44 protein-coding genes (1 of these 44 running past the window's edge) are annotated in these 57,671 nt (G+C 66.0%); 18 read left to right on the top strand and 26 right to left on the bottom strand.

All coding sequences use genetic code 11. The features are described 5' to 3' along the window. The 3 genes from DUPY_RS08265 to DUPY_RS08255 all read left to right on the top strand — a co-directional run. A protein-coding gene (locus DUPY_RS08265; RefSeq protein ID WP_070247351.1) for a DUF6701 domain-containing protein crosses the window boundary here: on the top strand, positions 1-2,190 show its 3' portion. It extends 858 nt beyond the left edge of the window; the window shows 2,190 of its 3,048 coding nt (coding positions 859-3,048); the start codon falls outside the window, past its left edge; the stop codon is at positions 2,188-2,190. A gap of 115 nt (positions 2,191-2,305) precedes the next feature. Further along, complete coding sequence (locus tag DUPY_RS08260; RefSeq protein WP_070247350.1) at positions 2,306-3,007, top strand: dienelactone hydrolase family protein; 702 nt, start codon at positions 2,306-2,308, stop codon at positions 3,005-3,007. Between the two features lie 8 nt (positions 3,008-3,015). Then, positions 3,016-3,459 carry a thioesterase family protein gene (locus DUPY_RS08255; protein WP_070247349.1) on the top strand — a complete coding sequence of 148 codons (444 nt, stop codon included), beginning with the start codon at positions 3,016-3,018 and terminating at the stop codon, positions 3,457-3,459. A gap of 21 nt (positions 3,460-3,480) precedes the next feature. On the opposite strand, the gene DUPY_RS08250 is transcribed toward DUPY_RS08255, so the two are convergent. Beyond that, on the bottom strand, positions 3,481-3,978 hold the full coding sequence (locus tag DUPY_RS08250; RefSeq protein ID WP_070247358.1) for a DUF3016 domain-containing protein: 498 nt from the start codon (positions 3,976-3,978) through the stop codon (positions 3,481-3,483). A 213-nt stretch (positions 3,979-4,191) separates the two neighbouring features. Between DUPY_RS08250 and DUPY_RS08245 the strand changes: the two genes are divergently transcribed. The 4 genes from DUPY_RS08245 (at position 4,192) to DUPY_RS08230 (ending at position 11,334) form a co-directional block, all read left to right on the top strand. Continuing rightward, on the top strand, positions 4,192-6,114 hold the full coding sequence (locus DUPY_RS08245) for a PhoX family protein (protein ID WP_070247348.1): 1,923 nt from the start codon (positions 4,192-4,194) through the stop codon (positions 6,112-6,114). A gap of 177 nt (positions 6,115-6,291) precedes the next feature. Continuing rightward, positions 6,292-7,797, top strand: coding sequence for an HD domain-containing phosphohydrolase (locus DUPY_RS08240; RefSeq protein WP_084640614.1), 1,506 nt, complete (start codon positions 6,292-6,294; stop codon positions 7,795-7,797). A 93-nt stretch (positions 7,798-7,890) separates the two neighbouring features. Beyond that, positions 7,891-10,380: a TonB-dependent receptor plug domain-containing protein gene (locus DUPY_RS08235; RefSeq protein WP_070247346.1), complete on the top strand. Its 2,490-nt coding sequence runs from the start codon at positions 7,891-7,893 to the stop codon at positions 10,378-10,380. 9 nt (positions 10,381-10,389) lie between these two features. Next, positions 10,390-11,334 (top strand): SAM hydrolase/SAM-dependent halogenase family protein, encoded by a 945-nt coding sequence (locus DUPY_RS08230; protein WP_071651604.1) that lies wholly within the window; start codon positions 10,390-10,392, stop codon positions 11,332-11,334. A gap of 3 nt (positions 11,335-11,337) precedes the next feature. Here DUPY_RS08230 and DUPY_RS08225 read toward each other — a convergent pair whose 3' ends face one another. Next, a complete protein-coding gene (locus tag DUPY_RS08225; RefSeq protein ID WP_070247344.1) occupies positions 11,338-13,473 on the bottom strand; it encodes an ATP-binding protein in 2,136 nt (711 codons plus the stop codon). A 196-nt stretch (positions 13,474-13,669) separates the two neighbouring features. On the opposite strand from DUPY_RS08225, the gene DUPY_RS08220 reads away from it, so the two are divergent. Next, positions 13,670-14,479 (top strand): alpha/beta fold hydrolase, encoded by an 810-nt coding sequence (locus DUPY_RS08220; protein ID WP_084640613.1) that lies wholly within the window; start codon positions 13,670-13,672, stop codon positions 14,477-14,479. An 8-nt stretch (positions 14,480-14,487) separates the two neighbouring features. On the opposite strand, the gene DUPY_RS08215 is transcribed toward DUPY_RS08220, so the two are convergent. After that, complete coding sequence (locus DUPY_RS08215) at positions 14,488-15,936, bottom strand: sensor histidine kinase (RefSeq protein WP_070247343.1); 1,449 nt, start codon at positions 15,934-15,936, stop codon at positions 14,488-14,490. Between the two features lie 63 nt (positions 15,937-15,999). Then, the gene (locus tag DUPY_RS08210) at positions 16,000-16,506 is read right to left on the bottom strand and encodes a hypothetical protein (RefSeq protein WP_070247342.1); all 507 of its coding nucleotides are present in this window, start codon (positions 16,504-16,506) and stop codon (positions 16,000-16,002) included. 80 nt (positions 16,507-16,586) lie between these two features. On the opposite strand from DUPY_RS08210, the gene DUPY_RS08205 reads away from it, so the two are divergent. Next, positions 16,587-17,684, top strand: a complete 1,098-nt coding sequence (locus DUPY_RS08205) for a porin (protein ID WP_070247341.1) — start codon at positions 16,587-16,589, stop codon at positions 17,682-17,684. Between the two features lie 7 nt (positions 17,685-17,691). Here DUPY_RS08205 and DUPY_RS27840 read toward each other — a convergent pair whose 3' ends face one another. After that, on the bottom strand, positions 17,692-17,937 hold the full coding sequence (locus tag DUPY_RS27840; protein ID WP_141749472.1) for a hypothetical protein: 246 nt from the start codon (positions 17,935-17,937) through the stop codon (positions 17,692-17,694). 246 nt (positions 17,938-18,183) lie between these two features. On the opposite strand from DUPY_RS27840, the gene DUPY_RS08200 reads away from it, so the two are divergent. Next, a complete protein-coding gene (locus DUPY_RS08200; protein WP_070247340.1) occupies positions 18,184-18,573 on the top strand; it encodes a hypothetical protein in 390 nt (129 codons plus the stop codon). Between the two features lie 6 nt (positions 18,574-18,579). Here the strand turns inward: DUPY_RS08200 and DUPY_RS08195 are convergent, their stop codons facing one another. Both DUPY_RS08195 and queC read right to left on the bottom strand, forming a co-directional pair. After that, on the bottom strand, positions 18,580-21,675 hold the full coding sequence (locus DUPY_RS08195; RefSeq protein ID WP_070247339.1) for a sensor domain-containing diguanylate cyclase: 3,096 nt from the start codon (positions 21,673-21,675) through the stop codon (positions 18,580-18,582). Beyond that, the gene (queC, locus tag DUPY_RS08190) at positions 21,676-22,383 is read right to left on the bottom strand and encodes a 7-cyano-7-deazaguanine synthase QueC (RefSeq protein ID WP_070247338.1); all 708 of its coding nucleotides are present in this window, start codon (positions 22,381-22,383) and stop codon (positions 21,676-21,678) included. A 198-nt stretch (positions 22,384-22,581) separates the two neighbouring features. Here queC and DUPY_RS08185 point away from each other — a divergent pair, with 198 nt between their 5' ends. Both DUPY_RS08185 and DUPY_RS08180 read left to right on the top strand, forming a co-directional pair. Further along, positions 22,582-24,474 carry an autotransporter assembly complex protein TamA gene (locus DUPY_RS08185; protein WP_229255291.1) on the top strand — a complete coding sequence of 631 codons (1,893 nt, stop codon included), beginning with the start codon at positions 22,582-22,584 and terminating at the stop codon, positions 24,472-24,474. Further along, positions 24,474-29,018, top strand: a complete 4,545-nt coding sequence (locus DUPY_RS08180) for a translocation/assembly module TamB domain-containing protein (RefSeq protein ID WP_070247337.1) — start codon at positions 24,474-24,476, stop codon at positions 29,016-29,018. The genes DUPY_RS08185 and DUPY_RS08180 overlap by 1 nt, the downstream gene beginning before the upstream one ends. Here DUPY_RS08180 and DUPY_RS08175 read toward each other — a convergent pair. After that, positions 29,015-31,483, bottom strand: coding sequence for an alpha/beta hydrolase family protein (locus tag DUPY_RS08175; RefSeq protein WP_070247336.1), 2,469 nt, complete (start codon positions 31,481-31,483; stop codon positions 29,015-29,017). The two genes, DUPY_RS08180 and DUPY_RS08175, sit on opposite strands and share 4 nt — an antisense overlap. 154 nt (positions 31,484-31,637) lie before the next feature. Between DUPY_RS08175 and DUPY_RS08170 the strand changes: the two genes are divergently transcribed. Then, a complete protein-coding gene (locus DUPY_RS08170) occupies positions 31,638-32,165 on the top strand; it encodes a CcdC protein domain-containing protein (protein ID WP_229255290.1) in 528 nt (175 codons plus the stop codon). Positions 32,166-32,175: 10 nt separating this feature from the next. Here the strand turns inward: DUPY_RS08170 and DUPY_RS08165 are convergent, their stop codons facing one another. After that, a complete protein-coding gene (locus DUPY_RS08165) occupies positions 32,176-33,027 on the bottom strand; it encodes an alpha/beta hydrolase (protein WP_070247334.1) in 852 nt (283 codons plus the stop codon). A 99-nt stretch (positions 33,028-33,126) separates the two neighbouring features. Between DUPY_RS08165 and DUPY_RS08160 the strand changes: the two genes are divergently transcribed. Both DUPY_RS08160 and DUPY_RS08155 read left to right on the top strand, forming a co-directional pair. Beyond that, the gene (locus tag DUPY_RS08160) at positions 33,127-33,648 is read left to right on the top strand and encodes a DUF2975 domain-containing protein (protein WP_070247333.1); all 522 of its coding nucleotides are present in this window, start codon (positions 33,127-33,129) and stop codon (positions 33,646-33,648) included. Then, positions 33,648-33,884 carry a helix-turn-helix domain-containing protein gene (locus DUPY_RS08155; protein ID WP_070247332.1) on the top strand — a complete coding sequence of 79 codons (237 nt, stop codon included), beginning with the start codon at positions 33,648-33,650 and terminating at the stop codon, positions 33,882-33,884. The genes DUPY_RS08160 and DUPY_RS08155 overlap by 1 nt, the downstream gene beginning before the upstream one ends. Positions 33,885-33,920: 36 nt before the next feature. On the opposite strand, the gene DUPY_RS08150 is transcribed toward DUPY_RS08155, so the two are convergent. The 5 genes from DUPY_RS08150 to DUPY_RS08130 all read right to left on the bottom strand — a co-directional run bounded on the left by DUPY_RS08150 (position 33,921) and on the right by DUPY_RS08130 (position 41,030). Further along, complete coding sequence (locus DUPY_RS08150) at positions 33,921-36,806, bottom strand: ATP-binding protein (RefSeq protein ID WP_070247331.1); 2,886 nt, start codon at positions 36,804-36,806, stop codon at positions 33,921-33,923. Positions 36,807-36,809: 3 nt separating this feature from the next. After that, entirely contained in the window at positions 36,810-37,631 is an 822-nt protein-coding gene (locus DUPY_RS08145; RefSeq protein ID WP_070247330.1) for a hypothetical protein, read from the bottom strand. Further along, positions 37,624-38,979, bottom strand: a complete 1,356-nt coding sequence (locus DUPY_RS08140) for a hypothetical protein (RefSeq protein ID WP_371851763.1) — start codon at positions 38,977-38,979, stop codon at positions 37,624-37,626. Before DUPY_RS08140 ends, DUPY_RS08145 begins: the two co-directional genes overlap by 8 nt. Positions 38,980-39,073: 94 nt before the next feature. After that, positions 39,074-39,835: a DUF3108 domain-containing protein gene (locus DUPY_RS08135; protein WP_070247328.1), complete on the bottom strand. Its 762-nt coding sequence runs from the start codon at positions 39,833-39,835 to the stop codon at positions 39,074-39,076. 1 nt (position 39,836) lies between these two features. Next, a complete protein-coding gene (locus DUPY_RS08130; protein ID WP_070247327.1) occupies positions 39,837-41,030 on the bottom strand; it encodes a DUF3108 domain-containing protein in 1,194 nt (397 codons plus the stop codon). 114 nt (positions 41,031-41,144) lie between these two features. Between DUPY_RS08130 and DUPY_RS08125 the strand changes: the two genes are divergently transcribed. Then, a complete protein-coding gene (locus DUPY_RS08125; protein ID WP_070247326.1) occupies positions 41,145-41,882 on the top strand; it encodes a PhaM family polyhydroxyalkanoate granule multifunctional regulatory protein in 738 nt (245 codons plus the stop codon). Positions 41,883-41,985: 103 nt separating this feature from the next. Here DUPY_RS08125 and DUPY_RS08120 read toward each other — a convergent pair whose 3' ends face one another. From DUPY_RS08120 to DUPY_RS08090, 7 genes are all read right to left on the bottom strand, one after another. Beyond that, the gene (locus DUPY_RS08120; protein ID WP_070247325.1) at positions 41,986-42,201 is read right to left on the bottom strand and encodes a hypothetical protein; all 216 of its coding nucleotides are present in this window, start codon (positions 42,199-42,201) and stop codon (positions 41,986-41,988) included. Positions 42,202-42,273: 72 nt separating this feature from the next. Continuing rightward, complete coding sequence (locus DUPY_RS08115; protein ID WP_070247324.1) at positions 42,274-43,974, bottom strand: tetratricopeptide repeat-containing response regulator; 1,701 nt, start codon at positions 43,972-43,974, stop codon at positions 42,274-42,276. After that, positions 43,971-44,714 carry a sensor histidine kinase gene (locus DUPY_RS08110; RefSeq protein ID WP_070247323.1) on the bottom strand — a complete coding sequence of 248 codons (744 nt, stop codon included), beginning with the start codon at positions 44,712-44,714 and terminating at the stop codon, positions 43,971-43,973. The genes DUPY_RS08115 and DUPY_RS08110 overlap by 4 nt, the downstream gene beginning before the upstream one ends. Positions 44,715-44,776: 62 nt before the next feature. Next, complete coding sequence (mnmC1, locus tag DUPY_RS08105) at positions 44,777-46,477, bottom strand: FAD-dependent 5-carboxymethylaminomethyl-2-thiouridine(34) oxidoreductase MnmC1 (RefSeq protein WP_070247322.1); 1,701 nt, start codon at positions 46,475-46,477, stop codon at positions 44,777-44,779. A gap of 8 nt (positions 46,478-46,485) precedes the next feature. Further along, positions 46,486-47,040 (bottom strand): DNA-3-methyladenine glycosylase I, encoded by a 555-nt coding sequence (locus DUPY_RS08100; protein WP_070247321.1) that lies wholly within the window; start codon positions 47,038-47,040, stop codon positions 46,486-46,488. Positions 47,041-47,099: 59 nt separating this feature from the next. Further along, on the bottom strand, positions 47,100-49,991 hold the full coding sequence (locus tag DUPY_RS08095; protein ID WP_070247320.1) for a sensor domain-containing diguanylate cyclase: 2,892 nt from the start codon (positions 49,989-49,991) through the stop codon (positions 47,100-47,102). A 194-nt stretch (positions 49,992-50,185) separates the two neighbouring features. Further along, positions 50,186-50,680, bottom strand: a complete 495-nt coding sequence (locus tag DUPY_RS08090) for a winged helix-turn-helix transcriptional regulator (RefSeq protein WP_019923340.1) — start codon at positions 50,678-50,680, stop codon at positions 50,186-50,188. 416 nt (positions 50,681-51,096) lie between these two features. Here DUPY_RS08090 and DUPY_RS08085 point away from each other — a divergent pair, with 416 nt between their 5' ends. Beyond that, a complete protein-coding gene (locus DUPY_RS08085) occupies positions 51,097-51,369 on the top strand; it encodes a hypothetical protein (RefSeq protein ID WP_070247319.1) in 273 nt (90 codons plus the stop codon). Positions 51,370-51,468: 99 nt separating this feature from the next. On the opposite strand, the gene DUPY_RS08080 is transcribed toward DUPY_RS08085, so the two are convergent. From DUPY_RS08080 to DUPY_RS08065, 4 genes are read right to left on the bottom strand one after another with little or no spacing between them, the layout of a single operon-like run. After that, positions 51,469-52,503: a Csu type fimbrial protein gene (locus DUPY_RS08080; protein ID WP_070247318.1), complete on the bottom strand. Its 1,035-nt coding sequence runs from the start codon at positions 52,501-52,503 to the stop codon at positions 51,469-51,471. Beyond that, complete coding sequence (locus tag DUPY_RS08075; protein WP_229255289.1) at positions 52,500-54,923, bottom strand: fimbria/pilus outer membrane usher protein; 2,424 nt, start codon at positions 54,921-54,923, stop codon at positions 52,500-52,502. Before DUPY_RS08075 ends, DUPY_RS08080 begins: the two co-directional genes overlap by 4 nt. A 7-nt stretch (positions 54,924-54,930) precedes the next feature. Beyond that, a complete protein-coding gene (locus DUPY_RS08070) occupies positions 54,931-55,632 on the bottom strand; it encodes a fimbrial biogenesis chaperone (protein ID WP_070247317.1) in 702 nt (233 codons plus the stop codon). 44 nt (positions 55,633-55,676) lie between these two features. Further along, complete coding sequence (locus DUPY_RS08065) at positions 55,677-56,204, bottom strand: Csu type fimbrial protein (RefSeq protein ID WP_070247316.1); 528 nt, start codon at positions 56,202-56,204, stop codon at positions 55,677-55,679. Between the two features lie 232 nt (positions 56,205-56,436). Here DUPY_RS08065 and DUPY_RS08060 point away from each other — a divergent pair, with 232 nt between their 5' ends. Beyond that, entirely contained in the window at positions 56,437-57,285 is an 849-nt protein-coding gene (locus DUPY_RS08060; protein ID WP_070247315.1) for a response regulator transcription factor, read from the top strand. A gap of 18 nt (positions 57,286-57,303) precedes the next feature. Here DUPY_RS08060 and DUPY_RS08055 read toward each other — a convergent pair. Then, the coding region (locus tag DUPY_RS08055) for a nicotinamide mononucleotide transporter family protein (RefSeq protein ID WP_141749471.1) at positions 57,304-57,671 on the bottom strand (368 nt) is incomplete at its 5' end.

The raw sequence follows: 57,671 nt of genomic DNA, 5'->3' as shown, positions 1-57,671 counted from the left end.
GGCGGCACCGTGTCGAAAGTCATCACCTGCAAAAATCCTCCCAATCCCCAGAAATGCAGTTGTGTCACCTACTCATCAACCTACAGCTACAGTCCCACCTGCGCCGCCGCTGCCCCAGCCAGCGCCCACCACTTCCAGATCACCCACAGCGGCAACGCCCTCACCTGCCAGCCGCAGACGGTGACCGTCACCGCCTGCAGCAACGCCGATTGTTCGACGCTATACAACAACAGCATCAAGACCACCTTGCAACCGGGCGGCGCCGAGTTCACCATCACGGGCGGCAGCAATAACGCAGCCAGCGTCAGCCGTAGCACCGCCGGCACCGCCACACTGTCGGCCAGCGGGGCGCCCAATCCGACCACCTGCGTAGGCGCCTCGGGCACCGCCAGCACCTCGTGCGACATGGTGTTCAGCGACACCGGCCTGGCGCTGACCGTTCCCGACCATGTCTCGATGACCGCCGCCAACGTCACGCTGCAGGCGCTCAAGTCAGCCCCCGCACCGAATGCCGGCAAGACCTGCGTGCCGCTGGTGGCCAGCACCACCGCCACGGTCAGCTTCAGCTGCAGCCAGATCGACCCGGCCAACGCCGCCAAGCCAGGGATGGCGCTCAAGAATTCCGACGCTGCCAACTACACCAGCGTCAGCTGCGGCAGCGGCAGCACCGGCGTGCCGCTCAAGTTCAACGCGGACGGCCTGGCGACCGCCAACCTGCAATATCCCGAGGTCGGCAAAGTCAGCCTGTCGGCCAGCTACACCAGCGGCAATCTTGGCGCCAGCACGCCGGCAGGCGGCACCGCATTCACGGTGGCGCCCAAAGCGTTCCGGCTCAAGGCTACCCGTGTTGGCACCACCCCCGCGCTGCCCGCCGGCGTATTCGCCCGCGCCGGCGAACAGTTCACGCTGCAGATCTCGGCCGTCAACGCGCTGCCGGACAATCCCAGCAATATGGACGCCAATGTCACCAAGAATTTTGGCAAGGAGAGCACCAGGGAAAGCGTCCAGCAAACTATCAGCGTGACCGAGCCGACCGGTGGTGTGGGGAAGCTGGCAGGCAGCTTTGTCATCACCGATGGCACTGCCAGCGGCCCTTACACCTTCGACGAGGTGGGTAAAATCACGATCACGGCGACCAACATCAACCCCAGCACCAGCACTACAAATGGCACCAAGCCGCCCACCTATTACATGGGCATTTCAAGGCCGGATTTTGAAACCAGGGGCACGCTCGACCTCGGCCGCTTCATCCCCGATCATTTCGACACCACCTTGCCGCAGCCGCTGACCGACACCGCAGCGGGCGACACCATGGATTGCAGCAAGACCGGCGGCATCGTGCAACCGTGTAGCAAACGCCTGGTCTATTCCCGGCAACCGTTCCAGCTCGTGGTGTCCGCCTATAACAGCGCCGGTGCGCTCACGAAGAACTACTCGGGCGCCTATGCCAAAACCATTACCCTGCTTAGCTGGAGCAACTCCGTCGACACGGCCACCGTCAAAGCCGTGGAGATCGACGGCATGGGGTGGAGCGAGGAGACCAGCGGCGGGCCCAAGACGCGCTTTACCTTTGCCGGCGGCGTGGGCACGCTGGTCAAGGACAGCCAGAACCCGCTCAACCTGCCCTACTTCGCTTTTGCCGCAGCCAGCACGCCCAGCAATCCCACCCGCTTCGTCGTGCGCGCCACAGACACCGACGGCGTGACGTCCGCGCGCAGCGCGCCGGCCGAGCTGGAACTGACCGCCATTAGCGGCCAGCTCTATATCGCCCCCAATTTCGGCTCCGTCAATGCGCCCATGCCGATGCATATGGAGGCACGGTTCTACCTCAACGGCGGCTACCGGCTCAACCCCGCCTTCGCCTTGCCGGCGCCGTCACTGGACCTCAACTCGCTGCGCTACAGCAACTGCCAGAAGTTGCTCGCCGCCGACGCCAACGGCAATTGCACTGCCGCCGCGCAGTTGAAACTGTCCGGCACCGGCCAACCGACCTTTAATAACGGCAAGGCCGTGTTCCGCCTGCAAGGTCCGGGCATCGGTCCGGGCTCGGTCGGCATTTCGCTGCGCGGACAATGCCCGACCGGCGCCAGCTGCCCCGACTGGATCACCTACCTGCCCGCCACGGTTGGCAATGCTACCTTTGGTATCTACCGCTCCGGCCCCGTCATCTACACCCGCGAAGTCTATTAATCCGGGACATCGAGCAGCCTGCTGCCCGATGTCCCATCCATATCCAAAGGCGTACGGCAACAACGCCGAAAACACGGTACGATGGTCGCTTTACCGATCACGTACAAGGAACACCATGGAAACGAATTCGCAATGGATCGATGTCACCACCGAGGACGGCACATTCGGCGCCTACCTGTCGCTGCCGCGCGGCGGCAAGGGGCCGGGTATCGTCCTGCTGCAAGAGATTTTTGGCGTCAATCAGCACATCCGTAATGTGGCCGACCAGTACGCCGCCGACGGCTACGTGGTGATCGCGCCCGACCTGTTCTGGCGCGCCGATGCCCGCATCGAGCTCGCCTACGACGAAGCCGGCTGGAAGCGCGCGGTGGAACTGATGAATGGACTCGATTTCGACAAGGCCCAGACCGACATCGCCGCCACCGTCAAGGCGCTGCGCGCCCACGAAGGCACGGCCGGCCAGAAGATCGCCTCGGTCGGCTACTGCATGGGCGGCCTGCTGTCGTACCGCACCGCTGCCGACGGCCTGGTCGATACCGCCGTGGCCTATTACGGCGGCGGCATCCAGAACGGCCTCGACCGCGCGGACCAGGTCAAGGTACCGCTGCTGATGCATTTCGGCAGCGCCGACAGCCATATCCCGAACGAGGCGGTCAAAGCCATCGCCGAGCGCTTCGAAGGCGTGGAATCGGTCGAAATCCACGTGTACCAGGGCGCCGAGCACGGCTTCAACTGCAATCACCGCGATTCGTACAACCAGCGCGCCGCTGCCGAAGCACACGGCCACACGCTGGTCTTCCTGAGCGAACAACTGTAAGGACCGCCATGGCCCGCCTCACACTCGATTTTCCGGACGACCAGTATTACTTTTCAACGCAGCTTACCGTGCGCCACACCGACATCAATGCCGCCAATCACCTGGGCAACGATTCGATGGTGTCGATGATTTCGGAAGCGCGTGCGCAGTTCCTGGCGGAATTTGGCGTGCAGGAAATGGATAGCAGCGGCGCCGGCATCATCGTCACCGACCTGGCCACGGCGTACCGCGCGGAAGCGCATGCGCGCGACCATTTGCTGTTCGAGGTGGGGGTCATGGACTTCAACCGCTACGGCGGCGACATCACGTTCCGGGTCACGCGTCCGCGCGACTCGACCCTGGTGGCCATGGCCAAGTATGGCTTCGTGTTCTTCAATTACCGCACCGGCGAAGTGGCGCCGATGCCGGCCGCTTTCGCTGCCAAGTTCCCACGCGTCAACCGGATAGGTTGACGCGCGGTGCCGCCGCCAGGACTACTTGGCGGCGACTTTCGGCAAAATGGTTTTTTCGAACCAGTCGTCGATCATCTGCTTTTCATAACGCATCGGATCGCTGTCGGACAGGCGCGTGGCGCGCTGCTGGTACATCATGTTCGACAGGTCGCTCTCGCCGCTGCGCAGCACCGCGCCGTTTTCTTCCAGCGTATAGCGCAGCTTCATGTGCGGCCAGTCGGCGCCGCCATTCATGATGCGGATATCGTCGCCGCCCGACCGGCGCGGCCACAGCCGCCCCGCCAGGTCGATATCGAGCACCTCGATCTTTAGTTGCTGGCCTGCCGGCAGCTTTTTATCGAACGTGGCGAAATACTGGGTGAACTCCTTGAGCACGCGGTCGCGTTCGATCTGGCCGTGCGGCATATCGATGAATTCGTCGGGCTTGACATAGCTGACGCTGACCTGGGCCCAGGCCGCACCGGTGGTGGCGGCCAGCACCAGCAAGGCCGCCAGGGCGGATGTGATCTTCAAGCGCATGGCGCACTCCTTCATGAACTGCATTCGTAGGTAAACAATATAGCCCGTTTGCCGGCGCGCGGCACGGTTTGACGCGATTTGTTACCAATCGTCGCCGCATGTCATGGTGGTGTCATATCAGATAGTTACTATCTCGGCCGTCGGGATGCGCCACCATCCCGGATGATGCCGCGCCGCCGCCGGCACAGTAATGGCCTATTTCCAGGAATATTTATGACCGAGTCGCCCGATCTGTCCCGCCGTCGCATTGTTCAACTGTTTGCCGGCATGCCGCTGCTGCCGCTGGCTGGCGGCGCCACCGCCGCCCTGCTGACCGCCTGCGGCGGCAGCAACGACAGCGTCGCACCGGCCACCAAGCTGATGTCCGTCACCTTTACCGGCATGGCCGCCCCCAGCCTGGCCGATCCGGCCAGGATGGCCACCACGACGGTTGCCTCGGGCATGAACGCCACCTATTCCGACGGCAAGACCCAGGCCTATACGCTGGCCTACCAGACCTTCTTCATCACCGGCGCCATGGTGCCCAACGGCAGCGGTGGCACCATCCTGTCGGGCGGTTACTACGACATCAACAACCGTCCGATCATGGACAACAGCGGAACCACTCCACGCCAGTTCTTCTCCGACTGCCCGGACGGCACCTCGCTGCTCAAGCTCGACGCGCCCACCGTGGCCGGCGTCAAGGGCAACACCGTGTTCGCGGTGGTGCAGTTCGAATATGCGTCCAGCAACCTCAAGGGTGACTCGATGTACGGCATGCTGCCGTCGCCGATCGCCGTGCTCACGCTGGACCAGGACAAGACCACCGGCGCGCTGACGCTGGTGAAGTACCACAACGTCGATACCAGCAGCGTCAACGGCCTGTGGATCACCTGCGGCGCCAGCCGTTCGCCGTGGAACACCCACCTGTCGAGCGAAGAGTACGAGCCGGATGCGACCCTCGTCGCTACCGACAGCCAGTTCGCCGGTTTTTCGCGCAGCCTGTACGGCGATGCGACCCGCGCCAACCCTTACCACTACGGCCACATGCCGGAAATCACGGTCAACCCGGACGGCACCGGCAGCATCAAGAAGCACTACTGCATGGGCCGCATCTCGCACGAGCTGGTGCAGGTGATGCCCGACGAGCGCACCGCGCTGATGGGCGACGACGCCACCAACGGCGGCCTGTTCATGTTCGTGGCCGACAAGGCGCGCGACCTGTCGAGCGGTACCCTGTACGTCGCCAAGTGGCTGCAGAAAACCACCGACAACGGCGGCTCGGCCGACCTGCAATGGATCCGCCTGGGCAAGGCCACCAGCGCCGAAATCAAGGCCCTGGCCGACACCCTGAAAGCGGCCGACATCATGGACGTGCGCACCGCCGATCCGAGTGACGCCACCTTCACCAAGATCGCCTTCAACGGCCGCAGCAACTGGGTCAAGGTCAAGCCGGGCATGGAAAAGGCCGCCGCTTTCCTGGAAACCCACCGCTACGCCGCCCTGGCCGGTGGCAGCATGGGCTTTACCAAGATGGAAGGCACGACCGTCAACGCCAAGGACAAGATCGCCTACTCGGCGATTGCGGCCATCGGTTCGGCCATGACCAACGGTTCGGGCGGCATTTCGATCAAGGGCCCGAGCGCCGGCGCCGTGTATGCACTGAACATGAAGGCCGCGCAAAAAGACCTGAGCGGCGCCGCCATCGACAGCGAATGGGTGCCGGTGGACATGGCCGCCGTGCCGGGCCTGCTGAGCGAAGACCTGGCCACGCCGGATGCGCTGGGCAACACCGCCAATGCCGAGAAGGTCGCCAATCCGGACAACATCAAGTTCTCGGAAAAACTGCGCACCCTGTTCGTCGGCGAAGACAGCGGCACCCACGTCAACAACTTCCTGTGGGCTTACAACGTCGACACCAAGGTGCTCACGCGCCTGCTGTCCACGCCGTCGGGCGCAGAATCGACCGGCCTGCACGCGGTCGATGACATGAACGGCTTTGCCTACATCATGAGCAACTTCCAGCACGCCGGTGACTGGTCGAGCTCGCTGCACGCCAAGGTACGCACCACGCTCGACCCGCTGATCCGCGCCAATTACCGCGACCGCTACGGCGCCGCAGTCGGCTACTTGACGGGTTTCCCGCTGCTGGGCTGATACTCCCTGCTTCAGTTGTACTTTTACCCGCAGCGCGCAAGCCCTGCGGGTTTTTTGTGACAGAAGTGTTGCATGTCCTAACGTGATTTTTTTTGCTGGCTGTTGTTGCCTGTTGTCAATAGCAATGGGTGGGACTACAATCGAAAACTTGTTGTAGCCACCTCTTGCGGAATGCCCATGTCTTTTTTGTCCTCTGCAGCGCCAAAGTTAGCACCATGGAAAGTCCTGTTGGTCGACGATGAGCCCGACATCCATGACATTACCAAGCTGACCCTGAACCGCTTTCGCCTCGATGGCCGTGCGCTGGCCTTTTTGCACGCCTACAGCGGCGCCGAAGCCAAGGAGATAATGGCGCGCGAGACCGATATCGCGCTGGTGTTCCTCGACGTGGTGATGGAAAAAGAGGACAGCGGCCTGGAAGTGGCGCGCTGGATGCGCGAAGATCTGGACAACCAGTTTACCCGCATCGTGCTGCGCACCGGCCAGCCCGGCCAGGCGCCCGAAGAGCGCGTGATCGTGAATTACGACATCAACGACTACAAGGAAAAGACCGAGCTCGACCGCACCAAGCTGTTTACCACCACCTTTGCCGCCCTGCGCGCCTACCGCGACATCATGAAGGTGGAAGAAGCGCGCCTGCAGCAGCTGAACTACCGCGAAGGCCTCGAGCGCGTGATCGCCGCCTCGGCCCATATTTTCCAGCAGCGCAACCTCAAGGATTTCGCCAACGGCCTGCTGCAGCAGGTGGTGGCGCTGCTGCGGCTCGAGCACAGCATGCTGCTGCGCCTGCGCGCAGCCACCGCGATTGGCGACGTGAACGACTACGAAATCCTGGCCCAGATCGGCGACACCGACGCTACCCTGCTGAGCCCGGCCGTATTGGCCCAGCTCGATGTCGCCAAGAGCAACAAGATCTCGCGGGTGGAAGGCGACACCTATGTCGGTTACTTCCCCAACAGCAGCGGCAAGGCGTCGCTGCTGATCCTCAAGGGCGTGGAAGAAATTTCCGAGATCGACACCAAGCTGCTGGAGGTATTCTGCTCCGGCGTGGCGATCGCCTTCGACAATATTTTGCTGACCCAGGAAATCACCGACACCCAGGCCGAGCTGATCCTGCGCCTGGGCGACGTAGTGGAATCGCGCTCGCACGAGGCCGGCAACCACGTGCGCCGCATGGCCGAGGTATGCCACCTGCTGGCCACCGCCGCCGGCCTGCCCGACGACGAAACCGCGGTGCTGCGCCACGCTGCGCCGATGCACGACATCGGCAAGATCGCCACGCCGGACTCGGTGCTGCTCAAGCCGGGCAAGCTCGATCCGGACGAGTGGGAAATCATGAAGCAGCACCCGACGGTGGGCCTGTCGATCCTGGACGGCTCGCAACGGCCGATCCTGAAAGCGGCCGCCGTGATCGCCCACCAGCACCACGAAAAATACGACGGCAGCGGCTACCCGCAAGGCCTCAAGGGCGAGGACATCCACCTGTACGCGCGCATCGTGGCGGTGGCCGACGTGTTCGACGCACTGATGCACAAGCGCTGCTACAAGGACGCCTGGCCGGTAGCGCAAGTGGTACAACACCTGCGCGACGTGGCCGGCCGGCACCTCGATCCGCACTTTGTCGATCTGCTGGTGGCCAATATTGATGCCGCACTGGCCATCAACGAACGTTTTCCGGATTAACGCCGGCGACAAATAAGCATATAGGCAATCGGTTGTTGGTGGCACAATTCCTTGCAAGTAATATTGCGGATTAGCTCATGCAAGGATCCCGCCATGCCCCACCACGCCGTCCCGAACTTTCCCCTGCGCCGCAGTGTGCTCGCCTGCGCCCTGATGCTGGCGACGCTGCCAGCGGCGCGGGCGCAGGCAGCAGCCGCTCCCGACACCGATAACACGGCCACCGCCGCCATCGACCAGGTCACCGTGGTCGGCTCGCGCGCGCGCAACCGCACCGTGTTCGATTCCGCCGTGCCGATCGACCGCTTCGGCGCGCGCGAGGTGGAGCATGCACTCGCTGGCGGCGACCTCGGCGCAGCCCTGCAAAACCTGTCGCCGTCGATTAACTTCCCGCGCATCGAATCGAGCGGCGCCGCTGACTCGGTGCGCGGCATCCAGCTGCGCGGGTTGGCGCCCGACCAGGTGCTGGTGCTGATCAACGGCAAGCGCCGCCACGCCAGCGCCGTGCTCGACACCGAAAGCAGCTTTGCCGGCATCGTGCCGGTGGACGTCAACGCCATTCCACCGGGCGCGATCGACCATATCGAAATCCTGCGCGACGGCGCCGGCGCCCAGTACGGCAGCGATGCCGTGGCCGGCGTGATCAACATCGTGCTGAAAAAAGCCCGCAGCGGCGGCTCGGCCTCGGTCAGCTATGGCGCCAACCACACCGACTTCAAGCCGACCAACGACCGCAAGACCGACGGCCAGACCACCATCGTCAACGCCGACTACGGCGTGCCGGTGGGCGACGCCGGTTACTTCCGCTTTGGCCTGGAAAGCCGCGAGCGCAAGCCGACCAACCGCGCCGGCGCCAGCGACGCCGGCTGGACTTCGTGGAACGCCACCCCGGCCGACCTGGCGCTGGACGGCAAGGTCGTGTTCAAATCGGGCGACTCGCAGCAGCGCAACCACTATGCTTTCTACAACACGCTGGTGCCGGTTTCCGACGGCGTCGATGCGTACTCGTTCGCCACCGTGAACCAGCGCAAGTCGGACGGCAGCGCCTACTTCCGCTATCCCGGCGATCCGTCCAACGTGCCGGCGCTGTACCCGAACGGCTACCGCCCCACCACCAGGGGCGACTCCACCGATGTGAGCGTGGTGGCCGGCCTGCGAATCGCAGGCGGCGCCTGGAACTGGGATGTCAGCGCCCGCCATGGCGGCAACAAGTTCCGCTACGACCTGGCCAACTCGGCCAATGCCTCGCTGGGCGCGGCCAGCCCGACCAGCTTCCACCTGTCCACCTTCGACTTCGACCAGGACGCCGTCAACGCCGATGTCACGCGCGAGCTCGACCTGGGATTCGGCGCCCCGCTCAACCTGGCGCTGGGCGCGGAATACATGCGCGAGACCTATACCAGCTCACCGGGCGACCCTGCATCGTATGCGGCCGGCAGCGTGGCCGATGCACCGCCGGGCGCCCAGGCCGGCCCCGGCTTGCGGCCGCAGGATGCGTTCGATGGCCGCCGCTCGGTGCGCTCGGTGTACATCGATCTCGAAAGCGAGCTGACAGCGCGCCTGCTGCTGGGCGCGGCGGCGCGCTACTCCGACTACAGCGACTTCGGCAACGCCAGCACCGGCAAGCTGTCGGCGCGCTACAAGGTGACCGGCGATTTTCTCTTGCGCGGTTCGCTGTCGAACAGCTTCCGCGCGCCGGCGCTGGTGCAGACCGGCTTCCGTTTTTCCACGCTCAACTTCAACAGCGACGGCACCGGTTTGCAGACCGCCTCGCTGCTGCCGGCGGCCGACAGCCTGGCGCGCGCGTTCGGCGCGCAAAACCTGAAACCCGAAAAATCGACCAACCTGTCGCTGGGCGCCGCCTGGAAGCCGCAGCGCAATACCAGCGTCACGGTGGACGCCTACCGCATCAAGCTGCGCGACCGCATCACCCGCAGCAGCGACCTGCAAAGTGATGCCGCCAGCGCCTACCTGGTCTCGATCGGCCGCACCGATATCGAGTCGGTGGCCTACCTGGCCAACCTGCTCGATACCACCACCACTGGCCTCGACCTCGTGCTCAACCACGACCTGCGATTCGCTGGCGGCAAGCTGGACCTGAACGCCGCGCTCAACCTGAACAAGACGCGCATCGACGCGGTCCACCAACGCTCGGCCGCGCTGGCGCAGATCGATCCCGGCCTGACGCTACTGACCGACAACAACCTGTTCCACATCCGCAACGCCTCGCCCAAGACCAAGCTGGTGCTCGGCGCCGACTGGCAGGCGGCGCAGTGGGGCGTGCAGGCGCGCGCTACCCGCTTTGGCGCGCTGAAGGATTTTTCGTATGACGACCAGGCCGAGCTGATCGACGGCGTGCGCGCCCAGCGCTTCGGCGCCGTGTGGTCGGTGGACCTGGAAGCGCAAGTCAAGCTGACCAGGCAGCTGACCCTGGCGGCTGGCGGCAACAACATTTTTGATCGCTACCCGGACCGCGTGCGCCAGACCAACAACGCCAGCTACGGCGGTGCGCTGCCGTACAATTTCATCAATCCAATCGGGCTCAACGGCGCATATTTCTATGGCCGCGTACGCTACACCTTCTAGAAAGCACCCATGAAACCTTCCAAACTATTGATCTCCTTGTGCCTGGCTGCGGCGCTGGCCGGCCCGGCCCTGTCGCACGCTGCCGATGCCCCAGCCGCCAGGCACGCGCTGGTCTTGATGACCGACTTCGGCACCTCCGACGGCGCCGTCTCGGCCATGCGTGGCGTGGCCTTCGGCGTCGATCCGAACCTGTCGGTCTCGGACCTGACCCACAACATCCCCGACTACGATATCTGGCTCGGCGCCTACCGCCTGTACCAGACCGCCAACTACTGGCCTGCCGGCAGCGTGTTCGTTAACGTGATCGACCCGGGCGTGGGCACGCAGCGCAAGTCGGTGGTGCTGAAAACCCGCGAGGGCCGCTACTTCGTCGGCCCCGACAACGGCCTGTTCACCCTGATCGCCGAGCGCGACGGCGTGGCCGAATTGCGCGAGATCGATGAAAAGCTCAACCGCCTGGCCGGTTCGGCCGAGTCGTACACCTTCCACGGCCGCGATGTGTATGCCTACGTGGGCGCGCGCCTGGCCTCGGGTGCGATCACGTTCGAACAGGTGGGGCCGGTGCTGCCGAGCGAATCGGTGGTGAAGATTCCGTACCAGAAAGCCGTACTGGTCAAGTCAAACACGGGCGACGCCATCAAGGGCATCATCCCGGTGCTGGACGTCAAGTACGGCAACGTCTGGACCAATATCCCGAAGTCGCTGTTCGAGCAACTGAACATTGGCCTGCACGACAAGGTGCAGGTGCGTATCTTGCACAAGGGTAAGCTGATCAACAAGGTGGTGGCGCCGTTCGAACACACTTTTGGCGGCGTGGAAAAGGGCAAGCCGCTGGTGTACCTCAACAGCTTGCTGGACGTGGCGGTGGCGATCAGCCAGGGCAACTATGCGGCCAAACACAAGATCGATTCCGGCGTCGATTGGGAAGTCGAGATCACCAAGGTAGAGAAATAAGCCTTAGCGGCTGGCAGGGGTGGCCGTGGCCAGCACCGCCGCCACCTGCTCCGGCGAAGCCGGCTTGAGCAGGTGGTGGTCGAAGCCCGCCGCCCCGGTACGGGCGCGGTCGTCTTCGGCGCCCCAGCCGGTCAGCGCCACCAGTTTTACCCCATCCATGGCCGGCATTGCCCGCAGCGCACGGGCCGCGCCGTAGCCGTCCAGGCGCGGCATGCCGATATCGAGGAACACCAGGTCGGGCGCGAACGCCGGGGCGGCGTTCACGGCCTGCTCGCCGTCGTAGGTGACCTGCACTTGGCAACCCATGGCGTCGAGCAGGTCGCCCAGGGTGTCGGCGGCGTCGATGTTGTCGTCGGCGACCAGCACCCGCAACGATGCGCGCGCAGGCGCCGGCTGCGCCTGACCTTCATCATGCAGCGCGGCCGCCACCGCCGCCAGCGGCAGGCGGATGGTAAAAGTGCTGCCCTGGCCGGGGCCGGGGCTGGTCGCCATCACGCTGCCGCCGTGCAACGTGACCAGGTGGCGCACCAGGCACAGGCCGATGCCCAGGCCGCCCTTGGAGATGCCGATGCTGTGCGGCGCCTGGGCGAACATCTCGAACACCGCTTCCAGCGCCTCGGGCGCGATGCCGATGCCGGTGTCGGTGACCTTGATCACCACCATGCCATCAACCGCCTTGGCAGCGACGCCGATGCGGCCCGGCTGCGGCGTGTACTTGGCGGCGTTGGTGAGCAGGTTGCTCAGCACCTGGCTCAGGCGCACGGCGTCGCCCTCGAGCCAGACCGCCTGTGCAGGCAGATCGAGCGCCAGTTCGTGCCCGGCCGCCTCCACCAGCGGCAGGCTGGTTTCCACCGCGCTGGCCACCACCGACTGCAGCGTCACGCGCGCACTTTGCAGCACCACCTTGCCGCTGCTGATGCGGGCGATGTCGAGCAGGTCGTCGATCAGGTGGACCATGTGCCCGACCTGGCGCTCCATGGTGGCCAGCATGCGCTCCTTGAGGCCAGGCTTGTCGGCGCCGATGCGCAGCAGCTCGACCGCGTTGCGCACCGGCGCCAGCGGGTTGCGCAGTTCGTGCGCCAGCGTGGCCAGGAATTCGGACTTGCGGCGGTCGGCCTCGCGCAGCGCCTCGGTAGAACGAACCCGCTCGATGTGGGCCCAGCAGCGGTCCACCACGGCTTCCACGAGCGCCACCTCGTCGCGGGTCCAGGTGCGCGGCTGCTGCTGGTGCACGGCCATCATCGCCACCAGCCTGCCCTGCTTGACCAGCGGGCAGCAGATGATGGCCTTGATGCCGATCTGGCTGAACATTTCGTAGCCATCACCGTGCGCCAGTTCGGTGTCCACGTCGTTGATCAGCAGGGTGCGCCCCACCCGCAGGTTGGACGTCGCGCGCGAGCCGAACAGGTCCAGCGAATACACACCTACCGTGCTGATCGCGCCTTCGATGGTCCAGTCGTGGCGGATGGTGAAGCGGTCGTTGTCGGGCTCCAGGTCGGCGTACGCCACCCGCGTGGCTTCCAGGTACTCACCCAGCAGGCGGGTGCTGTGCGCCATGATGGTGACCGGTTCGGCGGCCAGGCGCGTGGCTTCGCCGATCTCGTCGAGCAGGCGCAGGCGTTCCTCCACCTGGCGCACCTTGCCGGTGGTTTCGCTGCACACGCACAGCACGCCCGCAATCGCGCCCGACTCGTCGCGGATCGGGCTGGTGGAAAAGCTGGCGTACACCTGTTCGGCGTAACCGTTGCGGGTGAGCGTAAACGGCTGGTCCTCGTACCACAGCGACTCGCCGGCCATGGTGGCGGCCAGCATGGGGCCGACCTGGTGCCACACGTCGGCCCAGACCACGCAAAACGGCTGCCCCAGGATGTGCTGCGGCTGGTCGGCCTTGGCGCCCAGCACTTCGCGGTAGTTGTCGTTGTAGAGCAGCACCAGCTGCGGCCCCCAGGCCACGTACATCGGGTGGCGCGCGGCCAGCATCATGCCAGCGGCGGTGCGCAGCGACTGCGGCCAGGTTTCCAGCGGCCCGAGCGGCGTGTCGGTCCAGTCGAACCCGCGCACTACGGCGCCCATTTCGCCACCACCGGCGGCAAAGCCCAGGTCGGGATTGAAAACAGCAGGGGCAGGCGCAGTGGACATGACGGAACGAGATTGCTCGAAAAGGTGGACAACCCGCACGATAGCATTTTTGCGCCGAAATCCCTGCCGAAAGGCCAGTCGTCCGCCCTGCTTGAAGAAGGGAGCTGGGGTTTTTCGGTGTAAATCGGCAATCGGCGCTGCTAGTATCGAATTTCAGGCGCGGCATGGGCCGCGCCACCCGATACCAGGAGCTGTCATGACGTCGTCCTCGTCCTTTACCCGCTTGAGCAAACACGCCGCGCTGGCCGCAGTGATTGCCGCTTCCACCTTTGCCGTTCCTTACGCCAGCGCCGCCGGCGCCAAGCCCACCGTGGTGCTGGTGCACGGCGCATTTGCCGACTCGTCGAGCTGGGATGGCGTGATCGCCAAGCTCGAACAGGACGGCTACACCGTGATGGCGGCCGCCAATCCACTGCGCAGCGTCAAGGGCGACGGCGCCTACGTGGCCTCGCTGCTCAAGAGCATTCCAGGTTCGGTGGTGCTGGTCGGCCACTCGTACGGCGGCTCGGTGATCAGCGCTGCCGCCGCCGGTGCGGCCAATGTCAAGGCGCTGGTGTACGTGGCCGCGTTCGCGCCGGAAGCGGGCGAGACGGCGGTAGGCCTGTCGGGTAAATTCCCGGGCAGCACGCTGGGCCCGACCCTGGCGCCACCGGTGGCGCTGGCCGATGGCGGCAAGGACCTGTACATCCAGCAAGACAAATTCCCGGCCCAGTTTGCCGCCGACGTGCCGGCCGCCAAGGCCAAACTGATGGCATCCGGCCAGCGCCCGATCACCGACGCCGCGCTCAACGAAGCGTCGCCGGCGCCGGCCTGGAAGAACATCCCGTCGTGGTTCATCTACGGCACCGCCGACAAGAACATCCCGCCCGCATCGCAAGACTTCATGGCCAAGCGCGCCAAGTCGAAAGACACGGTGGTGATCAAGGGTGCCTCCCACGTGGTGATGACCTCGCACCCCGCCGAAGTGGCCAAGCTGATCGAAGCTGCCGCCGCTGCCGCCAAATAACCCCCCTGCTATTTGCGTTTGACCTTGGGGAAGCGCAGCTTGTAGTGCAAGCCCATGCCCGGGGCGCTGGCCACCTTGACGGTGCCGCCCAGCGCGCCGGTGACCAGGTTGAACAGGATGTGGGCGCCCAGGCCGCTGCCGCCCGTGCCGCGCTTGGTGGTGTAGAACGGATCGAACAGCTGGCCCAGGGTGGACGTGTCCATGCCCACGCCGTCGTCGCTGTAATCGAAGTTGACGAAATCGCCATCGACCTTGCCGGTGATCTTGATGTGGCCATGTCGCCCTTCCTCGAAGCCGTGCACCATCGAGTTGACCACCATGTTGGTGAGCACCTGCGACACCGCACCGGGAAAGCTGGCCATGTTGATGTCGTTGTCGCAATCGATGTCGATCGTGACCGGCTTGCCCTTGAGCTTGGGCTGCAGCGACAGCAGCACTTCGTCGAGGTACTTGCGTAAATTAAAACTGCGGATATCGTCCGACGACTGATCGACCGCCACCTGCTTGAAGCTGCGCACCAGCGCCGCCGCGCGCTGGGTGTTGGTGGTCATGATGCGCAGCGACTGGTCGATGATGTCGAAGAACTGGTTCAAACCGTCTTCGTCGAGAATGCCGGCCGCCAGGTCGGCGCGGGTGAGCTTGAGTTCTTCCACCAGGTGGCTCGTTGCCGTCACGCAGATGCCCAGCGGGGTATTGATTTCGTGGGCCACCCCGGCCACCAGCCGCCCCAGCGAGGCCAGCTTTTCCTGCCGTACCAGTTCGCCCTGGGCGTCCTTGAGCGACGTGAGTGCGTTTTCCAGCGCGGCGTTCTGCTCTTCCAGGGCGTCGTTGGCATGGCGGATGTCATCCTCGGCGCGGCGCCGTTCGGCCACTTCGTGCGCCAGCAGCGCGGTGCGGTCCTGCACCGCGCGCTCGAGGCGATCGACGCTTTGCAGGCCGCGCAGCGCAGCCGAGACGTAGTCGGCGATCAGCGCAAACAGCGCCTGGTCCTCGCCATTGAACGTGTGCTGGCGGTCGTAGCTCTGGATCACCATCGCGCCCAGCACCTGGTGGTCCTGGTCCAGCAGAGGACAACCCATCCAGTGCTCGGCGATGGTGCCGATGCCGAAAGCGGCATTGTCCAGCCTCCTGGAGACGTGCTCGGCAGCCGTCATCACGATCGGCCGGCCACTGGCGATCACCGCTGCCGTGGGCGACTCGCCGTCGGCCAGCTCGAACAGTTCGTCCTTCGGCGGCGCCGCGTCGACTTCATCGACGAAGTACACGAAGCGCACCTGGTTGGCCGGCCCTTCGTGGTCGCTGAGCGCGACGAAAAAGTTGGCGGCATACATGATGCGCCCCAGCGCCGCGTGCACCGATTGCAGGAATTCGCTGATATCGGTGCAACTGCCCGATTTGCGGCCGATCTCCAGCAGGATGGCCTGGACTGCTTCAAGACGGGCGAGACGCTCTTCCATTCAATTTCCTGTAATTAATACGCACAGGAAATACTATCAGCCGGCCCGGTCCAGGGCCAGCAATCATTGCGGTTTGCGGTAGCCGTTGTCGATCCATGTGGTAGCGGAGGTCACACTGAGCTTGAAGGTGGGCGCCACGCGCACCTTGGCCAGCTCTTCGCCGTACGGATCGAACGCCGAGAGGATGGCGTACGGGTCGTCTTCGTCGGGGATGATGTCGAGCGTGACCTTGACCTGGCCGCCGTCGTCGGTGTTGACGAAGACGTTCTTGTGCAGTTGCGCGTGCAGCTGCTGCTCGTGGCGGCGGATCACCTCGTTGGCGGTCTTGACCAGGGTGTTGAAGGCGTTGACGTCGAGCGGCTTGGGGTTTTTCTTGTCGCGGCCCATGGTCCAGGGACCGACCAGCGCCGGTTCCGGCTCGCCATCCTTGACCATGGCCACGGCCCAGCCCTCGTCATCGTCGTTCTTGATCACGCGCGCGGTCCAGCCATTGCCCTGCCACAGGCGCGGCTCCTGGATCGGGGCGTCGTCTTCGGGGGTGTCCGGTACATCGGGGAAGTCGTTACTCATACTTTAGGCTCGGGTGTCTTGGCATCGGGGGTGAAATAATAAGCGCCTTATACGCGAACAACAATAGAAAGTCACCACTGATGCACAAACTTGGCCTTGCCCTCTTCCTCACCGCCGCCACTGGCACAGCTTGCGCGCAAAGCAACGTTACCATTTACGGGCGCCTGAAAACTGGACTCGAGTCGCTGCGCAGCTCGGACAGCGGCAGCACCGACGCCACCGTCACGCGCCTGAGCAATTATCGCTCGGTGCTCGGCTTTCGCGGCACCGAAGACCTGGGCGGCGGCCTCAAGGCGATCTTCCAGATCGAGGGCACGCTGGCGCTCGACACCGGCGCCGGCGGCCTGGCCTCGCGCGACACCCGGGTAGGCCTGGAAGGCACGGCCGGCACCTTGTTCATTGGCAACTGGAACCTGCCCTATAACACCGCCACCGCCGGCCTCGACCCGTTCTACCCGACCACGGCCGGCTACATGAGCATCATGGGCAATGGCGCAGGCGCCACCGTCAGCAATACCAGCGACACCTCCTCGTTCGACCGCCGTCAGCAAAACAGCGTGCATTACTGGTCGCCCGAGTGGCACGGCATGCAACTGCGGGTGGCGCGCTCGGCTGCCGAGGAACGCCCGGCCAGCGGCGCCAAGCCGTCTCTGAACTCGGGTGCGGTGGTGTTCGAGAACGGCAGCTGGTACGCCACTGCGGCCATCGAGCGCCACCACGAGTACCAGGGCCCCGGCACCAGCGACACCGGCGCCAAGCTGGGCGCGGCCTACCGCATGGGCGACACGCGGCTGGCGGTGATCGGCGAACAACTGAAGTATGAGCTGGCAGCGGGCACCCTCAAGCGCCGCGCCGCTTACGTGTCGGTCACGCGCCAGGTGGGCCGCCATGCGTTCAAGCTCGGTGTGGCCCGCGCAGGCGATGGCAAAGGCAGCGCGGCGGACGGCGCCCAGATGGGCAAGGTGCGCAAGGGGGTGGATACGGGCGCGACGCACTACACGGCCGGCTACGATTACCTGCTGAGCAAACGTACGACCATGTTCGCGTTTTACACCCACATCAAGAACGAGCGCAACGCCGGCGTGGACTTTGCCATCAATGGCCTCGGCGCCAACGGCGGCGCCAGCCCGGGCGCCACGCTCCAGGGCGCGTCGCTGGGCTTGCGTCACAACTTCTAGGAAGCTATCAGCACACCACGCACGGCCGGCGCTCGACCAGCGGCGGCTTCGGCGGCTTGTAGCGCGGATCGATCGCCGGTTCGGGCGTGTGGTAGCTGAACGGGGTGATGATGATGGGCGGGATCGCCGGCGGCGCCGACGGTGGACCCTTGGGGCCGCCGCCCGAAGAGCGCGTGGCGCTGCGTTGGCGCCGGGTTGTGTGTGGACAAGCGTCGGGGATCGATTGCCCCTCGCACCAGACTAGCCTAGCCATGTTGTGGTCCTCCCTGAACTGGGTAGAGAGTCAGTATAGGACGGCATGACTTTAAATCAAGGAACAATCGCCCGCCCCTGCCGGCGCCGCTGGCCGCCGTCGGCACGCATTCCAACCCGCCATTTCTGCGTTTGGTCGCAATCCGGTGGCTGCCACCGTCCCCGCCCGGTACAGTTCAATCATGCCAAACGGCACCGGAATCTCATACCAAATGACACACCAATAACACACCAACGGGGTACCACCATGACCAGCACCGCCAAAAAACTGTCAGTAGCCGCCATCGTCTTCGTGCTTGCCATCTCGCTGTGGGATGCCATGTGGTCCAACAATCTGCATGTCAATCTCGGCGACGATGATTTCGACGGCCCGCTCGGTGCGCTGTTCGGCGTGGTGCTGGCCGGCGGCGGCATGTTGATCGCGGTGGTGGCCCTGGTGTGCGCAGCCGTGTTCGTGGGCGTGCTGTGCGCGGGCATCGGCATCGTGCTGGTCAGCGCGCTGGTACTCGCCTCGGTGATCGTGGTGGCCGCCATGTCGCCGTTGCTGCTGCCGCTGCTGATCCCCGTGGGCCTGTACTGGATCTTCAGCGCCCGCGCCCGCCGTCAGCGCCGCGCTGCCTACGCCCCAACCGCTTAAACTTTTTCAATCGGAAGCGGCAGGGTTGGATAAACCGTGCCGATCCGACCCAATACTGTCCTTGTCCTGCAGTTCCACCCGATTGCGCCCGGCGCGCTTGGCGCGGTACAAGGCCTGGTCGGCGCGGATCAGGGCCGCATCGCCGCCGGGCAGTTTGCCGCCCATCACCGAGATGCCGATGCTGACCGTGACGTGCAAACGCACGTCACCGCCCAGTTGCAGCGGACTCTGCGCCACGCGCTGGCGCAGCCGTTCCGCAAACACGGCCGCCGCCGGCAAGGTGGTCCCCGGCAGCAGCATGGCGAATTCCTCGCCGCCCATGCGGCCCACCATGTCGATCTTGCGCTGCCCGTCCAGCATCAATACGCCCAGTTGGCGCAGCACGGCGTCGCCGGCGGCATGGCCATGTTCGTCGTTGATGCGCTTGAAGTGGTCGACATCGAGTTGCAGCACCGCCGTGCAGGCGCCGATGTCGCGCCGCAGCCGCGCCTCCTCGTCGGCCAGGCGATGCATGAATTCGCGCCGGTTGGCCAGGCCGGTGAGAAAGTCGGTGGTGGCCAGCAGCCGCAGCTCGTCGTGCATGCGGCGCTTCTCGGTGGTGTCCACGGTGGAAACGATGACGAAGTCCAGGCTGTCGGTGTGGCCGGGCATGACCATCAGGGTCAGCTCGTTGTGGCGCACCACACCGTCCAGGCGCCGGAAGCTGCCCTCGCCCACGAAGAAATGCTCGCCGCGCGCCAGCGCCGCCAGGGCCTGGGCAAACGCCGGCATCGCAGCGGCCTCGAAATTTTGCGCCAGCGTGATGTCGGCCAGGCCGTGCGGGCCGGCGCCGACCTGGCGCCGCGCCGCCGCGTTCAGGTCGACGATGCGCACCAGCGCCGCCAGCCGCGCCACCTGGCTCGGATTGGCGTCGAGGTAGCGGCCCATGTCGTCGACGCCGGAGGCGGTCAGTTCGGCCAGCGCGGCATACAGCGCCGACCAGTCCTGCTGCCACAGCGCCACAGGCGCATGATCGTACAGGCGGCGAAAACGCGCCTCGCCGGCGCGCACGGCCTGCGCGGCCTGGGCCTGTTCGATGGCGATGCCGGCCAGCCGAGCGGCCTGTTCGATCAGGGCGATATTGGCCATGCTGGGCTGGCGCACTTCGCGCTGGTACACCGAGAAGGTGCCGATCACCGCACCGCCGGCCCCCAGGATCGGATCGGACCAGCCGGAACCGATGCCCGCGCGCAGCGCGATGTCGCGGTGCGCCATCCAGGCGGGGGCCCGGTGCAAGTCTTCGATGATCACCCGGCGTCCGCTGACCACCGCTTCCACGCACGGTCCCTGGGTGCCGTGCAGCGCCATGCCGTGGATGGCGGCGTTGAAGAACGGCGGCAAACTCGGCGCGGCGGCCACCAGCAGGCGCTCGCCGTGCTCGTCGAGCAGCAGCACGCTGCACAGCAAGTCTTCGTTGTCGGCCTCCACCCCGGCCACCACGCTCTCGAGGATACGCTCGAGCGGGGCGCCGGTGGCCAGCAGTTCGAGCACGCGGCGGCGGGTGTGCTCGCGTCGCTTGCCATGCTCCCTTTCCGTCACATCACGGAACGACCAGATGCGCGCCGGCTCGCTGCCCAGTTGCAGACTGCGCGTGTGCTGCTCGATCACGCGGCCGTCCTTCAGCCGCAGCAGCGCCTGTTGCGGCATCTGCCAGCCGCCATGCGGTTCCAGCGCCGCCGGCTGCAACGGATCAAGCTCGAACTGGCCGTCCTCGGGGCGCGAGAGCTGGGTGCGCAGGTGCGCCATCAACACCGCGCCGTCGCTGTCCCAGTCAAAATATTCGGGCACGTTCCAAAGCTCGCGAAAGCGCCGGTTGGCATTCAGGATGGTGCCCTTGAAGTCGTCGGCCAGGATGCCGTCGACGGTCGCATCGAGAATGCTACGCAACATGGCCTGGCTGCGCCGGGCGCTGTCGGCCATGGCCAGCAGCGCGCCCTGCCCGTCTTTCAGTTCGGCCGCCAGCGCGGTGCTGCGCGCCAGCGCCTGGTGGGCACGCACGCGGCCGCGCGCCAGGGCCCAGGTCAGGCAGGCGGCCAGCACGCTGAGCAAGGCGCCGCCCAGCGCCACCAGGCGCATGCGGTCAGTGACCAGCAGGTGCGCCGCATGCGGCATGGCGATGCGCAGGGTCCAGCGGTGGCCGCCCAGCGACACTTGCTGGATACTCGACCGCGCGGGCGCCGGTACGGTAGTGACAGCGCCGGCACCAGCGGCACTGCGGTAGACCAGGTTGTCGGACGTGGCGCGCTCGCCGTCGTGGACTTCCACCATCAAGCCGGCCGTGCGCGGGGTACCCAGGCGCATCATCAGCTCCCCCACCCGGAACGGCGCGAACACCCAGCCGGTCAGCGCCGCGCGCCGTTCGGCCACGGTGGCCACCGGCTGGCCGGGTCGGTACAGCGGCAGCAGCATCAGGAACGCCGAACGCGGCGCCTCGGCCGGGTCGTCGAGCAGGCGCACGGCGCCGGTCATGGCCGGCAGCCCGGTGTCGCGCGCGCGTTCGAGCGCAGCGCGGCGCAGCGGCTCGCTGGCGGCGTCGAAACCGAGCGCGCGCAGACTGAGGGGATTGGGCGGTTCGCTGTAGACGGTGGGCGCATGCCAGGGGCGTTCGCCGGCCGGATAGATGCGGTAGTCGGGATTGGTGTCGGGCTCGCGGCGGGTGGCCGCTTCGTGCTGCGCGCGGGCGCCGCCGGCCACCAGCTGCATGTAGCCAATCGACTGCACGCCGGGCGAGTGGCGCGCCAGCCCCTGGGCGGCGAGATAGGTGCGGAATTCGCGCCGGCTGACATGGTCGGAACTGTAGAACAGCCCCTGCACGCCGTACAGCACCTGCACATAGGTTTGCATGCGCTGGTCGAGCTGGTTGACCAGCTCGCGCACACGTACCTCGAAATCGGCTTGCAGTTCCTGGTCGGCGTCGTGGCGGGCGTCGCGCCACAGCACCGCAGTCACGCCCAGGCTCACGGCCAGCACCAGCGCGGACAATACGCGCGGTGACTGGGCCAATGCCAGCACCGGCGCCAACGGGCGGCGCTGGCGGAATGGCGCTGGCGCGGCCGGATCCACTTAGTTCCCGGTACCCGTGAACTGGCGGTAGCCGCGCGCGCGCAGTTCGCACGCCGGGCAGGTGCCGCAGCCATAGCCCCAGTCGTGCAGGGCGCCGCGCTCACCGAGGTAGCAGGTGTGGGTGCCGGAGCGGATCAAATCGACCAGCGGCGTGCCGCCCAGGTCCTGCGCCAGTTCCCAGGTCTGGCGCTTGTCGCGCCACATCAGCGGGGTTTCGAGCTTGGTGCGGGTGTCCATGCCCAGGTTGAGCGCCACTTGCAGCGCCTTCATGGTGTCGTCGCGGCAGTCCGGGTAGCCGGAAAAATCGGTCTCGCACATGCCGCCGACGAGCACCGTCAGGCCGCGCCGGTAAGCCACCGTGGCGGCCACCGTCATGAACAGCAGGTTGCGGCCCGGCACAAAGGTGTTGGGCAGGCCGTTGGCCTGGGTTTCGATGGCGATATCGTGGGTCATCGCGGTCTGCGAGATCCTGGAGATCAGCGACAGGTCGATCATGTGATCTTCGCCCAGCCTGGCGTCCCACGCCGGGTTGAGCGCACGCAGGCTGGCGATCAGTTGCGGGCGCACGGTCAGTTCGACGGCGTGGCGCTGGCCGTAATCGAAACCGATGGTTTCAACCCGCGCGTAATGCTTGAGCGCCCAGGCCAGGCAGGTGGTGGAATCTTGTCCACCGCTAAACAGGACCAGGGCGGAATCGGTTGGCAACATTGCTTTTCTTTCCAGATGTATCAACTATTATTAGTACGCCATGATTCGGGGCATTCCGGTACCATGCGGTGAACGCACCACCCCTGATGGAGTCTCATGTTACCGGCATCGCCCGCAATTAAATCGGCAAGACCACGAATTTTGGCACATCTTGTGACAAAAGTATCCGTGCTGCTTGCAACAACCGCAGTTACGGCCGTGGTTCCCTCGTTGGCGCTGGCCCAGGACGCGCAAACCGCCCCTGCCGCTATCCCTGCCAATGACTCTGCCACGCCCCCCGCCGCCGTCCCTGCCAGCGACGCCACCGTGGCCGCCAACGCCGCACCGGTCATCATCAAGTACACGGTGCGCGTCGATGCGCCCGGCGACCTGAAAGAACTGCTGGAAGATAACCTCGACCTCGAACGCTTCCGCGACAGCCCGCGCATGACGCGCGAACAGCTGTTCCGCCTGGTGCGCGCCGCGCCCGAGCAGATCCGCACGCTGGTCTCCACCAGTGGCTACTACACGCCCGAAGTCTCGGTGACGTTCGACCGCGCGGCCACCCCGGCGGTGGTCGATGTCAAGGTGGTGCCGGGCGAACCGGTACGCGTCGGCGAGACCGACCTGGTCCTGGAGGGCTTTGCCCCCAATCCCGAGCAGCCGGCCGACAAGCAGTTCGACGCCACCACGCTCAAGGCCAGTTGGCCGCTCAAGAAAGGCGCCGTGTTCCGCCAGGACGAGTGGGAAGGCGCCAAGCGCGCCATCCTGCGCCAAGTGGTGCAAACCCGCTACCCGCGTGCGCAACTGACCGACAGCCGCGCCACGGTGGACCCCGAAGAACATGTCGCCAACCTGCGCGTGGTGCTCGACAGCGGTCCCGAGATGCGCTTCGGCGACTTGCGCATCGAGGGCCTCAAGCGCTACCCGGACACCGTGGTGCGCAACCTCAACCCGATCAAGCCCGGCGACTATTACAGCGAGGCGGCCTTGCAGGCCTACCAATCCAAGCTGCAGGACACCGGCTACTTCGCCAGCGTGGAAGTGAGCGCCGACCTCAGTGCGGTGCTCGACCAGCAGCTGGCCACCGCCGATGGCGCGCCCACCGATCCCGACGCCCCCACCATTGCCGCTGCCACCGCCGCCAGGTCGATGGAGCCGCTGCCGCTGCTGGTGCGCGTGACCGAGAACAAGCGCAAGAATGTCAGCGCCGGTGTCGGTATCAGTACCAACACCGGTAACCGCGCCTCGCTCACCTACGACGACTTGCAGGTGTTCGGGCTGCGCATGAAAAGCGCGCTCACGCTCGAGACCAAGAAGCAGACCGCCAAGACCGATCTGTACTTTCCGATCACGCCCGAGGGTTACAACCACAGCATCGGCGTGACCTACGAGCGCAGCGACATCGCCGGCGAAGTCACCGCCGTGTCGAGCATCGCCGGCAAGCGCGCCTGGGGTACGCCGCTGCTCGAGCGCAGCTTCACGCTCGAGCTGCTGTCGGAAACCAAGTCGGTGGACAACATCCCCAAGACCACCAGCAAGAGTTTGCCGCTCACGTACGCCGTCACCTGGCGCCGGCTCGACAACCTGCTGCTGCCCACCAAGGGCTATGCCATCAACGCCCAGATCGGCGGCGCGGTGCTGCCCGTGCTCACCGATGAAAAATTCGTGCGCGGCTACCTGCGCGGCGTGTACTACAAGCCGTTCGGTGCCAGCTCCAACATCATCCTGCGCGCCGAAGCCGGTGCGCTCGGCTCGGGCAGCAAGAACGGCGTGCCGTCGGTGTTCCTGTTCCGCGCCGGCGGCGACCAGTCGGTGCGCGGCTATGCGTACCAGGAGCTGGGCGTCAAAGAAGGCGACGCCACCATCGGCGGGCGCTACCTGGCCACGGCCAGCGCCGAATACCAGTACTGGTTCAAGCCCACATGGGGCGCGGCCGTGTTCTACGACGCCGGTAACGCCGGCGACCGGGTCAAGGACCTGCATCCCAAGTCCGGCTACGGCGTGGGCGCGCGCTGGAAAAGCCCGGTCGGTCCGCTCAATGTCGACGTGGCGTATGGCCACGCGGTTCAAAAATATCGTTTGCACTTCTCGCTGGGATTCACTTTCTGATGTCCGACCAACTTAACCACGATTCCCAGGACACTGCGCCGGCGCCGGAAAAAAAACGCCGCTGGCCGCGCCGCGTGTTCATCTCGCTGATGGTGCTGGTGCTGGCGCTTGGCGGCGCCTTCTGGCTTCTCGGCCGCGAATCGACCTTGCAGCAGCTGGTGCAGCGCGTGGCCAGCGCCAGCGGCGGCAGCATTTCCGTCACCGGCGTTACCGGCTCGCTGTACCACCGCATGCATATCGGCCAGCTGGTCTATAAAACCCCCGACAGCACCGTCACCGCGCAAAGCATCGACATCAACTGGTCGCCGTTGCAGTATTTTTCCGAAGGCCTGCAAATCAGCGAGCTGCACGTAGTCAGCCTGACCGTGCGCAGCACCGGCAAGTCCGATGAACCGACCACCATGCCCGCCTCGCTGGCGTCGCCTTTCCGCTTGAGCCTGTCCGATGCGCGGCTCGACAAGCTGGTGCTGGCCAGCGACACCAGCACCACCGTGATCGACAATCTGCGCTTTGCCCTGTACGGCGACAAGACCAGCTGGCACTTGCAGGACGCCTCGGCCAGGACGCCGTTCGGCCTGGCCAAGGCTGACCTGACGATTGCCGGGGCCCGTCCGTTCGCGCTCAAGGGCACGGCCTCGCTCACGCAGGCGCTGGTCGCCACGCCGGCCCCACCCGGCACCGCTGCCACGCCAGTGGGTCAGGCGCCCACCCCGGCCACCTTGACGTTGCAGGCCGGCGGCAGCCTGGCGCTCCTGGAACTGAAAGCCAAGGGCGACGCCGGCGCCGCCAGCGGTACTGCTGCGCTGTCGCTGGCGCCGTTCGACCCGGTGATCCTGCGCGCCATCGACCTGGTGGCCCGCGACGTCGATCCGCACGGTTTCGACGCCGGCCTGCCGCCGGCCAAGTTCAACCTCAAGGTGCAGGCCTCGATCGCGCCCGACCAGAAACTGGCCGGCGAGTTCGAACTGCTCAACCAGGGCAAGGCCGGTCCGCTCGACCAGGACCTGCTGCCGCTGGAAGTGTTCCGCGGCCGCCTGGGCGGTACGCTCACCGCGTCCACGCTCGACAACGTGCTGCTCGACCTGGGCCCTGCCGGCCACTTCAACGGCGGCGGCAATGTCGCGCGCACCGCCATCGACGGCGGCATCGACACCGCCAGCTTCAAGCTGCACACCGACCGTCTCGATTTGTCGCTGCTGCACACGGCCGCCAACAAGACCGCCATCGGCGGCGACATCGTCGTGTCCAGCACCGCCACCACGCAAACCTTGAGCGCCAAGCTGGCCGACAAGGGCCTGCGCCTGGACGCCGACGCCACGCTGGCCGACGCCCTGCTGCAACTGAAGCAGCTGCGCCTGGTCGCCAGCAACGGTAAAAACAGCGGCAGCATCAACGCCACCGGCCAGATGAGCCTGAAGGACCAGCAGGCATTCAGCGCCAAGGTGCGCACGCAGAACTTCGATCCGGCGGCGCTGGTACTGAGCTACCCGGCCGGCGACCTCAATATCGACGTCAACGCTGCCGGTCATATCGCTCCCGCATGGAAAGTGGCGGCCGACTTCCAAGTCAAGCCGAGCAAGCTGTATGGCCAGCCGCTCACCGGCGCCGGCAAGCTCAATGCCGACCCGGTCCACATCAGCGGGGTCGATGGACGCCTGGCCATGGGCCAGAACACCGCCACCGTCGCCGGCGACTTCGGCGCACCGGGCGAGCAACTGCGCTGGAAAGTCGATGCGCGCCAGCTGGCCGCCGTCAACCCCGACCTGATCGGCGCCATCAACGCCACCGGCGTGGTCACCGGCACCATGGACACGCCGCGCACCAGCTTTGACGCCGACGCCCGTGGCCTGGGCCTGGCCTCGGCCAAGCGCCCGGCCAACGACAGCGTGATCCACGCCAGCGGCGACGTCGCCATGGCCGGCAGCGCAAAAGTACCGGAACTGAAAATGACCGGCACCGTGCAGCGCTTCAACCCCGCCGCTTTCGGCGCCGCGCAAGCCGGCGCCATCAACGCCGCCTTTACGGCCGACGCGCGCCTGTCCGCCGACTGGCGCGCCGGGCTGAACCTCACCTTGCAGCCATCGACCCTGTCGAACGCACCGCTGTCGGGCTATGCCAAGTTGTCGGCCAATGCCAAAGACATCAGCACTGCCGACATCGACCTGCGCCTGGGCGCCAACAGCCTGGTCGCCAAGGGCAGCTTCGGCAGCGCGCTCGATAAGCTGGACTGGAAACTCGACGCGCCGCAACTGGCGGCATTGGGTCCGCAGTTTGCCGGTATCCTGCGCGCCAACGGCACCCTGTCCGGTACCACCGCGCGTCCGGCGATTTCCCTGACCATGGACGGCAGCAAGCTGCGCGCGCCGGGCCAGCAGCAGGTCGAGAGTATCCGTGGCAGCGCCACCCTGGGCAGCACGGCTGCGGCACCGGCTGCATCGGCCGCACGTACCGGCGCCGGCAATCGCGCAGTCGCGACGACTGCGGACGTGCCCCTGGTCAGCGATATCGAGATTGCCGGCTACGAATCGCCATCGATCAAGATCGCCAAGGCGCGCCTGCAAACGGCGGGCACGCGCAGCGCCCACACCATTACGCTCTCGGCCAACAACAGCGACTTCGACGCCACCTTGCGCGTCAAGGGCGGCTGGGCCAACGACACCTGGACCGGCGCCATCGACGCGCTGCAAAACAAGGGCCGCTTCGCGCTGGCGCTGGTGGCGCCGGCGCCGCTGCGCCTGGCGGCACCTAGTGGCAGCGGCGTGGCCGGCCTGGCGCGTCCCGAGCAGATCGCACTGGGCACCACCACCATCAAGATCCGCGACGGCAGCGTGCGCATCGACAACCTGGAAAAGAATGGCGGCGCCTGGCGCAGCAAGGGCCAGGCCACGGCGTTACCGGTCTGGTACCTGGGCCAGTTGTCGGACGCGTGGCGCGACAGCGTGCGCGGCAACATGACCATCGGCGCCGACTGGGGCGTGAACCTGCAAGCCGGCGCCAAGAACAGTGCACCGGTGCTGGCCGGCGCGTTCCACGTGTTCCGCGAACAGGGCGACATCACCATCATCGGCGCCGACCTGTCGCAGCCGCTAGGCCTGAAAACCCTGGACGCGCGCGCCACCGTCAACGACGGCGCGCTGCGGGTGGAGCTCAATGTCGATGGCACCCGCGTGGGCCAGGCGCGCCTGGACGGCACCGCCCAGTTGCGCAACGGCCGCCTGGCCAACGACAGCCCGTTCACCGTGACCGGCAGCGCCAATATGGGTTCGCTGGCGTGGCTGGCGCCCCTGGCCGGCCAGCCGGGCCTGGAAATCGACGGCATCCTCAAGCTGGCGCTGGAGGGCAGCGGCACCATCGGCGCGCCGCAGCTGACCGGCGACATCAACGGCCAGAAGCTGGTGGTCAACCTGCCCGACCAGGGCATCAAGCTGCGCAACGGCGTGCTGCAGGCGCGCCTGACCGGCGACCAATTACAGCTGCAAACGCTGAGCTTCGAGGGCCAGCAGGGCCGGGCCCAGGCCGACGGCTGGATCCGGTACGCCGGCAACGAAGCGACCATGCAGCTCAAACTGAGCGCCGACAAGCTCGAAGTGCTGTCGCGCCCCGACCGCCTGCTGGTGCTGAGCGGCCAGAGCACGCTGGTGCGCGACGCCAGACACTTCCAGCTCGACGGCAAGTTCCGCGCCGACCGCGCCAATATCGAACTCGGTGACGAGAACGCGCCTACCCTGTCGAACGACGTGGTCGTGCTCGGCAAGGGTGCGGCCGCACCGGCCACCAAGCCGGCCCAGGGCTTGCCGCTCAATATCGACGTCGAGGCCGACCTCGGCGACGCCTTCAAACTCAAGGGCATGGGCATCGAAACCGAACTGGCCGGCGCGGTGCGGGTGCGCATTACCGACCGCCGGCCGCCGCGCGTGAACGGTTCGATCCGGGTGGTGGGCGGCACGTACGCGGCGTATGGCCAGAAGCTGGCGATCGACCGGGGCGTGATCAACTTCACCGGCGCCTACGACAACCCTGGCCTGAACATCGTGGCCGTGCGCCGCCGTCCCGAAGGCGAGCCGCTGACCTTGACCAACGTGGAAGCCGGCGTGGAAGTGCGCGGCACGGCGCTGGCGCCATCGGCCAAGCTGATCTCCACGCCGACGGTACCCGACAGCGACAAGCTGTCCTGGCTGGTGCTGGGCCATGGCATCGAAAACACCGAGGGCAACGACATGGCGCTGTTAAGCACCGCTGCCGGCGCGCTGTTCGGCGGCAAGGGCCAGGGCAAGCTGGCCAACTCGCTGGGCCTCGACGAACTGGGCGTGGGCCAGGCCTCGGGGTCGGGCACGGCTGCGGGCGCCGCCACCGGACTGCAAAACACCGTGGTCACGGTGGGCAAGCGGATTTCGTCGCGCGCCTACCTGAGCTTCGAGCAGGGCGCCGGGACGGCCACCAGCCTGGTCAAACTGCGGTACAAGCTCAATCCGCGCATCTCGCTGCAGTTCCAGACCGGGACCAATAATGCGCTCGATGTGCTGTACAGCTGGGCGTTCGATTAAGGTGTGGCGTTCTTGACGTACTTGTCCAGCCACGCATTGGTCTCGTACAGCATGTGCATGATCGACTCCCGCGCCCGGTAGGCGTGGGATTCGTTCGGCAGCATCACCAGCCGCGCCGTCCCGCCCAGTCCCTTGATCGCCTGGAACATCCGTTCGCTCTGCAACGGGAACGTGCCCGAGTTGCTGTCTTCGGCGCCGTGGATCAGCAGCATCGCATCCTTGATGCGGTCGGCGTGATTGAACGGCGACATGGCCTGGTACACGGCCGGCGCCTGCCAGTAAGGCCGCTCCTCGGACTGGAAGCCGAACGGCGTCAGGGTGCGGTTATAGGCGCCACTGCGGGCGATCCCGGCGCGGAACAGCCGCGTGTGCGCCAGCAAATTCCCCGTCATGAAGGCGCCGTACGAATGGCCGCCGATGGCCAGCCGCGCGCGGTCGCCCACGCCGCGCCGCACCACTTCTTCCACCGCCGCTTCGGCGTCCGCCACCAGCTGCGCCAGGTAAGTGTCGTTCGGCTCGTCGTCGCCGCTGCCGATGATCGGGAACGAGGGATTGTCCAGCACCGCATAACCCATCGCCAGGTAAGCAGCCGGCCCCCAGTAGCTGACCGCATTGAAACGGTACGGCGAGCCGGTGGTCTGGCTGGCTGCGCCGGCAGACTTGAACTCCTGCGGGTACGCCCACATCAACAGCGGCAGCGGGCCGTCGCGCACCGCGTCGTAACCGGGTGGCAGCATCAGGGTGGCGGTCAGTTCGACGCCGTCGTGGCGCGGGTAGCGGATCTGCTCCTTGTGGATGTCGCGCAGTTGCGGCGTGGGGTGCGGGTAGCTGGTGAGCGCGCGCAGCTGGCGGTCGTCGGGCCGGGTCAGGTCGCGCAGGTAGTAATTGGGGCGTTCGAGCGGCGACTCGCGCGTGGTGAGCAGCAGCGTGCCGTCGTCATTGAGCACTGCCGCGACGTTTTCGAAGTACGGCGCCTGGCTCTGGAACAGCCGGGTCTTTTCGCGCGTGGTCAGGCTCAGGCGGTCCAGGAACGGGCGGTCGCCGTCGGGCGTGGCGCCGGCGCCGTCGAGCAGGATGGTGGTATTGGGGCCGATCAGCAGGCGCGGAAAGCCGCTGGCGTCGGCGCGCATCACCGGTGAGCCGGGACTGTTGTAGCGGTCTTCGTACGAACCCGAATGAATCAGTTCGGGCGGCGTGGACAAGTGGCCAGGGGCGATCATCCACTGCTTGTACTGGCGCGTCTTGTGCCAGCGTTCGCTGACCAGCGCCACGTCCTCGCGGCCCCAGGCCACGCCGCCATAACGCATGGTCAGGCGCGCCAGCACCAGCGGCGGCGCGTGGAACGGCGCCGCGTGCAGGTACACGACGTCGCGCACGCCGTCCTGCACCTCGTGCGCGGGGTCGCCGCCATCCTGCGCCTCGGCCCAGACCAGTGACGCCGGCGCGTCGGCCCGCCACGAGACGTGGCGCACGCCGCTTGATACGGCATCGTTCCCCGGCGGCAGGCCTTCTTCGAGCGGCAGGTTGGCCACCGTGTGCAGCAGCATGCCGTGCAGGTCGCGCACTTCCACCCGCTCGCCGAAGCTCGACGCGGTGACGATGTACGAATAAGGACGCGTCACGCTTTGGGTGAGCAGGTACTCGCCGCCGGGCGCCACCGACGTGCGCGAGAACTGGCCCGGTTCGCCGATGGGACGCGCCTTGCCATCGACGCTCAGCAGCACCATCTGCACCGTGATGTAGTACTCGAACAGGCGCGCGTCGTCCTCGTTGCGCAGCAGGTCCTGGTAGGTGCGCAGCTGGCGCACGGCGCCATCGGCTTCGCTGTCCTGCAGGATCGGGCCGGTGGGCACGCCGTTCGTCTGCGGCGGCTGGCCGATGCCGACCGGGCGCCAGTGCACCAGCAGGCCGCTGCTGTCGGGCAGCCAGTTGAAGCCGCGCGTGAGCACCGCCGACAGCGGCTGCGGCGAGAGCTTGCGGGCGCGCCGCGCGGCGACATCGACCAGCCACAGTTCCACTGCGCCGGCGTCGCTGTCGAGCGAGACGTGGGTAAACGCCAGGTGGCGCTGGTCGGGCGACCAGCTCAGGTCCGACAAGCGCAAGTCCGGCGGCAGGCCGGCGATCGCGCTTTCCTCGCGGCTGGCGATATCGAGCAGGGACAGGCCGGTGCCGAACGAGAAGCGCGAGCCGGCGCAGGTGCGCGGGTTGATGCGCAGGCCGGCCAGTTTCAGTTCCGGCTGCGCCACCTCGGCAATGCCGGGCAGCGCCGGGGTTTGCACCACGGCGGCGGTATCGCGGCGCGGGCTCAGGCTCAGTGCCGGCGCCCGGGGCGCATCGACGATCGCTTGCAGCGGTGCGGGGGGCAGGCGGTAGCCGGTGTCGGATGCGCCCTGGTTGGGCGAGGCGGCCATCAGGCCGGGGTGGGCAGGTAGCGCGGGGGGCAACTTGGCGGGCGGTTGATTCATGGAGGTCCTTTCCAGTGGCCGGCGACGTGGGAGCAGCTGAAGTCCAGTTTGCCAGGTCGAGTGTGCTCATCGTACCGCGAATGTCAATCGCCGGGTACACCACTCTGGCGTACAATCGCTGTTCCCGAAAAATCGCTGTGGACAGATTATGGAAATGACTACTATTGTGCTGTTGCTGCTGGTGCCGGTGGCGGTATGGCGCATCTACTCGCGCCTGAAAGCCATGCTGGTCCGCACCCAGTCCGAACTGTGGAAGCACTACACCATGGCGGCCATCATGGCCGCCGCGCTGCTGATCCTGCTGGTGCTCTCGATCGGCAAGTGGCCGGCGCTGGGCGCGCTGGTGACCGGCGCCGCACTGGGCGCGTATCTGGGCCGGCGCCAGTTTTCGCTGACGCGCCTGCGCAACCTGCCGGAAGGCTTTTTCTACACGCCCGACCGCCGCCTGCCGCTGTTGATCATCATGCTGTTCGTCAGCCGCCTGATCTACCGCCTGTTCGAGGCTTACCTGCATATGCACGACGGTATCGCGCTCGACCCGGACTTCCTCGGCAGCCCGGTTACCACCGTGGTCTTCGGCCTGCTGGCCGGCTTTTACCTGACGTACAGCGTGCTGCTGGTACGCTGGCACAAGAGCCAGACACCGCTGCCAAAACCGATCAATATCTTCGATATCAAGTAAATCATTCAACTCATCGGGCCGGCAAACGGCCCAGGAACGCGCAGTAGGCGGGCGGCACGGCGGCGTTGGTCAGTACATCGTTATGCCCGGCGCCCGCCACCATCAACAGCTGCTTCGACGGCGACGGCAGCGCTGCATACACCTGCCTGGCCAGCCGTGGCGGCGTGATCCTGTCCTCTTCCCCTTCCAGCACCAGTGCCGGTCCGGCGTACCCCGCCACCGTGGCGACGTTGTCGATGCCCTGCAAGGCCGGATCGATTTCCAGGCGCACGAACGGCCACACGTACCACGGCATCCTGGCATTGCCCCAGTCGCGCACATTGGTGGTGGTCGATTCGAGCACCAGCGCGCGCACGGCCGGCCGTTGCTGCGCCACGTAAGCGGCGACGAAACTGCCCAGCGACTGGCCATGCACCACCACCCTGCCCGGCTGGCGCGCGTTGACATGATCGAACACCCGCAGCGCATCGTCCTTGAGCGTGGCGATGGTGGGCGTGCCGGTGCTGCGGCCATAGCCGCGATAGTCGAATATGGTCACCTCGGCCACCTGGACGGTGCAGGACTCGAACGCACCCAGTACGCCAGCGCCATGGCGGTCGAGGTGAAAGGCATTGCCGCCGAAGTACAGCACGGTCAAGCCGGTACCGGCGCGCGTGGCTTCGACGCCGCCCAATTGTGCGTCTGCCACCGGCAGCGATACCGCGTCCACGTGCCACGCCGGTGCGCTGGCGCTATCGAGCCGCGTCCTGGGCGGCGGGTCTTCGGGCCGGTCGGCGCGCAGCACATCACGCTCGCCCACCTGCATTGCGCAGCCCGATAAACCGACCATGATTGCCACTATCCCTGCCACGACTCGCTGCATGCCTGCTCCTGTTTTATTGACGGTACAATTGACTCAATTCAATATACAACAACAATTACTTACTGTAAAACGATAAATAATTAACCCAATACAATCAATATGAACATTACCCTGATCCGCTGCCTGCTGTGGCTGTGCGTGGCCGTGCAAGCGGCCTTCTTTTTCTTTGCCTGGACCACGTTCGCGCCGGCCATCGGCAGCATGACCATCGACATCACCGCCAACGGCGTCAGTACCGCCACCAAGCTGGGCTTGACGACCGCCCAGCGCGCGCTGGGCGCGGCGTTGGCGGCGCTGCCGGTGCTCGTTCTCGGTTACGGCTTGTGGCGGCTCGACCGCTTGCTGCTCAACTTTCGCCGCCAGGACCTGTTTACGCCGCAGTCGGTGGCGCACCTGCGGGCGTTTGCTGGCGCCACGCTGGCGGCGACCTTGTTGTCGATCGTGGAGCCGCCGCTGCGCACCCTCGGCTGGTGGCTGATCACCGGCGTCAAGTCGCCGCTGCAAATCGGGCTGACCGGCGAGCAGGCCATGCTGATCCTGGTGTGCGGCCTGTTCTACCTGGTCACGCGGATGATGCAGGAAGGCGGCCGGCTGGCGCAGGAAAACGAGGGCTTCATCTGATGGCGATCGTGATCAACCTGGACCTGATGCTGGCCAGGCGCAAGGTCAAATCGCGCGAGCTGGCGGCGTACGTGGGCATCACCGAGCAGAACCTGTCGCTGCTCAAGTCGGGCAAGGTGAAAGGGATACGGTTTGCGACGCTGGAAAAGATCTGCGAGCGGCTCGATTGCCAGCCGGGGGATATCCTCGAGTGGACGGTGGGTGGGGATGAAGATGAAGGTGGCGTCGAGATCTGACGCCACCTTCGGTTGAGGGTAGAAACCCGTGCGGGATCAGGCGGCTTTGGCGGTTGCCTTGGCGCCGGCTTTGCCATCGGCTTTGCTAGCGGCTTTACCAGCTTCCACGTCCGCCGCGCGCCGTTGCAGCACGAAGATCGGCTGCGCCCACTGGGTGTCCTTCTTCTTTTTGCTCGTAATGAGGGTCAGTTCCGAAGGGTCGTAGACGTCGGTGTTGTGCGTGAGCGGCGTCGTCATCAGGTACTGGGCGTCGGTGTTTTTCAGGAACTCGCCGACCAGCTGGATGTTGCGGATATCCAGGTGGGCAAACGGTTCGTCGATGAACACGAAGCCGCCCGAGCCCTCTTCCGATTTCAGCAGCGCGATCAGGAGCACCAGCGACTTCATCACCTGCTGGCCGCCCGACGCTTCGCCGTCGTTCATGCCGATGATGCCCTTGCCGTCGAACTTGAAGCGCACGTGCAGGCCGGCTTGCGACAGCAGCACGTCGTCGTTTTCCAGCTTGACCGGATCGGCGTGCACCTCGATGCCGGCCAGTTCGCCGAGCTCCTTGATGTTCTTCGAATAGGTCTTGATGGTGTAGCGCAGCCGCTCCATGTAGGCCCCGCGCGCGTTGCCGGTCGCTTCGATGGCGCGGTTGTTCTGGTAGCGGCGCTCGTCGGTTTCCGACTGGCGGCCACCGAGCTGCTCGCTCAGGCGCGTGTACTGGTCGATCACGGTGGCGTCGAGCTCCCAGTCGCTGCGGGCCAAACTGGCTTCGAGCGTGTGCAGGCGCAGCGTGACCTGGTGCGTGTTCTGGTGCTCGGCAACCAGCGCCAGGCGGCGCTCGAGGCGGCGCCAGCCCTTGGGCAGGTGGCGCCAGTTCTTGCGCAGCGTGAGCAAGGCGCGCGCGTGGTCGGCGCGCTGTTCGATCTGGCGCTTGAGGTTCAAGCGCGTGCCCGCTTCCGCTTCCGACAGGGCAAAGCGCGCGTTCTGGCACGTGGTGTCGGCCCGGGTACGCGCCACCACGGCGGTCTTGATCAGGTTTTGCAGCTCGCCCAGGCGGCTGCCCACTTCCGTGCGCTCAGTGCGCAGCGGTACCGCGTTGCGCGACGCTTCCTCGAACTCGTCGTGGCGTGCTGCCAGTTCCTTGGCTGCGTCCACCCCGGCCAGGCGGGTTTTCAGCGCGCTGATTTCCGACGCCAGCTTCGATACCGCCAAGGTCAGCGTATCTTCCTGCGCTTCCAGTGCCGGCAGCGCTTTCTGGATCGCTTCCATGCGCTGGGTACGGCCGGCCGTGCCGAAGCGGTAGCGCGACGCTTCCACGAACAGCGAGCGGCCACCGCGGCGTTCGCGGTGATAGGCCTCGGGCGTGATCCATTCGTCGTTGTTACCGAGCTTGGCGCCGGCATCGACGCTGTCCACGCGCGTGATGCGCGAGAGCTGCTCGACCAGCCATGAAGGCACCTTGGCGGCGAACTTCACCACCGACATCAGGCTGTCGTCGCGGGTGGCGTGGGCGTTCACCAGGTCGGTGACGATGAAGTGGCGATAGCGCTCCTTTTCCGCCAGGCGGTACGCCGACGTGGCGTCGCCGGCTTTATCGAGCAGCACCACCGACGCGTAACCGCCCAACACGCCCTCCACCGCGCCTTGCCAGCGCGGATCGGTCACTTCGACGATGTCGGACAGCATGGCGTGGCTGATGCCGGCGTCGTTAAGCGCGCGGCGCATGCTGCGCTGCGCTTCCGGCTCCGGCATCGCGGTCTTGCCTTGCAAGGCCGAGATGGTGGCCATTTCGCCGGCGATTTTCGCGGCGACGGCATCGCGGGCGTTGCGCTGGCGCGCCAGCTCGATTTCCTTCTCTTGCAGCTGCTGTGCCACTTCGGCCAGGTCGGCGCCGGAATCGGCGGCCAGCTTTTGCAGGCGTGCCTTTTGCTCGAGCAGGCTGTCGAGCGGTTTGAGTTTGCCGTTGATCAGGTTCAGGCGCGATTGCAGCGACGTCGATTCCTGTTCCAGCACGGTCTCGTGCTGCTGCGCCTCGGTCAGCGCACGGGCGAAGTTGGTCACCGCGTGGCGCTTGTCGGCCAGCTGGGCGTCGGCCTGCTGCAGCGGTTTGCGAGCTTCGCGCAGCTGGCGGCTGATGTTGCCCTGCTTTTCGCGCGCCTCGTGGTATTCCAGCGTCGGCAGCGCTTCCTCTTGCAGGTTGCGGCGCTCCTTGTTCAGGTCTTCCCACTGGTGGTAATTGGCCACGCGCAGGCGCAGGCCCTCCAGGTTGGTCTTGGACGCGTCGAGTTCCGCCTCGAAGCGTTTCAGCTCTTCCTCGGTGTCGCGCTGGTGGCGCTTGGCTTCGTCGTAGGCGTCGAGCACCTCCTTGTCGCCGAACACCTGGAACACCAGGTCGAGCAGCTGGCGCGGTGCGTATTCGCACAGCTTGTCGGTCTCGCCCTGCTCCAGGGCCAGGACCTTGGCCATGGCCGGCGACAGGCCGGCGTTGGCCAGGCGCTTGCGGTAGTTTTCCACGCCGAGCCAGTCGTTGCCGACGTCGCCGATGTCTTCGATCTGCACGTTACCGGGTCGCATCAGGTACTGGCGCTTCCAGTCGCCGCCGTTCTTCTGGATCTGGCAGAACAGCGTGACTTCGTCGTCGCTGAAAAAACCGGAACTGCGGAACGGACGATTGGACAGCTGCTTGCCGACCGCCTTGTTATCGACCACCGCACGCAGCCAGGCCGTCTGCTGGCCGCTGTGGCGTGCATAGTGTTTATAGGTGCGGCCCATCGAGCAATCAAGGCCGAACAGGGTGCGCAACGCGTCGAGCAGCGTGGTCTTGCCGGAGCCGTTCTGGCCGGCGATGGTGATGATCTTGGCGTCGAGCGGGATGTTCTTGATGCGCTGCCAGTAATCCCAGTGGACCAGCTCCAGCGATTTGATATGAAACATGGCTTAATCCTTGGGTGGTTCTTGGGCGCCTTGGGCGTCTTGCTGTTCTTCGAACGGCACGTCGAAGACCGGCACGGCATTGCCATCGGCGTCGTAGTCGGGGTTTTCCATTTCAGGCTCCACGGTTTCCACGGCGTTGGGGGCGTCGTCCTCGTACGCGCGCGGCTTCGGAATCCGGCGCGGCACGGCCATCTCCTGCGGCGGTGTGCGCTTGAAGACGTCGGCCAGCGCGCCGTTGATGATGCGTTCCTTGAGCAGGTCGGTATCCATCAGCAGGTCGAGCAGCGGGCCTTCGAGCACCACGTCGCCACGGCGCTCGATGAAGCCGAGCTTGGCGAGGATGGACAGGTTCATGTCCAGCCGCGTCTTTTTACCGAGCTTGTCGCCGAAGTCGGCCAGCAGCGCCTTGTAGGCGATGCCGATCGAGGTGTCTTCGGCGCGCGGCAGCGGGCGCTCGGTGCCGAACATGTCGTTCTGCTTGTCGTCCGCATGCTGGTGGTTTTCCTGGCGTTCGCGCTTGGGCAGAATGATCTGCGCCCACAGCACGACCAGCAGGGCCACGCCATCGCGCGACAGGCCGAAGTTATTGTTCTGCCACACGTCCTTGGCGCCGAAAATCTTCGGTTCGATATTGCGCGTGAGCGCCACCGTCACGTGGTCGGCATACACGTTGTCGAGCAATTTCAGGCCCACGGCCAGCAGGCGCGCGTCCACTTCGATGCGGAACTGTTCGTCCGCCAGTGCGCGCTTGACCAGGCGGTCGTCGCGGCGCAGGGTCTGATGCGCGAGCAGGCGCGCGATCAGGATTTGTGCATCATCATTCATCGGACTTGTCGCCTTCCGGGTTCAAAGACAGGGTAAGCGAAGCGAGAGACATTGCCGCCACGTGCAGGTCGGGCAGTTGTACCATTTCGTCGCTCGGGGTAAAGGTGACAGGCAGGCGCGCCAGGTCGCCGGTGGCGCCTTGCAAGCGCGCTTCGTCGGCGTCGCCCAGGAGCGGCAGCATCGAGGCGCGGTACGACGCCACAGCGAACGACGCCGGCAGCAGCGATTCGTGCACCTGGATCGAAGGCGCCGCACCGTCCACGCTGGCGGGGAATTTCCCGGGCGAGGTAAAGTCGGCCAGGCGCGCCAGCCATTCGTCGAGTTCTTTTTGCATCGGTGGTCCGTCGCTGATCGTGGTGGGCGCGTCTTCGCCGCTGGGCAGGCCGCCCTGCACCGCGCTGGCGGCGCGGTCGGACAGCAGTTCGGCTTCGGCCACGTCGATCATCTCGGCCGGGGTAATAAACTGCGGCACCACCGGCAGGTCGATGGCGCCCACGGCCAGCGAGGCCAGGTCGTCGTGCTGCAACAGCCAGCGCTTGATGTCGGTGGTGGAGAGACCAGACTGGCCCAGGTGCACGCGCTGGCGCTCGATCTGGTTCAGCGCGCGCGAGAACATGCCCTGCATATTCAGCAGCGACGACTGCGCGCGGCCAATCGCCTGCGCCGCCCGGTGGGTGGCGTGGTCGGCGTTTTCGTCGCTGGTGATCGCCCGCAGAATCTCGGAACCCTTCTCCACCCAGTCGCACGCCACGTGCCATTTTGCCTGCGACTCGCGCAGGCGGAACTCGGAGCCGGACGCGATCGCGTCGGCGAATTCCTCGGTCAGTTCCACCAGGCGGCCCAGCAGGTGGTGCAGCTGCTCCACGGTGACGCCGCCCATCATCTGCGAACCGGCCACCTGCGACAGCAAATAGCCCATGTCGGCCGGATCTTCTTCCTTGCCCATGGCCAGCAAGGCGTCGATGGCCGAGAGCACGTTGCGCGCCATCGGCGTGACACGATAGACGGCCTGCTGCGCATCCCACGCCAGCAACTGGTTGGTACGCAGGCGCATGAGCACCGTCTCCAGGCTTTCGGGCAGCAGGTAGGCCAGGCGGGTATTGATGTCCGGGCGCGTAAAGCTGGCCGACGCCGTATCGGACGCCAGCTCGCGCAGCACCAGGAGGCGCACCAGCACGCCGTCGAAACCGCCGTGGAACAATGCTGTAAACACTTGCAGCAGCGGCTGCGCGCGTTTCAGGTGGTAGACCTGCTCGATTTCATCGGCCGAGATATTGGGCTTGAAGTGGGCCTGCAGGCCATCCTGTTGCGAGTCCAGCGCCGGGTCGGGCGCGGACTCGGTTGTCATAGTTTCTATCATTCTTAGCCATGTTGGTCGCAACAATCACCGCGTCCTCGCGGGGGCGACAGTATAGCAGTTGCCATCACCGGTTAAGCCGTTCTCACTTTTTGGTGAATTTATCAAGTGTCTGGTCCACGTAGTCGCCATCGGCGTCCTTGAACACCACGCGCACCGGGTACCAGTCCATCGTTGGCGCCAGCCACAGGTCCACCTGCGAATCCTTGTCGTCGGCGGTCTGGCGCACCAGGTGCAGCGCGCTGATGTCGCTGCCGCCCACGCTGATGGTCTCGGTCTTGACCACCTTGAATACCCACTGCTCGGCGTTGCGGCGCGCGGCGACGAAATACGCCCACTCGCTGCCCGGCTTGAACTTCTCGGGCGTGGCGCGGGCGTTCGCCGCCAGCTGCCACTGGATGCTCACCCGATCCTGCTCGCCGCCCTTGATCGGATAGGTCTCGTCGCCCACGCTGAAGCTGATGGTCCTGGTGTCGCGCTTGAAGGAGGCGGTGGTGGCCTCCTTGCGGAAGCGCTTTTCCATGAACGACACCGGCGCCAGGCCGTAGTCGTCGATGGCGCCTTCGCTGCGGGTTTCCAGGATCTTGCCGAAGATCGGCGCGCGGCTCTCGGCTGCGACCGAGTACTTGCCGTCGCCGGCGCGCCACTGCACGGTGGCGGTGCCGTTGATGGTGATGCCGTGCTGTTTGGCCTTGATGGCGTAAACAAGGTCTGCCGACGGCGGCGCGCTGAAGGCACGCTTGACGGCCGGGTGCTCGGCATCGGCAGCATGAGCCGCGAAGGTGGCGCCGCCCAGCGCCAGCATGGCGGCAAAGTTCAGCGCGCGAAAGGTAGGGTTGGTTTTCATGTCATTGTCCGGTGATTGTTATTTTGGAGACGGTCTGCGTGGTGAGCGCGCCGCTCGCTTCGGTATTGCGTATCTGGACCGGGTACCACTGCATGCCCGGCGCCAGCCAGATGTCGAGCCGCGACGAATACGTGCCCGGCTTCGGTGGCCGCGTCAGGTGCCAGGTGACCAGGTTGCCCATCCTGGTGTTCAGTTCATCCTCACCCACCAGCTGGAAGCGGAACAAGGTCGCTTCCTTGTCCTCGCCCACCTGGATGTCGATGTCGCCGCCCAGCTGGTTGACGTCGGCGCGGCCGATGCCGGCCAGCTGGAATGGCACCGTGGCCTTGTCCTGCGCGCCGGCCAGCAGCGGGTAGCTGCGGTCGGAGGCCGAGAACGAGATCGTGTTGGCGCCGCCGTTACGATTGAAATGGGTGGCGGTCTCGGACCGGCGCGCGCGTTTTTCGGTAGCCCGCTCGGGCGCAATGCCATAGTCGTCGATGGCGCCCTCGCTGCGCAGCACCAGCAGGTTCAGGCGCGTGACCAGCAGGCTCACGCCCGCTTCCACAGACGCCCGGTAACGGCTGCCGTCAGTATGCCATGTCATCACGGCAGACCCTGTCCATTTGGCGCCGTCGGCATCCACCCGCGCCACGTCCATGTCGAACGTGGCCGACGGCGGCAGATTCACCTTGTAGCGGCGCCCGCCCTGCGGGGCCGGTTCGACGACGGCGGGTGCGGGGTCGCCGGTGGCCTTGTCCGGTGCTGGCGCTGGCGCGGCTGCCGGCGGGGCCGGGGCCGCAGTTGCGGTTGCAACAGAGTTGGGCGTCACCGCGAGATCGAGGTCGGCGGCATCGATGGCCGGCGCCGGCGCTGCGCTGTCCACCGCAGTGATGGCCGCTCCCGCCTGCGTCGGCGCCGGCAGCGCTGGGCGCGGACGGGCGAAGGCCGGCTTGGCTGGCGTATCGCCGTTCGGCTTGACCGCAGCCCTGGCGGCGGCATCGAGCGGTGCAATCTCCTGCAGCGGCGCGCTGACCAGGCGCGGCGGCAGCGTCAGGCGCACCTGGGCAGTGACCACCGCCGGCTTGGCGTTGACGGTGGCCGATGCCACCAGGTGGCTGGCGGCCCAGTCGATCGCCAGTCCGTGCAGCACCACCGTGGCGGCGCAAAACAGCACCATGCGGCGGCGTTGGGAAAGGAAGGAGGCGATCGTCATGGCGCTAGTTTAACGTGTTCGGCCAAATGCTTCCGGCGGCAGCAACGTTGCCAGAAAACTTTGATCGGCCACGCGTTATCTGCTACGCTGAACCAACTACTACAGGAGACTTTCATGGCCCAACCACAGATGCCGCACATTCCCGGCGCAGCAGTGATGAACGACACACTGGACTTCGTTAAAAACCTGTGGGGCAGCATGGGCGTACCCGGCCTGACCACGCCCACCCTGTCGGTCGAAGAACTGGACAAGAAGATCAACGACCTGAAGGCGGTCGAGGCGTGGCTCAACCTGAACATGAGCATGCTGCGCGGTAGCATCCAGGCGCTGGAAGTGCAGCGCAACACCATCGCCACGCTCAAGTCGGTGGGCGCCAGCCTGGCTGCCGCCGTCAATCAGAATACTGCGCAGGCTCCGGCGCCAGGCGCCGATCACAAGTCGATCTTCGACGCCAACCCGTACACCTCGGCCTTCTTCCAGCATGCGCGCGAAGCCGACAAGCAAAAGCCGGCTGCGGCACAGCCAGCGCCACCACCACCGGCGCCGGAACCCAAGGCCGCCGGCGCTGCGCCAGCACCGGACCAGGCCAAGCCACAGGCCGACCCCACCGCCGGCGCAGCCGCGCTGTGGTGGAATCTGTTGCAGGATCAGTTCAAGCAGGCGGTATCGACTGCCGCGGCGTCGGAGTCGATGATGGCCGAGACGGCAGCCAAGTTTGCCGCCGCAGCGACGGCCAAGCCGGCAGCCGATGCAGCGCAACCGGCGGCAGAAGCAGCGGCGCCGGCGGAGGACAAGAAACCCGCCGCCAAGCGCGCACCGCCGAAACCAGCCAAGCCAGCCGCCGGGAAGTAAACGTTACAAGCGCCTGAGAAACCTCCAGAGCGAGGCGCAGCGACGAAGACAGTTCGAATGTACGGCGAGGAGCTGCAACGAAGCTATGGAGGCTTTATCAGCGTTATGCCAGGCGCAGAATGCGGATGGCATCGACCAGCCCATCGGCTTGTTTTTGGACTTTCTGGACGTCGATCAAACCTTCTTCTTCAAGCAGCTTGGCGCTGTCGAGGGCGCCCTGGAAGCTCTCGATGGTGTCACCCTTGGCGGCGACCGGTTTTACCCAGGCTACGCTGCCGACCTTCATTTTCGTATAGACTTCTTTTGCGATATCGCGCATAAATTTACATCCTCTCTCTGGTGGCACGGTCTTGATGGCCGCACCTGTTTTAATATTATTAATATAAATGGTTTAACGATCCGGGACCGCGCCGTTGGCGGCCTCGTACTCGCTGGCCGCAACTGCCGCCACCACGCCGGATACCGGCGCCAGCATCGCCAGCTGCTCCATCAACTGGGCAAAGCGCGGCTGGCCGGGGGCGATGGCGTCGACATGCATGAGCACCTCGATCGCCTCGTCGGCCAGTTCGCGCACGTAGCCGGTTTGCTGCAGGCGCGAGATCAGGATCTGCGCCGAATTGAACAGGATGCGCATATTGTGCGGCAACGCGTTGCGCGCCACGCGCATCCAGTCGATGGCTTCGCCCAGCCGGTCGGACTTCCACAGCAGCACGCCCTTGTTCATCATGTCGGCCGCTTCCTTGCGCGCAGAGCGTATCAGTTCGATGCCCTCGTCGCCCATGCGCGCCCTGTCGAAGATCTTCTGCACTTCGTCCATCAGCGGCACGTTATCATGGTTGTTGCGCGCAATGTAGCACAGCAGTCCCACCGGCGCCTCTTTCACGCCCACCGCGAAGAGCAGGGTCGCCATGTCGAGGCAGGTGGCGGTGTCGGGCCGGTGGCGGCTTTCGTCGGCCAGCATCGTTTCGAGTTCGTCGCCCGATTTGCGCGCGCGGCGAAAGTCGCCGGTCTCGTGGTGTACCAGGCCCTCGGTGATCTTGGCGCGCAAGGTGACCTGGTCGCCGCCGAACTGGTGGACCGCCGCGTTGAGCAGGCGGATCGCTTCCTTGGTGTCGTTCTTCTTGCCGCACACGCGCGCCATGCCGAAGTAGGCGTCAACTGTCTTGGCCACCGAGTATTCGCCGATGTCGATACACTTGCGGAATGCCTTTTCCGCCACCGGGATATTATCGAGCCGGAGCGCAGTCTGGCCCAGGGTGCGCTGGCGCGGCACCGAATTGGGCGACAGCTTGGCCGCCTTTTGCAGCACGTCGAACGCTTCCTCATGCTTTCCCTGCAACTGGAACGCCCGCGCCAGCTGGTCGAAGGCGTCGATATAGAAGCGGTTGTCGGCGATCACCGCCTGGAACATCTTCTGCGCTTCTTCCACCTCGCCGTCGTGCATCATGATCCTGGCCAGGCCGCAGCGCGCCCAGTTGTAGTCGCGCTCCTGCAGCACATGCTCGTACACCTTGCGCGCGCCGATCGGGTCGCCCGCCTTGAGCTGCAAGGTGGCCTTCATGCGCAGCAGGTCGATTTCGTGCAGCGGGTTGACGGGAATCTGCTGTTCGCACAGGCGCGCCGCGCGCAGGTAGTCCTTGTCGGCATAGGCCTGGTCGATCTCGCGGAAAATCTGCTTCTTCAGCCACACGCGGTTCAGGCGCGTGAGCAGCACGCCCTCGGTGATCGGCTTGATGATGTAGGCATCGGGCTGGTGCTCGGCCGCGCCCATCACCGACTCCACGCTTTTTTCGGCGGAGACCATCAGCCACACGCTGCTGGGCAGGATCAGGTTGCGGATGCGCGCTTCTTCCAGCACCTGCTGGCCGTTCTTGCCGTCGCCCAGGTTGTAATCGCACAGCACCACGTCGTAGCGGGTTTTGGCCAGCAACATCATGCCCTCGCCGCCGCTGGCCGCCTGGTCGATATGCTTGGCGCCCAGGTTGCGCAGCGATTCGCGCAGCAACTGGCGGATGCCCACGAAATCGTCGACGATCAGGTAGCGCTTCTCGCCCCAATCGATCTCGCCGTCGCTCTGCACCATGGCCGTCATGGCAGGCGCAGTACGAAACAGCCACCGCCCAGGCTACCGCCATTTTCCAGGGCGATGGCGCCGGTGCGCTGGCGGTGGCGGTGCATGCGCGCCACCTCGCTGGAAAAATACAGCCCCAGGCCGCTGCTGTTGCTGGAGAAGCGCACGCGCACTTCGCGGGTATCCATGGCGTTGGCGCCGGCGTCCAGCATGGCCTGCGGGAAGCCGCTGCCATTGTCTTCCACCCGCAGTTCCAGGAAGTCGCCGTCCTTCCGCACCGACAGGCGGATGCGGTCGCGCGTGTAGCGGATGGCGTTGTTGATCGCGTGGACCAGCACCCCGATCACCAGTTCTTCGTCGAAGGTCCAGATGGCGTCGGGTGCGAAGTCGGTCTCGAAGGCGATGCCGCGCGAGTGCAGCAGGATGCGCGCCTGCCCTTCCACCTGCTCGACCAGTTCGCGCACGCTGCGCGGAGCGGGATCGAACGGGTAACCTGGTTTGCCCACTTCCTTGTACAAGGCAAGCAACTGGATCAGGCTGTCGTTCAGGCGGCGCGTCTGGTACAGCATCTGGCCCAGTTCCTGGTACTGCGCCGGCCCGGCGGCGGCAGCAGCGGCTTGCGCCGCAGGGGGCGTGGCCAGCAGGTGTTCGAGCGTGCCACTCAAGACGCTGATCGAATTTTTCATGTCGTGCACGGTCGATGCCAGGAACATCAGCAGTTCGGGCGAGCCTTGGTAGTGCTGGGACAAGTCGTCATCCATCGCGTCGCGCTCCGTGGATTCAAACCGGGATTATAGCGCACGGCAGCAACCGTAAAGCGCGGCTACTGGCTGCGGCGCCGCTGCTTGAGCAGGAAGCGCCCCGGGTCGAGCGCATCGACCAGCGCAGCCTCGAGCGGCGCCGGCGCGCCTTCCAGCTGCGACACCAGCAGCTCGGCCATCAGCGGCGCCCAGATCAGGCCACGCGACGCATAACCGAGCAGTCCATACAGGCCCGCATGGCGCGGCACATCGCGCAAGTGTTCCAGCCGGCCGGCCGACTCGACATCGGGCAGCGCGCCGGCCAGCGGCAGGCGGTCCGGCGCGGCGCTGCGAAAGCCCACCCGTCCGGCCAGCGGCGCGGTGTCGATCAGCGCCGCCACGTGGGCGCCCGGCACGATCTCGGCCAACCGCGCCAGGTTTTCATGCTGGCTGCCGGCCCGCAGGTCACGCTCGTCGTCGTTGTCGTAGGTGGCGCCGGCCGAGACGATGCCGTCGGCGGCCGGCGTGACGTACGCTTCGCGGCACACCACCAGCGGCAGCTGCGGAGGCCCGGTCGCCACCGCCAGGTGCGTCACCTGGCCGCGCAGCGACTGCAACGGCAGTTGCGCGGCTTGCGCGATGTGGACCGCGCCGGCGCCGTTGGCCAGGATCACCGTGGGCGCTTGCGCCAGCAGCGCGCCACCCTCGCCTTGCACCAGCCATTCACCGGCATCGGTGCGGCGCAAGGTGATCGCCGCGCTGCAAAATGCGCGCTGCAGGCGCTCACCGCAGGCGTCCAGCATGGCCGCGCACAACGACGACGGCCGCGCCCAGCCGCCCTGCTCGAACAGCCAGCCGCCGTGCGGCGTGGGGCCGCCCAGCAGCGCCCCCGCCTCGGCCGCGTCGGCCCAGCGCGCGTACGCCGGCGGATAGTGCCAGTGCTCGAGCACCGCGCGTTGCACGTCGGCGTGGCCGGCATCGCGCGCCAGTTGCAGTACACCGCAAGCGGCGCCGGTGAAAGCCTGGCCCACGCCACCGAGCCGGCGCCACTCGCGCAGCGCGAACAGGTAGGCGGCACGCGACAGGCGCGTGGGAATATTGTCGTCTTTTGACAGCAGCGGCATGAAGATGCCGGCCAGGTTGCCAGACGCTTCCTGCGCCGGTTGCGCGTGGCGCTCGATCAGGGTCACGTCCCAGCCACCCGCGCACAGGCGGCGGCAGGCGCTGGCTCCGGCCAGGCCGGCGCCGATGACCACCGCACGGCGGTCGCGCAGCGGTGGGACGGCAAGGCCGACGAATGGCGAGCGACGGCCCCGGTACTCGGCAGCGATATCGTCACCGCCATCCACCCGGCGGCAGGCGAAACCGGCGCCGGCCAGCGCCCACACCAGCAGCTCATCGGGCGCACGCGCATGCAGCGTGGCGCCGGGTGCAGCCAGCCGCGCCAAGGTACGCGCGTGGCCCGGCGCCAGCACGCCGACGTGAAACGCATCGACACGGGCCGCCACCTGCGGCAGCACCGCGTCCAGCGCGCCGGCCAGCAGGTCGAGCGTGACGCGGCCGTCGTCGAGGATGATGCGATGAACACCCGGCACGTCGAGCGGCCAGAGCGCGCGCAGTTGCGGGTCGGCGCTTATCGCAGGGTTGGCAGCAGGGTTGACCGCAACATCGGCCACGCGCGGCGTCAGCGCCAGGTAGTGCAGCCTGGGATGCTGCGCGCGCGCCTGCGCAAAGCGCGCGCCATCGCCGAAGTCGGTATCGAGTACCACATGTGATTGCGTCATCAGTGCTGTCATCGGTGCCGGCAGAAGCAGTCGGCATCGTGGTCGTCCACCATGCCGATGCCCTGCATGTACGCATAGACGATGGTCGAACCGACAAACTTGAAGCCCAGTTTGGCCAGGTCTTTCGACAGCCGGTCCGACAGCGCGGTCTTGATGATGCGCTCACCGGTATTGTTGACGATGGGCTGGCCATCGACGTAAGACCACAGCAGCCGATCGAGGCTGTCGCCGCCGGCGCGCAGGCGCAGGTAGGCCTGGGCGTTGGTGATGGCTGCCGCCACTTTCAGGCGGTTGCGCACGATGCCGGGGTTGGCCAGCAGTTCGGCCACCTGTTCCGGGCCGTAGGCGGCGATTTTTTCGGCGTCCCAGCCGTCAAAAGCGGCGCGGTAGCTGGCGCGCTTGTTCAACACGGTCTCCCACGACAGGCCGGCCTGCGCGCCCTCGAGGTTGAGCATCTCGAACAGGCGCAGTTCGTCGTGGCACGGCACGCCCCACTCGGTGTCGTGGTAGTCGAGATAGAGCGGGTTGGAGGGTTTGGCCCAGCTGCAGCGGATAATGGTCATGGTGGTACCGGTTGCGAAGCGATCCCGCAGTATACAACCACGCAACTGCAGCAACTGCGCTACAGCTCCAGGTCGATCGACAGGCCGGTGCGGCGCCGTTCGCCGTCCAGATCCAGCGGGCCGGCCAGGTTGCTCACCACGCGCACGACACCGTCGGCCAGCGCTTGCGGCAGCGCATGCATCAGGCGCGGGAACAGGTCCACCGCGTTGCCCGCGCCGGTGGCGTGCAGCGCGGCCCAGGCGTCGCGGCCCGAACGTTTGGCGATGTACAGCCCCTGGTCGGCCAGTTCCACCACCTGCGGCCAGGACAGCAGGCGCGGTTGCGTGGGCAGGAACGGAAAACAGGCGAAGCCGATCGAGCAGGTCTTGCGCAGCAGTTCGCCGTCGGGCAGCACGAAGTCGCGTTCGCCCACGGCGCGGCGCATGCGTTCGGCCAGCGCGCTGGCGTCGTCGCGATGGGTGGCGCGCGCCAGCACCAGGAATTCCTCGCCGCCCCAGCGGATCACGTAGTCCGATTCGCGGAACACTTCGCGCAGGCGCGCCTGCATCTGCACCAGGATCGAGTCGCCGGCGGCGTGGCCGTAACGGTCGTTGACGTGCTTGAAGTGGTCGAGATCGACCATGTAGAACACCAGGTCGTTGGGCGCCTGGCGGTCGCCATCGCCAGTCGGCCGGGGGCGGTGCTGCAGGTCGTCGTAGCCGCGCAAGCTCATGGCAACGTCGGCATCGACGTGGCGCAGGAAGAAGCGGCGGTTGCGCAGACCGGTCAGCTGGTCGGTCAGGCTCACTTCTTCGAGCGCCTGGTAGGCGCGTTCGAGTTCCAGGTTCTGGTCCAGCAGTTGCTGCTGGGTGGCGGCCACCTGGCGGTAGGCGCTGGCGTTGTCGAGGGCGATGGCGCCGTACGCGCACAGGCTGCGGAAGATCAGCCGTTCGCGTTCGCCGTAGGCGTTGGCGCGCATCGACTGCACCGTCATCACGCCCAGCACCCGGTCGCCCACGGCCAGCGGCGCAAACAGCATGCTCAGCGTGGGCAAGGTCCCCGGAATCAGGTTGACGTTGACTTCGCCCTCTTGCAGCGCGACCTGCAGTTCGCGCCGCTCGCGCACGCAGCGCGCGGAATCGGCATGGGGGTCGTCCAGCGCCACCCGCAGCGGCGCCAGCGGGCGCCCCGCTTCCACGCTGAAGGCGCTGGCCAGCCATTCGCCGCCGGGTTCGATCAGGAACACGGAGAACAGGGTGGCGTCGAGCAGGCCGTGGACGTGGCGGTCCAGCGCGCGGAACACGGCCGCCGATTCCAGCTGGGCGGTGATCTCCTGACCCACCGCGCCCAGGTGCGCCAGGGTGGCGCTGGTGCGTTGCAGGACTTCGGCGCGGCGCGCCTCGGCGGCCGCCAGCTGGCGATGGTGCTCGGCCTCGGTCTGGGCGCGCTCGGTCTGGTATTGCACCTGCATGGCGATGGCGCGGTTGGTGGCGTCGCGGCTCTGGGTGAGGTCGCGCGCGGCGCCGGCCCGCAGCGCGATCGCGTAGGCGCGCTCGAAATCGCCCACGGCCGCGTATTCGCGCGCGGTGGCGTCGAGCAGCGCGCCCGGTACGGTATAGCCGTCGATGGTGGCGGCGATGTCCAGCGCCAGCAACAGGTAGTGGAGCGGCACGCTGGGCGCTGTCCCGCAGGATGCTTCCATTTCGGGGGGCGGTGCCAGCGCGGGGGCCCCTGCGCGAGCCGGCAGGGCGTGGATGTCGGCCAGCACCTGGAGCGCGGCAATCTGCGCCAGCGTGTCGCCCTTGGCGCGCGCCAGCACCAGCGCGCCCTGCGCCACGAACAGCGCCTCGCCGGGCCGGCCCAGGTGTGCCAGCGCGTGCGCCTGGCCGCGCCGCGCGCTGCTCTGGAAGTCGCCCTGGCCCAGCGCGTCGCCGCGCGCAGCCAGCCGGGTGAAGCTGTCGAGCGCCGCCGCGTGGTTGCCCAGGTCAAGCGCCAGGTCGCCCTCGTATTCGAGCGCCACCGCGTAGGCCCGCGACCCGGCCAGTGGCGCCAGCACTGCCAGCGCCTCGCGCAGCAGGGTTTGCGCGGCCTCGCGCTGGCCCAGCTGGCGCAAGGTTTCGGCGGTCTGCATCAGGCACATGCCGACCGACAGCGGCCAGCCGGTGGGGCGCGCCAGGTCCTGGCCACGCTGCATCCAGTCCAGCGCCGCCTCGTGGGCGTTCAGGCACGTGAAGGCATTGCCGATATTGGTGGCGATGATGATGGCGCGGCGCACCTGGCCGCTCGAGCGCGCCGTGTCGAAGCTGCGCATCAGGTGGCCGATGGCGCGGCCGTATTCGCTGCGCTGGAAGGCGCGGGTACCGAAGAAATCGCTGATCCAGCCGGCGGCGATGGCGGGCATGGCGTCGAGCTCGGCGTTTGCGGCCGGGCGCCACGGCGGCTGCAAGCCGGCGCTGTCGGTGAAGGCGGCGCAAATGCCGGCGGCGGCGCCGATGATGTCGATGCGCACCGGATCGGGTGCAGCGTGCGCCGCTGCGGCGGCCTGCGCCAGCCAGCCGCTGGCAGCCATGCTGTTGCCGCGGTCGTTGGCCACCCAGGCCTGCACCCAGCAGGCGTCGGCGCGGGCCTGCAGCGATGCAGTTTCAGGGGCAGGCGCACCGGCAGGCGCACCGTCGCCGTGGGCCAGCAGTTGCAGCGCCTGGTCGGCCTGGTACTGGGCGGTATCGAGCTCGCCGCCGACCCAGGCGCCTTCGGCCGCCACCAGCAGCAGCCGCGCGCGCAGGACCGGCACATCCTGCGGCGCCACCGCCGGCAGCAGGGCCAGGACCTCGCTGGCGAGCTGGCGGGCGCGCACCGGATCGCGCTGGCGCAGGTGCCAGGCCAGCGCCGTCAACGCCGGCAGGCGCGCCTTGCCGGTCAATTCCGGCAAGGTGTTTTCCCATTGCGCCAGGTCTGCGTCGCACACGAACATGTCCACTCGGTGATTCCTCCTGCTGTGGGGGCGTTGGATGCCTGCCCGTCGCTGCATTATTCCACAGTTTCCAGACAACACAGTTTCCAATTTGCAATTATTGTTCTTTTTTGGGTCAACCCCGGTACAAGCTTGGGGCGAAAAAAAACGCCGGGCGTTGCCGGCCGGCGTTTTAGCGCTGCTGCGAACGTCAATCAGGAGGCGTGCTTGCTGATCTCGTTGAGGCGGATGCGCATGCTGTCGGTGGCTGCCGGGCCGGGCGCGAACATATAGTCTTCGTCGTTGATGGCCAGGCCGCTATTGGCGTCCACCAGCACCTGGTCGGCCGGCTTGCCGGTTTCGCGGCTCACCACCAGCAGGCTGGCGCCTTCCGGGGCCAGGTGGTCATTGCCCCAGGCGATGAAGGCCAGCAGCACCGGCTTGAAATCGCGTCCGGACTTGGTGAGAACGTACTCGTAGCGCGGCGGCCGGGCGCTGTACTGGCGCCGTTCCATCAGGCCGCCCTCGACCAGGCCGTTCAGGCGCCGGGTGAGCATATTGGGAGCGATCTTGAGGCTTTTTTCGAACTCGTCGAAGCGGCTCAGGCCATAGAAGGCGTCGCGCAGGATCAGGATGCTCCACCACTCGCCTACTTTGCCAAGGCTGCGGGCGATCGGGCAAGGCATGCGTCCAAAGTCGGTATGTTTCATTGTTTACTCCTCGGTTCCAGGTTTTACATCGGAAAATACTGCCAGATAGTTACTAAGTCGAGTTCGGTGAGAATTAGTGACTAGCATGTTTGAGGTGAAAATGTGTGAACTTTGCCGGCGGTGGATGATGCGTGACATTGTGCGTATTTTGTTGTCTCAATTCTCTTCTCCTGTTGTGATACATGACCCGGATGTTTCTCTATGAAAACTCCATTTTTTATACTTGCGTGACACCCCTCAAAAATAGGCTAAAAACAGGGCTTACAAACTATCCAAATTCCACTATTTGAAGAGAAGTTGATCGTGGCTGAATTGTGTATATTGGATAGAATGTTGATCTAGGTTAAAATTCGTTTCATGGTTGCACCGAAAAACAGGCACTTCCGATTGATGCTGATTCCACAAATCTGACGAAAATGAAACTTCTTGTTAAAGCACTTGGCCTGGCCCTGATCACGTTGCCGCTGCTGGCCACCGCCGGCACCAAGTCCGCCTCCATGCAAGTGAGCTTCACCGTCACCGACGCCTGCACCGTGCAAGCCGGCGCTACCGCCGCCACGGCGCCCACCGTGGCCTGCCAGCTCAACGCCCCGCACCTGACCACCCCGACCCAGCCAGCCGCCGCCACCGCGATCTCCGCTGCCGCCCCAGGCACCGCAACCAGGCAAGACTGGACCATCTACTTCTGAGCGCTTGAGAAAGCCGCCAGGGCAAGGCGCGGCGCCGAAGACAGTCCGACCGCACGGCGGTGCGCTGCAACGCCGCCATGGTGGCTTTCTCGGGTGCGATCAGAAAGACACGGTGGCTGTCACGGTATCCTTGTAGTCGCCCGGCGACGGCGTGGTCTGCGCCGGCACCATCCCGTACACCGTCAACGCCTGCGCCACCCCGGTGCCGGTGCCCGTCACTGCCACCGTGCCACCGCTGCCATCGCCCCAACTGGCGCCGTCGAGCCCACTGGACACCACGTAGTCGACCGTCTCCGCCGTCCCGGTATTGCGCATGCGCCGCGCGCTGGTGCTGGCGCCATAGGCGCCGGCGCCGAGCGTGATGCGGTAGGCGGTGTTCTTGCTGCACGTGACCGACAGGCTGGATGTGGTGCGCACCGCGCTGGTAAGCAGCCGCGACTGTGGAAACGCCAGGTTGCCGATATTGATGTTGCAGTCGTTGATCACCGGGGCGCTGACCGTGAACGGAATGGCGACCGTTTGCGGGGCCAGGCAGCCGAGCAATCCCAGCAGCGAGAACTGGTAATTCATCACCGCGCTGCCGGCGCCGAAATTGGAAACGAAGTTAAGGTTGTCCGGCCCCACCGACAGGCCGGACAAGGCGGTATCGGCCTCGAGCTTGCCGTAGATATCGACGATCCGGTCAAGACTGCCCAATCCGCCGCTCTTGTTCATGGTCAGCACGATGCCATTGCCCGATGTAGTGGTGCCTCCCACCCCGCCCCAGATCTTGGCTGCCGTGTAGGTGGCGTCCGTGTACAAGTTGTAGTTGACGCGCAGTGCACCGCTCGACAACTGGCGCATGGTGGTGTTGGTGGTCGTGGCGTTGCCGCTGCCGGCGCCCAGGTTCAGGCAGATGGTCACGTTGGGCGTGAGCAGGGTACCGAGGATATCGGTCCAGGTGCAGGTGATCTTGAAGGACGACGACGCATACACGGGCCCGGGGCTGATCGAGCTCACGCTGGGGAACGTCACATTGGCCGGCGTGATGGCGCAACTGTCGGCGCGCGCCTGACCGCAACACAGCAGCAACAGCAGCAGCAACAGCGGCGCCACCAGCCCTGCGGCGCAGCGGCGCCATGGCGCGGCCATCATTGCACGCTCCGGCACACGACCGGTCCGATGGTGGGCATGGCGTTGCCCGGTTCCTTGACGTAGGCGAATTCGGCGATGCAGCGCCGCCCTTCCAGCACGGCCTGCAGATGGTTGAGCGGGGCCAGGTTGTCGATGAAGGCCAGGCCGTCGAAGCCGGTGACGGTGGTCGTGCCGCTTTCGACGTGCAGCACTTCCAGCCCGGCCGCCAGCGGCAGGCCGGCGGCGTCGTGCAGGATCACGCTGGCGGCGGCATAGGTCTCGACCGGGAAATCGGCCACCACGCCCGAGCGCCGCGCCGGGATCACGGTGAGCGTGGTGCGGGCGATGCGCGCGTCCAGCGGCAGACTGCTGGTGTCGATCGAGATCTGGTTCGACAGGTACGGCGTCAGGTTGGGCACCAGCAAATAGCCGCTGCTGCTGGTGGTGCCGATCGGCCGGTTTTCCTGCAGCACCGGCAAGCCGCCGACGCCGGCCGACACCAGCGCAAAGCCGGCGCCCACCTGGCGCGCCGCGTGCACGCTGCCCTCCATGACCACCACCGAGCCGGACGCGCTGAACGCGGTTTCGCGCTTGCCGCCGCTTTCCTGCAGGAAGGCGCCCACCTGGCCGTAATTGCCCAGGTAGGTGCCCTGGGCCTGGCGCAAGGTGGCGCCGTTGTTTTCCAGCGACTGCAAGCCCCAGCCGAAGCCACCCGCGTAGTCGACCGTGCGGCCCAGGGTGAGGTTTTTCGATTGCACGCCGTTCTGGCGGCCGCTGCTGGCATTGGCCGACAGGCGCTCGCCGAACGTGCCGCTCAGGCTGAAGTACACGCCGCGCGTGTTGGCATCGCGAAAATCGCGGTAGGCGCTCACGCTCAGGTACAGGCCGGCGCCCAGCGTGGCCGCGTACGACAGCGCCGCCACCCGCGCTGGCGGCGTGATCGCCACGCGCTGGCTGATGAACGACAGGCCCAGGGTCTGGCCGCCGAACAACCCCAGGTTGACATTGACGCGGTTGCTGGCGCGGATGCCGGGGCCACCATCGGCCGTGCCCAGGTCGCTGTAATGGCGGCTGGCGCGCAGCGATTCCATGTCGATGCTGAAGCCAGGGCTCAGGTACTGGTAGCCGATGCTGGCCTGGGCGCCCTTGCCGGTGCCGCCCGAGGCGCCGGCAACTGAGCCAGCAACTGAGCCGGCAACTGAGCCGGTCAGTACGCCGATCTGGCCCATGCGCCACATGCCGCCCACGCCGCCGTTGACCACGCCGTTGCCGGCCTCGCCGTGCGCTTCCACGGTCAGGCGGTCGGTTACGCCGCGCCGCATCGAGCCGCTCAGCGCCGGCGAATTGTCGTAGCTGAACGATTTGCTGGTGTAGTCGCGCCGCAGCACGCCCAGCTCCACCGAGTAATCGGTGAGCCCCTCGGCCAGCAGGCGGGTATCGACATACAGCGGCACCACCGTGGTGACGGCGCGCCCGGCCGTGTCGCGCGTGACCAGGGTGGCCTGGCCAGCGCCGGTCAGGCCCGACACCTGGTTGATGACGAACGGGCCGGACGGCACCGCCGTCTCCATCTGGCGCACGCCGTTGACATACAGGCTGACCGCGCTCGGCACCACCGACGAGCCCGCCAGCGAGGCCACCGGGAAGGTCAGCAAGTCGGGCCGCAAATCGAAACTCTTGCGCCACTGCACGCCGCCCATGCGCAGCGACCGGCTCCAGGTCAGCGACGAGGAAATCAGGTCGCCCACCTGCCAGGTTTCCAGCGTGTGCGGGTCGGAGCGCACCCACGATGAGTCGAGCCGCACGTATTGCGTGAGCAGGTTGCTGCTATTGAACACGCCGGTTGTGCTGAACACGCCGCTGGCGTTGAAATAGCGCAGCTCGTTGGCCACCGACAGGTAGCGCTCGTCGCCGCGACGGGCAAAGGCGTCGTAGCTGAACACGGCGCCAGGCGTGACGCTGGCCTCGCCCGGCTGGCGCAGGCTGCGCGCGTTCAGCGCCACCGGCGTGCGCAGCGCGTCGTCAAGGCGCAGCGCAATGCGCTGGGTGGCAGGGTCGTAGGTATAGCGCAGTCCGCGCACGTCGTCGAGGTTGACGGACTCGCGGTCGGCGACACCCAGCCGCTGCGGGTCGAGCTCGAGGTCGCGCAGGTTTTGCACGGTGCTGTTCAGTCCTGTACTGCCCAGCACGGTGCCGGGCTGGCGCGTGAAGCGCAAGATCAAACCGGTCTCCTGGCCGTTCAAGGTCACCTCCAAAAATAATTCTTCCTCCGCTGTTGCCGAGGTTGCCGGGGTTGCCGCTGCTGGCGCTGCTGCGGGCGCCAGCGCCGGCAGCGGCGGCGGCGCCACCGGAATTTGCGCGCGCGCGCCGGCCATGGCGCCGCCAGCGAGGACTGCCAGCACCGTCATCGTCACCTTCAGGCAAGGCAGCCGCCGCCACATGGCGCGGCTACTCCAGTACCGCCACGGTGCTGGCAGTCGCAGGCTTGGCATTGATATTGGCTTTGACCGCCAGCGTGCCGCGCAGGTCGGCGTCGCCCGGCACGGGCAGGCGCCACTCGCGCTCGCGCCCGGCCAGCACGTAGCCGAACAGGCCCTCGGCGATCGTGAAATTTTTTCCGGCGGCGTTGCGCAGTTCGAACGAACCGATCTGCGCACGCAAGGCGCCGCTGTTGCGCACCTTGAGCCGCCAGTGGTCATCCTGGCGGTAGACCGCCCAGGCCAACGCCGGCGCCATGCGCTCATCGGCAGGTTGGACAAACATGGGAACGGAATAGCGCAGGCGGATATCGACGCCACTGGCGGGGCCTTCGCCCTCGCGGGGAATTTCGTCGATGAGGATCCGGTAGTTCAACTCGCGGCTGGGGAGTTGACTGCTGCGTCGCACGAGGCGAATGATCTGGCTGCTTTTAGGCCCGATCTGCAATATGGGGGGACTCGCTACTACTTCCTGGGTCGGGGTCAACACATCTTCCATGTTGTTCTGATCCCACAAAAACACCCTGACCTGGCCGTACACGGGAGTGTCTCCCATGTTTTGCATGGTGATGCCGGTGGCACCCTGGCCTGCACGCAAAATAATCATCACTGGCGAAATCTGCAAATTAGCAGCGCTCGCTTCAAGCCCCAGCATCCCGATCAACACGAGCATACCGAGTTTCATCCAGCACCCAAGGCGCGCGGACAAGGTCATCGTTAGAAATACACCGTGGCCGTGATGGTCGACTTGTAGGTGTCCGGCTGCGGCGTGGCCTGGGCCGGGATGGCGCCATACACGGTCAGCGCTTGCGAACTGCCCGAACCGGTACGGGAAAGGGTATCGGTACCCTGGGTATTGCCCCAGTTGGTGGCGCCGGAGGCCTGGAACAGGTTGTAGGAGACGGTGCTGGTGTTGGCGCCGGTACCGCTCATCACTCTGGCAGCGATGGTGGAGCCGGTGCCGGTGCCCGCGCTCAGGCCCACGTTGTACGGCGTGGTGTTGGTGCAGGTAACGTTGAGCGTGGTATTGACGCTGACCGTGGTCGCCAGCACGCCCTGGCTCTGGCCGAAGTCCAGCGGCTGGGTGGCGATGGTGCAGTCGGCGATGATCTTGAGCGTGACATCGAAGTTCGAGGTCTTGCTGCCGTTGGAATACACGGCTGCATCGGCCAGCGGCGCCACGACAGCCAGGGTGGTAGCGACGACCGTGGCAAGCGCGGCAAGGCCATTTTTACGGGTGCGCATATAACCTCCTTCAGGGATAAGTGAACGAAAAGTTGAGGTCGGGGGCCTTAAAACTTGCCCATTCCCAATACTTGATTCAATTATTGTTGATCTAAAAAAACCCTGCTTTTGCTGGAGGAGAGGAAGGTTTTGTGCGCGTAGAAATCTGCCAAAAAAAATCCCAAACATGGGCATAATGACGACAGACGCGCAACACTCCATATCAAAAGATTACCAACACTCAAGGTGATTCATGCAGATGGCCGACAGCACCATGAGCAAGATCCTCATCGTCGACGACTCGGCATTCGAGCAGCGCCTGCTGGTCGACCTGCTGAGCGAGATGCCGTACAAGGTCTCGGTGGCGTTCAACGGCCTGCAGGGTTATCACCTGGCGCTGGCCAACCATCCCGACCTGATCCTGCTCGACGTGCGCATGCCCGACATGGACGGCTACGCAGCCTGCCGGCTGCTCAAGGCCAACCCGGCCACCCAGGACATCCCGGTGATTTTCCTCAGCGGCGCCGACGCCGACGAGGAACGCATCATGGGCTTGTCGATCGGCGGCGTCGATTATGTGTCCAAACCGTTTTCGCCGGGCGAACTGGCCGCGCGCATCCAGGTCCACCTGGCGCTGGCCCAGCGCGCACAGGGCGCTTCGGGGTCGGCCACTGCCGGCGCTGCGGCAGCGCCGTCGCTGGCGAGCGCCAACGATCCGGCCGACCACCACGCATCGGCCTCGCCCTACGGCGTCGATCCCGATGCCGTGACCGTGGCGGCCGTCAAGCGCCTGATCGCCGACAACCTGGCCTCGCTGCCGGGCCTGGCCGAAATCGCCCGCAGCGTGGGAACCTACCGCGAAAAACTGTCGCAGGTCTTCCGCGAACAGACCGGCATGACGGTGTTTTCATTTATCCGCGAGGCGCGCATCCGGCGCGGCGAGGAGCTGCTCAGGGACACCGATATCGACGTGCAGGACATTGCCCTGCTGATCGGCTTCAACAACGCCGGCAACTTCGCCACCGCCTTCCGCGAACGGCTGGGCGTGACGCCAACGGCGTTCCGGCAGGCGATCCAGCAGCGGCGCTCGCCGTTGAATTGAGGACGTGAGGACGGAAACTCAGGCGGGCTGCTGCGGCCCGGTCTCCTGCATCTTGCGCCGCCAGAAGAACCACGATGCCAGCGCATTGAACCAGTACACGCCATAGAGCACCGACGTCAGGTACAGCTCGCGGCTGGCGTACAGCGGCACCGCGATGGTGTTGACGAGCAGCCAGAATTGCCAGGTTTGCAGGCGGCGGCCCATCAGCAGCAACTGGGCGATCACGCTGAACATCAGCACGCCCGAGTCGATGAACGGCGCGTAGGCGTTGGTGTAGGCTTGCAGCAGCAGGCCGTAGATGACGGTGGCGGCCAGGCCGAGCGAACCCATCCAGATCAGGGCCTGCGGCCGGGCGCGCGTGATCGGCAGCGGCGCGCCGGTACCGC

This window comes from Duganella phyllosphaerae (assembly GCF_001758785.1).
GTDB lineage: Bacteria > Pseudomonadota > Gammaproteobacteria > Burkholderiales > Burkholderiaceae_D > Rugamonas > Rugamonas phyllosphaerae.
The sequence above is the reverse complement of the archived record's forward strand: the minus strand, read 5'-3'. Positions and strand labels throughout refer to the sequence as shown.

Bases quoted from the DNA above. Each gene is read 5' to 3' on its own strand.
- DUPY_RS08120 (WP_070247325.1), bottom strand. From the start codon at position 42,201: ATGCGCGATATCGCAAAAGAAGTCTATACGAAAATGAAGGTCGGCAGC.
- DUPY_RS08210 (WP_070247342.1), bottom strand. From the start codon at position 16,506: ATGAGTAACGACTTCCCCGATGTACCGGACACCCCCGAAGACGACGCC.
- DUPY_RS08070 (WP_070247317.1), bottom strand. From the start codon at position 55,632: ATGCTCGTGTTGATCGGGATGCTGGGGCTTGAAGCGAGCGCTGCTAAT.
- DUPY_RS08075 (WP_229255289.1), bottom strand. From the start codon at position 54,923: ATGTGGCGGCGGCTGCCTTGCCTGAAGGTGACGATGACGGTGCTGGCA.
- DUPY_RS08160 (WP_070247333.1), top strand. From the start codon at position 33,127: ATGAACATTACCCTGATCCGCTGCCTGCTGTGGCTGTGCGTGGCCGTG.
- DUPY_RS08095 (WP_070247320.1), bottom strand. From the start codon at position 49,991: ATGTTCGTGTGCGACGCAGACCTGGCGCAATGGGAAAACACCTTGCCG.
- DUPY_RS08130 (WP_070247327.1), bottom strand. From the start codon at position 41,030: ATGACGATCGCCTCCTTCCTTTCCCAACGCCGCCGCATGGTGCTGTTT.
- DUPY_RS08255 (WP_070247349.1), top strand. From the start codon at position 3,016: ATGGCCCGCCTCACACTCGATTTTCCGGACGACCAGTATTACTTTTCA.
- DUPY_RS08245 (WP_070247348.1), top strand. From the start codon at position 4,192: ATGACCGAGTCGCCCGATCTGTCCCGCCGTCGCATTGTTCAACTGTTT.
- DUPY_RS08230 (WP_071651604.1), top strand. From the start codon at position 10,390: ATGAAACCTTCCAAACTATTGATCTCCTTGTGCCTGGCTGCGGCGCTG.
- DUPY_RS08200 (WP_070247340.1), top strand. From the start codon at position 18,184: ATGACCAGCACCGCCAAAAAACTGTCAGTAGCCGCCATCGTCTTCGTG.
- DUPY_RS08170 (WP_229255290.1), top strand. From the start codon at position 31,638: ATGACTACTATTGTGCTGTTGCTGCTGGTGCCGGTGGCGGTATGGCGC.
- DUPY_RS08155 (WP_070247332.1), top strand. From the start codon at position 33,648: ATGGCGATCGTGATCAACCTGGACCTGATGCTGGCCAGGCGCAAGGTC.
- DUPY_RS08090 (WP_019923340.1), bottom strand. From the start codon at position 50,680: ATGAAACATACCGACTTTGGACGCATGCCTTGCCCGATCGCCCGCAGC.
- DUPY_RS08060 (WP_070247315.1), top strand. From the start codon at position 56,437: ATGCAGATGGCCGACAGCACCATGAGCAAGATCCTCATCGTCGACGAC.
- DUPY_RS08080 (WP_070247318.1), bottom strand. From the start codon at position 52,503: ATGATGGCCGCGCCATGGCGCCGCTGCGCCGCAGGGCTGGTGGCGCCG.
- DUPY_RS27840 (WP_141749472.1), bottom strand. From the start codon at position 17,937: ATGGCTAGGCTAGTCTGGTGCGAGGGGCAATCGATCCCCGACGCTTGT.
- queC (WP_070247338.1), bottom strand. From the start codon at position 22,383: ATGTTGCCAACCGATTCCGCCCTGGTCCTGTTTAGCGGTGGACAAGAT.
- DUPY_RS08085 (WP_070247319.1), top strand. From the start codon at position 51,097: ATGAAACTTCTTGTTAAAGCACTTGGCCTGGCCCTGATCACGTTGCCG.
- DUPY_RS08175 (WP_070247336.1), bottom strand. From the start codon at position 31,483: ATGAATCAACCGCCCGCCAAGTTGCCCCCCGCGCTACCTGCCCACCCC.
- DUPY_RS08260 (WP_070247350.1), top strand. From the start codon at position 2,306: ATGGAAACGAATTCGCAATGGATCGATGTCACCACCGAGGACGGCACA.
- DUPY_RS08215 (WP_070247343.1), bottom strand. From the start codon at position 15,936: ATGGAAGAGCGTCTCGCCCGTCTTGAAGCAGTCCAGGCCATCCTGCTG.
- DUPY_RS08165 (WP_070247334.1), bottom strand. From the start codon at position 33,027: ATGCAGCGAGTCGTGGCAGGGATAGTGGCAATCATGGTCGGTTTATCG.
- DUPY_RS08180 (WP_070247337.1), top strand. From the start codon at position 24,474: ATGTCCGACCAACTTAACCACGATTCCCAGGACACTGCGCCGGCGCCG.
- mnmC1 (WP_070247322.1), bottom strand. From the start codon at position 46,477: ATGACGCAATCACATGTGGTACTCGATACCGACTTCGGCGATGGCGCG.
- DUPY_RS08145 (WP_070247330.1), bottom strand. From the start codon at position 37,631: ATGAATGATGATGCACAAATCCTGATCGCGCGCCTGCTCGCGCATCAG.
- DUPY_RS08115 (WP_070247324.1), bottom strand. From the start codon at position 43,974: ATGACGGCCATGGTGCAGAGCGACGGCGAGATCGATTGGGGCGAGAAG.
- DUPY_RS08125 (WP_070247326.1), top strand. From the start codon at position 41,145: ATGGCCCAACCACAGATGCCGCACATTCCCGGCGCAGCAGTGATGAAC.
- DUPY_RS08250 (WP_070247358.1), bottom strand. From the start codon at position 3,978: ATGCGCTTGAAGATCACATCCGCCCTGGCGGCCTTGCTGGTGCTGGCC.
- DUPY_RS08235 (WP_070247346.1), top strand. From the start codon at position 7,891: ATGCCCCACCACGCCGTCCCGAACTTTCCCCTGCGCCGCAGTGTGCTC.
- DUPY_RS08225 (WP_070247344.1), bottom strand. From the start codon at position 13,473: ATGTCCACTGCGCCTGCCCCTGCTGTTTTCAATCCCGACCTGGGCTTT.
- DUPY_RS08110 (WP_070247323.1), bottom strand. From the start codon at position 44,714: ATGGATGACGACTTGTCCCAGCACTACCAAGGCTCGCCCGAACTGCTG.
- DUPY_RS08150 (WP_070247331.1), bottom strand. From the start codon at position 36,806: ATGTTTCATATCAAATCGCTGGAGCTGGTCCACTGGGATTACTGGCAG.
- DUPY_RS08205 (WP_070247341.1), top strand. From the start codon at position 16,587: ATGCACAAACTTGGCCTTGCCCTCTTCCTCACCGCCGCCACTGGCACA.
- DUPY_RS08220 (WP_084640613.1), top strand. From the start codon at position 13,670: ATGACGTCGTCCTCGTCCTTTACCCGCTTGAGCAAACACGCCGCGCTG.
- DUPY_RS08135 (WP_070247328.1), bottom strand. From the start codon at position 39,835: ATGAAAACCAACCCTACCTTTCGCGCGCTGAACTTTGCCGCCATGCTG.
- DUPY_RS08065 (WP_070247316.1), bottom strand. From the start codon at position 56,204: ATGCGCACCCGTAAAAATGGCCTTGCCGCGCTTGCCACGGTCGTCGCT.
- DUPY_RS08140 (WP_371851763.1), bottom strand. From the start codon at position 38,979: ATGACAACCGAGTCCGCGCCCGACCCGGCGCTGGACTCGCAACAGGAT.
- DUPY_RS08100 (WP_070247321.1), bottom strand. From the start codon at position 47,040: ATGACCATTATCCGCTGCAGCTGGGCCAAACCCTCCAACCCGCTCTAT.
- DUPY_RS08240 (WP_084640614.1), top strand. From the start codon at position 6,292: ATGTCTTTTTTGTCCTCTGCAGCGCCAAAGTTAGCACCATGGAAAGTC.